Source organism: Stenotrophomonas sp. YJH_SMC_19, assembly GCF_059367915.1.
The window spans coordinates 169,298-224,988 of record NZ_JCAFRI010000004.1; the positions used below are offsets into that span (position 1 = coordinate 169,298).

At 67.4% G+C, this 55,691-nt stretch carries 50 protein-coding genes and 3 tRNA genes (1 of these 53 cut by a window edge); 21 read left to right on the top strand and 32 right to left on the bottom strand.

The features are described from left to right. The 10 genes from proB to AC5P5R_RS06980 form a co-directional block, all read right to left on the bottom strand. A protein-coding gene (proB, locus tag AC5P5R_RS06935) for a glutamate 5-kinase (RefSeq protein WP_024958393.1) crosses the window boundary here: on the bottom strand, positions 1 to 163 show its 5' end (the start). 995 nt of this gene lie to the left of the window's left edge; the window shows 163 of its 1,158 coding nt (coding positions 1–163); the start codon lies at positions 161 to 163; its stop codon lies beyond the left edge, outside the window. 11 nt (positions 164 to 174) lie between these two features. Next, a complete protein-coding gene (locus AC5P5R_RS06940; RefSeq protein ID WP_005414003.1) occupies positions 175 to 438 on the bottom strand; it encodes a YciI family protein in 264 nt (87 codons plus the stop codon). Then, positions 438 to 1,733 carry an argininosuccinate lyase gene (argH, locus tag AC5P5R_RS06945; protein WP_100438760.1) on the bottom strand — a complete coding sequence of 432 codons (1,296 nt, stop codon included), beginning with the start codon at positions 1,731 to 1,733 and terminating at the stop codon, positions 438 to 440. Before argH ends, AC5P5R_RS06940 begins: the two co-directional genes overlap by 1 nt. Positions 1,734 to 1,753: 20 nt before the next feature. Further along, the gene (gene argC / locus AC5P5R_RS06950) at positions 1,754 to 2,707 is read right to left on the bottom strand and encodes an N-acetyl-gamma-glutamyl-phosphate reductase (protein ID WP_100438761.1); all 954 of its coding nucleotides are present in this window, start codon (positions 2,705 to 2,707) and stop codon (positions 1,754 to 1,756) included. Then, a complete protein-coding gene (locus AC5P5R_RS06955; RefSeq protein WP_049418141.1) occupies positions 2,704 to 3,306 on the bottom strand; it encodes a GNAT family N-acetyltransferase in 603 nt (200 codons plus the stop codon). The genes argC and AC5P5R_RS06955 overlap by 4 nt, the downstream gene beginning before the upstream one ends. A 3-nt stretch (positions 3,307 to 3,309) precedes the next feature. Continuing rightward, the gene (locus tag AC5P5R_RS06960) at positions 3,310 to 4,638 is read right to left on the bottom strand and encodes an acetylglutamate kinase (RefSeq protein WP_005410366.1); all 1,329 of its coding nucleotides are present in this window, start codon (positions 4,636 to 4,638) and stop codon (positions 3,310 to 3,312) included. A 25-nt stretch (positions 4,639 to 4,663) separates the two neighbouring features. Beyond that, complete coding sequence (locus tag AC5P5R_RS06965) at positions 4,664 to 5,752, bottom strand: acetylornithine deacetylase (RefSeq protein WP_005410367.1); 1,089 nt, start codon at positions 5,750 to 5,752, stop codon at positions 4,664 to 4,666. 151 nt (positions 5,753 to 5,903) lie between these two features. After that, positions 5,904 to 7,100, bottom strand: a complete 1,197-nt coding sequence (locus tag AC5P5R_RS06970) for an argininosuccinate synthase (protein WP_100438762.1) — start codon at positions 7,098 to 7,100, stop codon at positions 5,904 to 5,906. A gap of 119 nt (positions 7,101 to 7,219) precedes the next feature. Then, positions 7,220 to 8,230, bottom strand: coding sequence for an N-acetylornithine carbamoyltransferase (locus tag AC5P5R_RS06975; RefSeq protein ID WP_005410369.1), 1,011 nt, complete (start codon positions 8,228 to 8,230; stop codon positions 7,220 to 7,222). Between the two features lie 334 nt (positions 8,231 to 8,564). Then, positions 8,565 to 9,128 (bottom strand): glycine zipper 2TM domain-containing protein, encoded by a 564-nt coding sequence (locus AC5P5R_RS06980; protein WP_024958440.1) that lies wholly within the window; start codon positions 9,126 to 9,128, stop codon positions 8,565 to 8,567. Between the two features lie 187 nt (positions 9,129 to 9,315). On the opposite strand from AC5P5R_RS06980, the gene cysS reads away from it, so the two are divergent. Genes cysS through AC5P5R_RS06995 form a run of 3 tightly spaced genes read left to right on the top strand, consistent with a single transcriptional unit; the run spans position 9,316 to position 12,443 of the window. Then, positions 9,316 to 10,692 carry a cysteine--tRNA ligase gene (gene cysS / locus AC5P5R_RS06985; RefSeq protein WP_005410371.1) on the top strand — a complete coding sequence of 459 codons (1,377 nt, stop codon included), beginning with the start codon at positions 9,316 to 9,318 and terminating at the stop codon, positions 10,690 to 10,692. A 54-nt stretch (positions 10,693 to 10,746) separates the two neighbouring features. Beyond that, positions 10,747 to 11,199, top strand: coding sequence for a SufE family protein (locus tag AC5P5R_RS06990; RefSeq protein WP_005410372.1), 453 nt, complete (start codon positions 10,747 to 10,749; stop codon positions 11,197 to 11,199). Then, positions 11,196 to 12,443 carry an MFS transporter gene (locus tag AC5P5R_RS06995; RefSeq protein WP_005414014.1) on the top strand — a complete coding sequence of 416 codons (1,248 nt, stop codon included), beginning with the start codon at positions 11,196 to 11,198 and terminating at the stop codon, positions 12,441 to 12,443. Before AC5P5R_RS06990 ends, AC5P5R_RS06995 begins: the two co-directional genes overlap by 4 nt. 371 nt (positions 12,444 to 12,814) lie before the next feature. Here the strand turns inward: AC5P5R_RS06995 and dksA are convergent, their stop codons facing one another. Continuing rightward, positions 12,815 to 14,044: an RNA polymerase-binding protein DksA gene (dksA, locus tag AC5P5R_RS07000; protein ID WP_005410374.1), complete on the bottom strand. Its 1,230-nt coding sequence runs from the start codon at positions 14,042 to 14,044 to the stop codon at positions 12,815 to 12,817. Positions 14,045 to 14,316: 272 nt separating this feature from the next. On the opposite strand from dksA, the gene yidD reads away from it, so the two are divergent. Genes yidD through AC5P5R_RS07015 form a run of 3 tightly spaced genes read left to right on the top strand, consistent with a single transcriptional unit; the run spans position 14,317 to position 16,767 of the window. Further along, a complete protein-coding gene (yidD, locus tag AC5P5R_RS07005) occupies positions 14,317 to 14,571 on the top strand; it encodes a membrane protein insertion efficiency factor YidD (RefSeq protein WP_005414016.1) in 255 nt (84 codons plus the stop codon). Position 14,572: 1 nt separating this feature from the next. Then, positions 14,573 to 15,919, top strand: a complete 1,347-nt coding sequence (locus tag AC5P5R_RS07010) for a dihydroorotase (protein ID WP_099490348.1) — start codon at positions 14,573 to 14,575, stop codon at positions 15,917 to 15,919. Beyond that, positions 15,919 to 16,767 carry a M23 family metallopeptidase gene (locus AC5P5R_RS07015; RefSeq protein WP_012480836.1) on the top strand — a complete coding sequence of 283 codons (849 nt, stop codon included), beginning with the start codon at positions 15,919 to 15,921 and terminating at the stop codon, positions 16,765 to 16,767. The genes AC5P5R_RS07010 and AC5P5R_RS07015 overlap by 1 nt, the downstream gene beginning before the upstream one ends. Positions 16,768 to 16,871: 104 nt before the next feature. Here the strand turns inward: AC5P5R_RS07015 and AC5P5R_RS07020 are convergent, their stop codons facing one another. The 5 genes from AC5P5R_RS07020 to efp form a co-directional block, all read right to left on the bottom strand. Then, positions 16,872 to 17,576, bottom strand: a complete 705-nt coding sequence (locus AC5P5R_RS07020; RefSeq protein ID WP_012480837.1) for a squalene/phytoene synthase family protein — start codon at positions 17,574 to 17,576, stop codon at positions 16,872 to 16,874. A gap of 11 nt (positions 17,577 to 17,587) precedes the next feature. Next, entirely contained in the window at positions 17,588 to 18,283 is a 696-nt protein-coding gene (locus AC5P5R_RS07025) for a phosphoglycolate phosphatase (RefSeq protein WP_100438763.1), read from the bottom strand. Beyond that, on the bottom strand, positions 18,280 to 18,996 hold the full coding sequence (gene ubiG, locus AC5P5R_RS07030) for a bifunctional 2-polyprenyl-6-hydroxyphenol methylase/3-demethylubiquinol 3-O-methyltransferase UbiG (protein ID WP_087923129.1): 717 nt from the start codon (positions 18,994 to 18,996) through the stop codon (positions 18,280 to 18,282). The genes AC5P5R_RS07025 and ubiG overlap by 4 nt, the downstream gene beginning before the upstream one ends. A gap of 25 nt (positions 18,997 to 19,021) precedes the next feature. Continuing rightward, the gene (locus AC5P5R_RS07035; RefSeq protein ID WP_049397343.1) at positions 19,022 to 20,365 is read right to left on the bottom strand and encodes a TRZ/ATZ family hydrolase; all 1,344 of its coding nucleotides are present in this window, start codon (positions 20,363 to 20,365) and stop codon (positions 19,022 to 19,024) included. A gap of 201 nt (positions 20,366 to 20,566) precedes the next feature. Then, positions 20,567 to 21,133: an elongation factor P gene (gene efp / locus AC5P5R_RS07040; RefSeq protein WP_005410381.1), complete on the bottom strand. Its 567-nt coding sequence runs from the start codon at positions 21,131 to 21,133 to the stop codon at positions 20,567 to 20,569. Positions 21,134 to 21,253: 120 nt separating this feature from the next. Here efp and epmB point away from each other — a divergent pair, with 120 nt between their 5' ends. Then, positions 21,254 to 22,270 (top strand): EF-P beta-lysylation protein EpmB, encoded by a 1,017-nt coding sequence (gene epmB / locus AC5P5R_RS07045; RefSeq protein ID WP_044570623.1) that lies wholly within the window; start codon positions 21,254 to 21,256, stop codon positions 22,268 to 22,270. A gap of 65 nt (positions 22,271 to 22,335) precedes the next feature. On the opposite strand, the gene AC5P5R_RS07050 is transcribed toward epmB, so the two are convergent. Genes AC5P5R_RS07050 through AC5P5R_RS07060 form a run of 3 tightly spaced genes read right to left on the bottom strand, consistent with a single transcriptional unit; the run spans position 22,336 to position 26,208 of the window. Then, positions 22,336 to 24,462, bottom strand: coding sequence for a putative bifunctional diguanylate cyclase/phosphodiesterase (locus AC5P5R_RS07050; RefSeq protein WP_062607456.1), 2,127 nt, complete (start codon positions 24,460 to 24,462; stop codon positions 22,336 to 22,338). Next, positions 24,459 to 25,391 (bottom strand): phosphate/phosphite/phosphonate ABC transporter substrate-binding protein, encoded by a 933-nt coding sequence (locus AC5P5R_RS07055; protein ID WP_049404638.1) that lies wholly within the window; start codon positions 25,389 to 25,391, stop codon positions 24,459 to 24,461. The genes AC5P5R_RS07050 and AC5P5R_RS07055 overlap by 4 nt, the downstream gene beginning before the upstream one ends. Before the next feature lie 46 nt (positions 25,392 to 25,437). Further along, positions 25,438 to 26,208: an RNA methyltransferase gene (locus AC5P5R_RS07060; protein ID WP_005414025.1), complete on the bottom strand. Its 771-nt coding sequence runs from the start codon at positions 26,206 to 26,208 to the stop codon at positions 25,438 to 25,440. 120 nt (positions 26,209 to 26,328) lie between these two features. On the opposite strand from AC5P5R_RS07060, the gene AC5P5R_RS07065 reads away from it, so the two are divergent. Then, positions 26,329 to 27,156, top strand: a complete 828-nt coding sequence (locus tag AC5P5R_RS07065) for an inositol monophosphatase family protein (protein ID WP_005410386.1) — start codon at positions 26,329 to 26,331, stop codon at positions 27,154 to 27,156. Positions 27,157 to 27,826: 670 nt separating this feature from the next. Here AC5P5R_RS07065 and htpX read toward each other — a convergent pair. Further along, a complete protein-coding gene (htpX, locus tag AC5P5R_RS07070; RefSeq protein WP_005410387.1) occupies positions 27,827 to 28,693 on the bottom strand; it encodes a protease HtpX in 867 nt (288 codons plus the stop codon). Between the two features lie 93 nt (positions 28,694 to 28,786). On the opposite strand from htpX, the gene gluQRS reads away from it, so the two are divergent. The 3 genes from gluQRS (at position 28,787) to phaR (ending at position 31,178) form a co-directional block, all read left to right on the top strand. After that, positions 28,787 to 29,728: a tRNA glutamyl-Q(34) synthetase GluQRS gene (gluQRS, locus tag AC5P5R_RS07075; protein WP_100438764.1), complete on the top strand. Its 942-nt coding sequence runs from the start codon at positions 28,787 to 28,789 to the stop codon at positions 29,726 to 29,728. Next, positions 29,725 to 30,465 (top strand): acetoacetyl-CoA reductase, encoded by a 741-nt coding sequence (phbB, locus tag AC5P5R_RS07080; protein WP_005410389.1) that lies wholly within the window; start codon positions 29,725 to 29,727, stop codon positions 30,463 to 30,465. Before gluQRS ends, phbB begins: the two co-directional genes overlap by 4 nt. A 185-nt stretch (positions 30,466 to 30,650) precedes the next feature. Continuing rightward, on the top strand, positions 30,651 to 31,178 hold the full coding sequence (phaR, locus tag AC5P5R_RS07085; protein ID WP_005410391.1) for a polyhydroxyalkanoate synthesis repressor PhaR: 528 nt from the start codon (positions 30,651 to 30,653) through the stop codon (positions 31,176 to 31,178). 73 nt (positions 31,179 to 31,251) lie between these two features. Here phaR and AC5P5R_RS07090 read toward each other — a convergent pair whose 3' ends face one another. The 6 genes from AC5P5R_RS07090 to AC5P5R_RS07115 all read right to left on the bottom strand — a co-directional run bounded on the left by AC5P5R_RS07090 (position 31,252) and on the right by AC5P5R_RS07115 (position 38,829). Then, on the bottom strand, positions 31,252 to 32,208 hold the full coding sequence (locus tag AC5P5R_RS07090) for a TraB/GumN family protein (RefSeq protein WP_100438765.1): 957 nt from the start codon (positions 32,206 to 32,208) through the stop codon (positions 31,252 to 31,254). 1 nt (position 32,209) lies between these two features. Next, positions 32,210 to 33,139: a DUF1684 domain-containing protein gene (locus AC5P5R_RS07095; RefSeq protein ID WP_005410393.1), complete on the bottom strand. Its 930-nt coding sequence runs from the start codon at positions 33,137 to 33,139 to the stop codon at positions 32,210 to 32,212. A gap of 11 nt (positions 33,140 to 33,150) precedes the next feature. Next, positions 33,151 to 35,055, bottom strand: a complete 1,905-nt coding sequence (gene mutL, locus AC5P5R_RS07100; protein WP_100438766.1) for a DNA mismatch repair endonuclease MutL — start codon at positions 35,053 to 35,055, stop codon at positions 33,151 to 33,153. A 165-nt stretch (positions 35,056 to 35,220) separates the two neighbouring features. Further along, positions 35,221 to 36,783, bottom strand: coding sequence for an N-acetylmuramoyl-L-alanine amidase (locus AC5P5R_RS07105; protein ID WP_100438767.1), 1,563 nt, complete (start codon positions 36,781 to 36,783; stop codon positions 35,221 to 35,223). Between the two features lie 82 nt (positions 36,784 to 36,865). After that, the gene (gene tsaE, locus AC5P5R_RS07110; protein ID WP_005410396.1) at positions 36,866 to 37,348 is read right to left on the bottom strand and encodes a tRNA (adenosine(37)-N6)-threonylcarbamoyltransferase complex ATPase subunit type 1 TsaE; all 483 of its coding nucleotides are present in this window, start codon (positions 37,346 to 37,348) and stop codon (positions 36,866 to 36,868) included. Continuing rightward, positions 37,345 to 38,829: an NAD(P)H-hydrate dehydratase gene (locus AC5P5R_RS07115; protein WP_099484827.1), complete on the bottom strand. Its 1,485-nt coding sequence runs from the start codon at positions 38,827 to 38,829 to the stop codon at positions 37,345 to 37,347. Before AC5P5R_RS07115 ends, tsaE begins: the two co-directional genes overlap by 4 nt. Positions 38,830 to 38,852: 23 nt before the next feature. Here AC5P5R_RS07115 and queG point away from each other — a divergent pair, with 23 nt between their 5' ends. Then, the gene (queG, locus tag AC5P5R_RS07120; RefSeq protein WP_033834693.1) at positions 38,853 to 39,923 is read left to right on the top strand and encodes a tRNA epoxyqueuosine(34) reductase QueG; all 1,071 of its coding nucleotides are present in this window, start codon (positions 38,853 to 38,855) and stop codon (positions 39,921 to 39,923) included. Between the two features lie 44 nt (positions 39,924 to 39,967). After that, positions 39,968 to 41,299, top strand: a complete 1,332-nt coding sequence (xseA, locus tag AC5P5R_RS07125) for an exodeoxyribonuclease VII large subunit (RefSeq protein WP_111723019.1) — start codon at positions 39,968 to 39,970, stop codon at positions 41,297 to 41,299. Between the two features lie 555 nt (positions 41,300 to 41,854). On the opposite strand, the gene AC5P5R_RS07130 is transcribed toward xseA, so the two are convergent. Further along, positions 41,855 to 42,751 carry a M48 family metallopeptidase gene (locus tag AC5P5R_RS07130; protein ID WP_012480853.1) on the bottom strand — a complete coding sequence of 299 codons (897 nt, stop codon included), beginning with the start codon at positions 42,749 to 42,751 and terminating at the stop codon, positions 41,855 to 41,857. A gap of 88 nt (positions 42,752 to 42,839) precedes the next feature. Then, positions 42,840 to 44,732, bottom strand: a complete 1,893-nt coding sequence (locus tag AC5P5R_RS07135) for a formylglycine-generating enzyme family protein (RefSeq protein ID WP_495226346.1) — start codon at positions 44,730 to 44,732, stop codon at positions 42,840 to 42,842. 84 nt (positions 44,733 to 44,816) lie between these two features. On the opposite strand from AC5P5R_RS07135, the gene rnd reads away from it, so the two are divergent. The 3 genes from rnd to AC5P5R_RS07150 all read left to right on the top strand — a co-directional run bounded on the left by rnd (position 44,817) and on the right by AC5P5R_RS07150 (position 48,508). Further along, positions 44,817 to 45,896 carry a ribonuclease D gene (gene rnd, locus AC5P5R_RS07140; RefSeq protein WP_100438769.1) on the top strand — a complete coding sequence of 360 codons (1,080 nt, stop codon included), beginning with the start codon at positions 44,817 to 44,819 and terminating at the stop codon, positions 45,894 to 45,896. Between the two features lie 131 nt (positions 45,897 to 46,027). Beyond that, positions 46,028 to 46,189 (top strand): hypothetical protein, encoded by a 162-nt coding sequence (locus AC5P5R_RS07145; RefSeq protein WP_224119244.1) that lies wholly within the window; start codon positions 46,028 to 46,030, stop codon positions 46,187 to 46,189. A gap of 246 nt (positions 46,190 to 46,435) precedes the next feature. Further along, the gene (locus tag AC5P5R_RS07150; protein WP_164281500.1) at positions 46,436 to 48,508 is read left to right on the top strand and encodes a DUF4034 domain-containing protein; all 2,073 of its coding nucleotides are present in this window, start codon (positions 46,436 to 46,438) and stop codon (positions 48,506 to 48,508) included. Between the two features lie 88 nt (positions 48,509 to 48,596). On the opposite strand, the gene AC5P5R_RS07155 is transcribed toward AC5P5R_RS07150, so the two are convergent. Further along, complete coding sequence (locus AC5P5R_RS07155) at positions 48,597 to 50,927, bottom strand: TonB-dependent receptor (protein ID WP_024958086.1); 2,331 nt, start codon at positions 50,925 to 50,927, stop codon at positions 48,597 to 48,599. Positions 50,928 to 51,164: 237 nt separating this feature from the next. On the opposite strand from AC5P5R_RS07155, the gene AC5P5R_RS07160 reads away from it, so the two are divergent. Continuing rightward, positions 51,165 to 51,240: transfer RNA gene (locus tag AC5P5R_RS07160), tRNA-Ala, on the top strand. Positions 51,241 to 51,301: 61 nt separating this feature from the next. Here AC5P5R_RS07160 and AC5P5R_RS07165 read toward each other — a convergent pair. Then, entirely contained in the window at positions 51,302 to 51,472 is a 171-nt protein-coding gene (locus tag AC5P5R_RS07165; protein WP_005410406.1) for a hypothetical protein, read from the bottom strand. A 161-nt stretch (positions 51,473 to 51,633) separates the two neighbouring features. Here AC5P5R_RS07165 and AC5P5R_RS07170 point away from each other — a divergent pair, with 161 nt between their 5' ends. Further along, a complete protein-coding gene (locus tag AC5P5R_RS07170; protein WP_100438770.1) occupies positions 51,634 to 52,119 on the top strand; it encodes a hypothetical protein in 486 nt (161 codons plus the stop codon). 6 nt (positions 52,120 to 52,125) lie between these two features. On the opposite strand, the gene AC5P5R_RS07175 is transcribed toward AC5P5R_RS07170, so the two are convergent. Continuing rightward, on the bottom strand, positions 52,126 to 52,887 hold the full coding sequence (locus tag AC5P5R_RS07175) for an SDR family oxidoreductase (protein ID WP_049395563.1): 762 nt from the start codon (positions 52,885 to 52,887) through the stop codon (positions 52,126 to 52,128). Between the two features lie 132 nt (positions 52,888 to 53,019). Here AC5P5R_RS07175 and AC5P5R_RS07180 point away from each other — a divergent pair, with 132 nt between their 5' ends. Further along, positions 53,020 to 53,862: a bifunctional transcriptional activator/DNA repair enzyme AdaA gene (locus AC5P5R_RS07180; protein ID WP_049395564.1), complete on the top strand. Its 843-nt coding sequence runs from the start codon at positions 53,020 to 53,022 to the stop codon at positions 53,860 to 53,862. Positions 53,863 to 53,935: 73 nt separating this feature from the next. On the opposite strand, the gene curA is transcribed toward AC5P5R_RS07180, so the two are convergent. After that, positions 53,936 to 54,961 (bottom strand): NADPH-dependent curcumin/dihydrocurcumin reductase, encoded by a 1,026-nt coding sequence (gene curA / locus AC5P5R_RS07185; RefSeq protein ID WP_012480862.1) that lies wholly within the window; start codon positions 54,959 to 54,961, stop codon positions 53,936 to 53,938. Between the two features lie 337 nt (positions 54,962 to 55,298). Here curA and AC5P5R_RS07190 point away from each other — a divergent pair. Beyond that, positions 55,299 to 55,374 (top strand) — tRNA-Phe (locus AC5P5R_RS07190). Between the two features lie 73 nt (positions 55,375 to 55,447). Then, positions 55,448 to 55,523, top strand: a tRNA-Phe gene (locus AC5P5R_RS07195). Positions 55,524 to 55,691 lie beyond the last annotated feature (168 nt).

Genomic DNA, 55,691 nt, shown 5'->3' on the forward strand with positions numbered 1-55,691 from the left:
CATTGGCCGAGACGAACTGCGCCAGGCCCAGCGCGTGGCGTGGTGACAGGCCGCCGCCATCGGCTGCCAGCAGGCTGCTGCCGACCTTCAGCACCGCACGCCGCCATGGCGGCAGCGCTTGTTCGGGGAACGGCGAGGCGACGTTGGCAGCGTGCTGGATCATCGGTCAGTGTCTCAGCGGGTGTTCCATTCGTGCACGGTCAGCTCGGAGGCCTGCATCGTCACCAGCGGATCGGTGGCGACGATGGCCTGCGCCTGCGCCAGGCTGTCCACGTTGCACAGCACATAGGCGCCACCACTGCCGTCGGCGAAACCACCAGTCAGCTGCAGCTTGCCCTGCGCCTGCAACGCATCGAGGAAATCGCGGTGCGGCTGCACCGCTGCATCGTTGAAGTCCGGCCGGCGCATCGCCATCACCAGGTAGACAGTGCCCGCCATCAGGACAGCGCCTGCCAGCGCGCGCGCAGTTCGTCCAGGCGCAGGTCGGCGGCCGAACCCGGCGACACGCGCGCGGCGAGGCTGCCTTCCGGGGTACGCCCCTGCCCTGCACTGTCGGCACCGGCCGCAGCGGCCTTGTAGGCCTCACGGAACGGCACGCCGGCCACGGCCGCTTCCACCGCCACGTCGGTGGCATACATGCCCGAATCGATGGCCGCACGCAGCTTGTCGTGACGCCATTCCAGGTTGGCCAGCAGCGCCGGCAGCAGCTCCAGCGCGGCCAGGCCACGGCCGAAGCCGTGGAAGATGGCACCCTTGGACGACTGCAGGTCGCGGTGGTAGCCCGACGGCAGCGACAGCAGCTGCTCGATCTCGGTGCGCGCTGCGGCGACGCTGGCGTGGGTCGCACGCATCAGCTCGATCACGTCCGGGTTGCGCTTGTTGGGCATGATCGAACTGCCGGTGGTGTACTGCGCCGGCAGCGCGACGAAGCCGAACTCGGCGCTGGTGAACAGCGACAGGTCCCAGGCGATGCGGCGCAGGTCCAGCGTGGCACCACCGAGCGCTTCCAGCGCGGCCAGCTCGAACTTGCCGCGCGACAGCTGTGCGTAGATCGGCGAGATCTGCATGCGCGCGAAACCGAGCGCGGCCGTGGTGTGTTCGCGGTCCAGCGGCAGGTTCACGCCGTAGCCGGCAGCCGTGCCGAGCGGATTGGCATCGACCAGCGCATGGGTGTCACGCGCGCGGATGGCATTGTCGATGAAGGCCTCGGCCCAGCCCGCCCACCACATGCCGGCCGAGGACACTACGGCGCGCTGGATGTGGGTGTAGCCGGGAATCGGCAGGTCCTTCTCGGCCTGTGCGCGGTCCAGCGCGACCTTGGCCACTTCGGCGCTGAGCTGTGCCACGCGCTGCAGCTTCTCCTTCAGCCACAGGCGGGTGGCGACCAGGATCTGGTCGTTGCGGCTGCGGCCGGTGTGGATCTTGCGGCCGGCATCGCCGAGGCGTCCGGTCAGGCGGGCTTCGATCGCCGAGTGGCCATCCTCATACTGGGTATCGAGCACGAAGCGGCCTTCGCGGAAGTCCTGCGCCAGCACCTCCAGTTCGCGCAGCAGGCCGTCCAGCTCGTCGGCACTGAGGATGCCGATGTGCTGCAGGCCTTGTGCATGTGCGGCGCTGGCGGCGATGTCATGCAGGAAGAACTCGCGGTCGAGGATCACGTCGTCGCCGGCGAGGAAGGTCTGGATCTGGGCGTCGACAGCGACGCCGGGCTTCTGCCAAAGAAGGTCTGCCATGGGGGCTCCGGAAGGCGTGTTCAGTGCGGGATGGACATCAGTTCGTCGATGCCCAGCGCGAGGTTGAGGTTCTGCATGGCCTGGGTGGCCGCGCCCTTGAGCAGGTTGTCCAGGGTCGCCACCACGACGACCCGCTTGCCGCCCGGGGCCAGGGTGAAGCCACCGACCTGGGCACCGTGGCGGCCGGCGATGCGACTGACCCACGGCGCTTCATCCACCACGTCGATCAGGGGTTCGCCGGCATAGGCCTGCTGGAAGCGCTCGACGATCTGTTCGCGGGTCTGCACGCGGTTCAGCCACAGGTTGGCGGTAAGCGTGATGCCCCGGAAATGCGGCGCGACATGTGGCATGAATTCAACAGCCACGCCCAGCTGCACCGACACCTCCCGCTCGTGCACGTGGTTGGTCAGCGCGTAGGGCATCAGGTTGTCGGCCAGCAGTTCGACGTTGTTCTTGTCCGACGGCGTGGTACCGGCGCCGGAGTAGCCGGAGACACCGAAGCACTGCGGCGGACCGGCCAGCAGGTCCAGCAGCGGATGCACCGCCAGCTGCATCGCCGTGGCATAGCAGCCCGGGTTGCTGATGTGCTTCTGGCCGTTGCAGCGGCCGCGGGTCAGCTCCGGCAGGCCGTAGTACCAGCTGTTGTCGAAGCGATAGTCGGCCGAGAGATCGACGATGACGGTGTCCGGCTTCGCCGCTTCCAGCGCAGCCACGAACGGTGCGGCCAGGCCATTGGGCAGGGCCAGGATCACTGCGTCCACACCCTTGGCCGCCACCGCGTCGGCGTCCAGGTTCTCGTACTGCAGATCGCCCTGGAATTCCGGGTGATGGTCGGACAGGCGCTGCCCGGCGCGCTCGCGCGAGGAGACGAAAGCCAGTTCCAGCCGCGGATGGGCGGCCACCAGCTTGATCAGCTCGGCGCCGGTATGGCCGCGGGCACCGACGATGCCAAGGGTAAAGGTCGAATCGTTCATGCGTGGCTGTCCAGGCGGTACTGCAGGTGGCGCTTCACGCCCTGCCATTCCGCGTCGATGATGGAGAAGATGACGGTGTCGCGCGGCGTGCCGTCGGCATGCCGCTTGTGGTTGCGCAGCACGCCATCCTGCTTGGCGCCGAGGCGGGCGATGGCAGTGCGCGAGGTGGCGTTGAACCAGCTGGTTTCCAGCACCACGCTGATGCAGCCCAGCGTTTCGAAGGCGTGCTGCAGCAGCAACAGCTTGGCTTCGGTGTTGGCACCGGTGCGCTGCACGCGCGGCGCATACCAGGTGTAGCCGAGGCTGAGTTTCGGCACACCGGCATCCATGTCATAGAAACGGGTACTGCCAACGATTCCGCCAGCCGCATCACGGATCACGAACGGCAGCACCTTGCCTTCGCTCTGCGCCTGCAGCGCGGCCCGCACATAGGTCTCGGCCTGTTCCGGCGACGGCACCTGGGTGTACCAGAGCTGGTCCAGGCCGCTGCCTTCAAGCGCATCGCGCAGGCCGGGCACGTGTTCCATCTGCAGCGGCTGCAGGGTTACGTGCTGGCCGCGCAGGGTGGGAACCGTGTTCCAGGCATCGAGGTTGCTCATTGCTCAGCCCTGCAGGCTCGGGGTGCGCTGCGCGCAATGATCGACATAGGTCTTGATCCGGTCGATGCCATCGGCACCGAACCAGAATACCTTCCAGTGGTCCTGCTTGTAGCAGCCGTCGGATTCGGCGTAGTAGAAGTGATTGATCGGGTTGCCATGGCGCGAGCGCCAGAACAGCTGCGGCGTCTCCTCCAGCATCACGTTCCAGACCGCACGGCCCAGGCCCTCGCCCTGCGCGTCGTCGAGCACGGCGAACTTGTCCAGGTACACGCCCTCTGCCTCGTCGGTGAGGATGACCGCGGTGCGGTAGTTCTCGCTGACGTAGGCACGCAACAGCTTGGTCTTCTCGAAATAGTCCGGCACCAGCGCGCGGCCGAAGCTGGATTCGATCAGGCCCTTCAGGCGCGGCAGGTCCAGTTCGTTCCAGGCGGTGGCGCGCAGCACCTTTTCACCCTTGCGCACCAGCGTGCCCGAACCCTTGTGGGTGAACAGTTCCTTGGCCAGGTCGGCCGGGCGCGTGATCGACACCGACGATTCCAGCGGCAGGCGGTCGAGCAGATCCTTGATCTGTTCGATCTTCACCTTCATGCCGCCGTGGATCCACGGCTGCGCGATCAGGTGGTCGTACTCGGTGGACAGGTTGATCGAATCGATCACGTTGCCCGCCTCGTCCAGCAGGCCGCCCGTGCCGGTCAGGAAGATGATCTTGTACGGCTGCAGTTCCTGTACCAGCTCGTTGGCGGCGAAGTCGGCGTTGACGTTGAGGATCTGGCCGCCGGCGGTCTCGCCCAGGCTGGTAATGACCGGGATCGAGCCGGCGCGCAGGCTGGCCTCGATCGGTGCCAGGTTGACCTTCTTCACCTCGCCGACCAGGCCGTAGGTATCCACATCCAGGTACTCGGCTTCGAACACGCCGCCGGTGATCGAGGTGGCGCGCGCGCCGTTCTGCTGCAGCGCCTCGACCAGCCGCAGGTTGGACTGCTGGAACACCCGGCGCACGATCGCCAGCGCTTCCGGCGAGGTCACGCGCAGGCCGTTCACGGTCTGCTTCTCGATGCCGGCGGCCGACAGTTCGGCATCCAGCTGCGGGCCGGCGCCGTGCAGCACGATCGGGGTCAGCCCGACTTCCTGCAGGAACGACAGCGAAGAGGTCAGCGCGTCGAGGTCGTCGCGCAGCACCGCGCCGCCGACCTTGACCACGGCGAAGCGCTTGGCATCCAGCTGCGAGAAGCGCTTGAGGTACTGGCTGATCTCCTTCGCGCTGGCCATGCTGGAAAGCAGGCGCACGATGGTCTGGCGGGTCTGGCGATGGGGCTGGAGGGCAGGAGACATTTCGGTTTCGTCGGAAAGGGAAGAATCAGGCGCCGGCGGCGATGATGCGGTGCACGGCGTCGGTGTAGCGCTGCAACTGCTCCAGCGTCACGAACTCATCGGCGGTGTGGGCCTGGGCGATGTCACCCGGGCCGAACACCAGCGTGGTGTAACCACCGGCCGAGAACAGCGAGGCCTCGGTCCAGAAGTCCACCGCGTTGCCGATCGGCAGTTCCAGCGCATCGGCCACGTCACGTGCCAGCAGGCGGCGGTTCTCGGCTTCGGCGATGTCGCCGGCCGGCAGGCTGGGGCCACGGAAGGTTTCGGTGAATACCGCCGCTTCCGGCTCGGCGAAACCGGCGAAGGTGGCCAGCAACGCGTCGATGTTCATCGACGGCAGCGGCCGGAAGCCGAAGCGCACTTCGGCAGCGGGCGCGATCATGTTGGCCTTGATCCCGCCTTCGACGCGGCCGATGTTGAAGCGCAGGCCCGTCAGCCCACCGAAGCGCGCCGAAGCCAGCGATTCCACATGGTCCAGCGCGCGGTTGCCCCAGCGCATCGCCTGGTGCAGCGCGCTGGCAGCCGCATCCTGCTTGCCCGAGGCGTGCCCTGCACGACCGGCGAACTGCATCAGCACGGAGCTGATGCCGCGATGCGCCAGCACCGCTTCGCTCATGGTCGGCTCGGCCACCAGCACCGCTTCGTACGGAATGCCGCGGGCCAGGAACGCGGCGATGCAGCGCGGATCGTTGGCTTCTTCATCGCTGGAGAACAGGAACGCGGCATCACCATCGCTGGCATTGGCCGCAGCCACCAGTGCAGCGGCCGCGCCCTTGATATCACACACGCCCAGGCCGACCACGCGGTCGTCCAGGCGCCGCATCACATGCGGGTCCGCACTCCAGTGCGGCGAGTCCGGCACCGTATCCAGGTGCACGTTGAACAGGTACTTCGGCGTACCACGCACGGCGTACAGGCTGACCGCGCCCGCGCCATGGTCGATCACCTCGACGTTGAAGCCGGGCAGGTTCGCGCGCAGGTAATCGAAGATGCCACCGGTGGTGATCGCACGCGGCGGGTTGCGGGTGTCGAAAGACACCAGGGCCTGCAGGTGATCGAGCGTCTGTTCAAGCATGTGTCTGAATATCCGTAGGGTTCGAAATCGGTAGTGCCGGCCGCTGGCCGGCTCCGCAATGATCCAGCCGTGCCACGAGCCGGCCAGCGGCCGGCACTACCCTCCATCGACGTTGCGAGGCGCCGGCCAGCGGCCGGCACCCCGTCACAGGTCAACCACGATTGACCTGCGCATAGACAGTGGAGCTCATCCCGAACAGCTTGATGAAGCCTTCGGCCTCTTCCACGCCCCAGTCGGCCGACTGCGCGTAAGTGGCACCCTTGGTGTTGAGCAGGTGCGGCGACTTCACCGCCACTCCATCGACGCGGCCACCGCGGGTTTCCAGCACCACTTCACCGTTCACCTTGGCCTGCGAGGACTTCAGGAAGGCTTCGATGTCGGTCTTCAGCGGGTCGTGGTAGAAGCCTTCGTACACCAGCTCCACCCACTTGCGCGCCACGTCCGGCTTGAAGCGGTTCTGCTGCTTGGTCAGCACCGCATCTTCCAGCGCGCGGTGTGCGGCCAGCAGCGAGACCAGGCCCGGGGCCTCGAACACGATGCGGCCCTTCAGGCCGATCACGGTGTCGCCGGTGTACACGCCGCGACCGACACCATACGGGGCGAACAGCTTGTTGAGCTGGGCCAGGATCTGGTCGCCCGGCAGCGCCTTGCCGTTCAGTTCAACGGCTTCGCCTTCAACGAACTTCAGGGTGACGGTCAGCGCCTGCTCCGGCCACTCGCTGCGCGGTGCGCACCAGCCACGAGCGCCCTCGCCCGGGGCTTCCCAACGGTCGATCTCGCCGCCGGACATGGTCAGGCCCAGCAGGTTCTCGTTGATGGTGTAGGCCTGCTGCTTGGCGCGCACGCCGAAGCCGCGCTCTTCCAGGTACTTCTGCTCGTAGGCGCGGGTCTGGGTGTGTTCCTTCTGGATCTCGCGGATCGGCGCGATGATCTGGTAGTCACCCAGCGCCTTCACGGCCAGGTCGAAGCGGACCTGGTCGTTGCCCATGCCGGTGCAGCCGTGGGCGATGATGTTGGTGCCCAGTTCGGCGGCACGCTTCAGCGCGGCATCGACGATCAGGTAGCGGTCCGAGACCAGCAGCGGGTACTGGCCCTGGTAGCCTTCGCCGGCCCACACGAACGGCTTGACGAAGCCTTCCCAGATGGCCGGGCCACCGTTGACGGTGACGTGGCTGGTCACGCCCAGTTCGGCGGCGCGCTTTTCGATGAAATCGCGCTCTTCATCATCCACGCCGCCGGTGTCGGCGAACACGGTGTGCACGTTGTAGCCGCGCTCCTGCAGGTACGGCACGCAGAAGCTGGTATCCAGGCCGCCGGAGAAGGCGAGAACGACGTCTTTGTTGCTCATGGGAGTCAGGTCCACTTGGGGGATGGGAATTCGGTAGAGCCGACCGTTGGTCGGCTGGAATGTTGGATGCGCCGCTGCGGGAGCAGCCGACCAACGGTCGGCGCTACCCCTTGTTCGATCTAGCGCCCGGCAACCGCCGCCATGATCGCCTTCTGCACGTGCAGGCGGTTCTCGGCTTCGTTGATGGCGATGCACTGCGGCGAATCCATCACCGCGTCGGTGGCCTTCACGTTCCGGCGCAGCGGCAGGCAGTGGCTGAACACACCGTTGTTGGTCAGTGCCATCTTCCGCTCGTCCACGATGAAGTGCTTGAACTGGTCGCGGATCGGCTTCTCCGGCTCCCAGTTGCCGAAGAACGGCAGCGCGCCCCAGCTCTTGGCGTAGACCACGTCGGCGCCGGCGTAGGCGCTGTCGATGTCATGGCTGATCTTCAGCGAACCGCCGCTCTCGGCCACGTTCTGCTCGGCCCAGCCCATGTAGCGATCGTCGAGGATGTAGTCGGCGGTCGGGCACAGCAGGGTCACGTCCATGCCCATGCGGGTGGCGATGGTCAGTGCCGAGTTGGCCACGGCCGTGTTCAGCGGCTTGGGGTGGTAGGTCCAGGTCAGCACGTACTTCTTGCCACGCAGGTCCTGGGTGCCGAAGTGCTCCTGCAGGGCCATGACGTGGGCCAGCTCCTGGCACGGGTGGGTGATGGTCTCCATGTTGATGACCGGCACCGGCGAATACTTGGCGAAGCTGTTGAGGACGATGTCCTGGCGATCGTAGGCCCAGTCGATGAACTTGGGGAACGCACGCACGGCGATGATGTCGCAGTAACGGCCCAGCACCTTGGCCACTTCCGCAATGTGCTCCTCGGTATCGCCGTCCATCACCGTGCCGAGGTTGAACTCGATCGGCCACGCATCCTTGCCCGGCTGCAGCACCACCGCGTGGGCGCCGAGCTGGAACGCGCCCAGTTCGAAGCTGGTGCGGGTGCGCATGGAGGGGTTGAAGAACACCAGCGCGATCGACTTGCCCTTGAGCTGGTCGCCGAGCTTGTTGCGCTTGAACAGCGCGGCCTGGGTCAGCAGCGCGTCAAGATCGCTGCGGCTCCAGTCCTGGGTGTTCAGGAAGTGCTTGGGGGACATCATCTTTCCTTGCGTGGCGGCGCCGGGTTCGACGCGGTGGAAGGGAAAAGCAGGAAGCAAAGGTGGATCGAAAAGGTTGCAGTTGCAGCTTTCAGCACATGCATTTTTGAAGCGCGGAAACGAAAAAACCCAGCCGGCGGGCTGGGTTTTTTTCGGACGAACAGCAGAAAGCTCCGGTTACCCAGCGAGGATGTGGGGTTCCGGTCGACGCGCACGCGAGGTCATGCCCGACGCCTGCCGGGCTGCGCTGCTGTCGTGCTGGAAGTCGGTGAGCTTCATGGCCGCCAATCTTTGCATGCGGCCGGGGCCGACGCAAGGGGCCGGGGTCGCAGAATCAGGGATTACCGGCGGCGCCCTGCTCGGGGCCGACCCAGGGGGTGATCGAAACCCGGATCTTCAGCCGGTTGCCGGGGTCTTCCGGCAGGCGCGACCGGTACTTGGTGCCCTTGTAGACGTAATCCACGTCATAGGCGATCGGCCGGCGGAATTCACGCCCGACCGGCACGATGCGGCAGTCGCGGGTCAGCATCGGGCCGTTGTTGGCCGGTGCCGGGGCAGGCGTCTCGGCGGCGGTCTCCTCGGAGACCTCTTCATCGCTGCGCTTGAACATCGAGCGCACCGAGTCCCAGAAGCGGCTGATCCGGCCCTTGTCCTCGACCGGCTCTTCACCGGTGACGTTGACCGGGGCCAGGGTGCGGGTCGAGATCGGCTCGCAATGCTCCTCGGTGCGGGTCGCGCGCAGGGTCTGGAACACCGGCTCGACGTTCAGCACCTGCGCATAGTCGAACTTCACGTTCTCGACGATCACCACCCGGTTGCGCGGCTCGGCCTCCTGCGCCTGGGCCACGGCGGCCGTCGCCGACAGGCAGGCCAGGGTCAGCAACGCGGTGGATTTCAGTGGCGACGGGAGCAAGGACACGGCAATAGTGTAGGCAGTGACGAGCGCAAGGGGCTGAACATTACCCGTCCACGCCGCTCCTGCCCACCCCACCTTGGGTGGAGCCGGCGTCCACCGGTGGCAATCGGCGCCCCAAAGCGGGCCGACACGTTCTAAAATCACAGGCTTGCCCCCCAGCCACAGCCCCATGACCCTGCGCCTGCACAACAACCTGACTCGCCAGCTCGAACCGTTTACCCCGCTCGATCCGGCCTGTCCGACCCTGTATGTGTGCGGCCCCACGGTCTACAACTACGTGCATATCGGCAACGCCCGTGGCCCGGTGGTGTTCGGGGTGCTGGCCGATCTGCTGCGGCGGCGTTTCGGTGGCCTGCGCTACGCGCGCAACATCACCGACGTGGACGACAAGATCAACACCGCTGCACGCGAGCAGGGGGTGCCGATCAGCACCATCACCGACAGGTTCGCCGCCGCCTACCGTGAAGACATGGCCGCGCTGGGCGTGGTGCCGCCGGACATCGAGCCGGAAGTGACTGCGCACATGCCGCAGATCATCACCATGATCGAGCAGCTGATCGCCAATGGTCATGCCTATGCCGCCGAAGGCCATGTGCTGTTCGCGGTGGCCAGCTTCGACGGCTACGGCAAGCTCTCGCGACGCGATCCGGAAGAGATGCTGGCCGGCGCCCGCGTCGATGTCGCCCCCTACAAGCGTGATCCGGGCGATTTCGTGCTGTGGAAGCCGTCCAGCGACGACCTGCCCGGCTGGGAATCGCCCTGGGGCCGCGGCCGCCCGGGCTGGCACATCGAATGCTCGGCGATGGCGGCCGCCCATCTGGGCGAGACCATCGACATCCATGCCGGCGGTGTCGACCTGCAGTTCCCGCACCACGAGAACGAGATCGCGCAGAGCGAATGCGCGCATGGCGGCAGGATCTTTGCCCGCTACTGGCTGCACAACGGCATGCTCAACTTCGGCGGCGCCAAGATGAGCAAGTCGCTGGGCAACATCGAGCGCGTACACGACCTGGTGCGCCAGCATCCGCCGGAAGCGCTGCGCCTGGCCCTGCTGTCGGCCCATTACCGGCAGCCGCTGGACTGGTCCGATGGCCTGATCGAGCAGTCGGTGCGCACCCTGGACCGCCTGTACGGCACGCTGCGCGAGCTGGCGTCGATCGAAGCCAGCGCGGTGATCCCGGCCAGCGTCGAGGCGACCCTGGATGACGACCTGAACACCCCGCAGGCACTGGCCGAAGTGGCCCGCATCGCCGCCGATGCACGCCGCGCCACCGACCCGGCCGAACAGGCACGGCTGAAGGGCGAGCTGCTCGGCGCCGGCCTGGCGCTGGGCCTGCTGCAGGCCGATCCGGCGCAGTGGTTCGGTACCGCTGCGGGCGATGACGGCGACGATGCCCGCATCCAGGGCCTGATCGACGAGCGTGCTGCGGCCAAGAAAGCGCGTGATTTCGCCCGTTCCGATGCCATCCGCGACCAGCTGGCCGCCGAAGGCATCGTGCTGGAAGACACCCCGCAGGGCGTGCGCTGGTCGCGCAAGCGCGGCTGACCTGCCCTGCCCCGTGGCCGGCCCGCCGGCCACGCCCCCACTGTAGAGACTGTTGTGACCGACTCCCCGTTCCCGCTTGAACCTACCGCCGCCGAGGCCCAGACCGCCATCGCCGAGGAATTCGGCTTCTTCGGCGACTGGTCCGAGCGCTACCAGTACCTGATCGACCTCGGCCGCAAGCTGCCCGCCTTCCCGGACGAATGGAAGACCGAAGAGCACCGCCTGCTCGGCTGCCAGTCGATGGTCTGGATCGTGCCGGAAGGCAACGCGCAGTCGCTGCGCTTCCATGCCATCAGTGATTCGGCCATCGTTTCCGGCCTGATCTTCCTGGCCCTGCGCGTGTACTCCGGGCGCTCGGCACAGGAAATCCTGGACACCGAGCCCAGCTACATCCAGGACATCGGCCTGGCCCGTCACCTCTCCCCCACCCGCAGCAACGGCGTGGCGGCGATGCTGGCCTTCATCCGCGAGACCGCGCAGGCCCAGCTGCAGCGCGACCCGTCGTGAGCGAGCCTGCCACAGCCGAAGACACCGCGCTGGGCCTGCTGTCCCGGCCCGGTTTCGCCAAGCTGCTGGCCTACCGCATCTTCGCGATGCTGTCCTACCAGGTGGTGGCGGTCACCGTCGGCTGGCACATCTACGAAGTCACCCGCAATCCGTTCTCGCTGGGCCTGGTCGGCCTGGCCGAGGTGCTGCCGTTCTTCTGCGTGGCGCCGTTCGCCGGCTATCTGGTCGACCACCTGCCGCGCCGTCGGCTGGGCATGGTCGCCTGTTCCGGGCTGATCGCCACGGCGCTGGTGCTGACCGGCGTTGCGACGGGTTGGCTGCCGTTCGAGGGCGTATGGCCCATCTATGCGGCCATCGCCCTGACCGGCATGGTCCGTGCGTTTCTTTCGCCCATCTACAACGCACTGTTCGCCCGCGTGCTGGCCCGCGATCAGTTCGCGCGCGGCGCCGGCCTCGGCGCGGTGGTGTTCCAGGCCGGCATGGTGGCCGGCCCGGCGCTGGGCGGCGTGCTGGTTGGCTTCGGCGGCAAGGGCCTGTCCTACGCGGTGGCTACGGCCTTTGCGCTGGTGGCGATGGCCTGCCTGGCCACGCTGAAAGTGGAGGAGCCGGTGCACACCGGTCCGGCCGCGCCGATCTTCAAGAGCATCGCCGAAGGCGCGCGATTCGTGGTCGGCAACCGGATCATGGTCGGCGCGATGGCGCTGGACATGTTCTCGGTGCTGCTGGGCGGCGTGGTGGCGATGCTGCCGGCCTTCCTGCACGAAATCCTGCACCACGGCCCCGAAGGCCTGGGCATCCTGCGCGCGATGCCGGCGCTCGGTTCGGTGTGCGTGGGCCTGTGGCTGGCCCGCCACCCGCTGCACCGCAATGCCGGCCGCGTGTTGCTGTTCGCGGTGGCGGGGTTCGGCCTGTGCGTGATCGGCTTCGGCCTGTCGCAGCACTTCTGGCTGTCGGCGCTGATCCTGCTGTTCTATGGGGCCTTCGATGGCGTCTCGGTGGTGATCCGCTCGACCATCCTGCAGCTGGCCACGCCGGAAGAAATGCGCGGACGGGTGTCGTCGATCAACGGCATCTTCATCAGTTCGTCCAACGAGCTGGGCGCGTTCTATGCCGGCACGATGGCCCGTCTGCTGGGGCTGGTGCCTGCAGTGGTGCTGGGTGGGTTTGCGGTGCTGAGCGTGGCCGGGATCACCGCGTGGAAGAACCCGACGCTGCGGAAACTGAATTTGCGTGATCTGCAGTGACCCTGCGGAGAGCGCGTTCGGCGGCGCCGGGCGTTTGACTGGCCACGTCACTTTCCCTCGATGAATGGGTTTGTCACTTTCTTTGCGCGCGCAAAGAAAGTAACCAAAGAAACGCGCCGCCATCCGCGAGCCGGTGCTGCGCACCGGTGCCCTGCGCTCCTCGGTGAATCAGGGGACGGCGCCGAACTCGCTGCGCTCAAACAGCGGCGCCTCTTCGCCCCCGATTCCCCTGCGGTGCTCGGCTCGCTACAAGGCGGACCCAAGTCAACGGCCACAACTGCCCGTGCCAGCCACGGTCGCTTACCAACGATCCCCCAACAAAAAACCCGGCCAAGGCCGGGTTTTCTGCATGACCATACAACGAGCGGGAATCAGTCGCCCTGCTGCTTCTGCAGGTGCTCCCAACGCTCCTGGGCGTCGATGGTGCGCTCGGCGGTCAGGCGCGCCTCCAGGCGCTCCAGGCCGATCTCTTCGCCGGTGTCGACGCAGTAGCCGTAGTCGCCTGCTTCCAGGCGCTTGAGGGTGCTGTCGATCTTGCCGATCAGCTTGCGGTAGCGGTCGCGGGTACGCAGTTCCAGCGAATTCTCGGTCTCGCGGGTCGCACGCTCGGCTTCGTCGCCGATATCACGCACTTCCTCGCGCAGGTTCTCGATGGTCTGCTTGGACTCTTCCACCAGGTCCGCGCGCCAGTTCTGCAGGCGCTGGCGGAAGTACTCCTGCTGCAGCGGGCTCATGTATTCCTCTTCCGAGGACGGCTTGTAGCCAGCCGGCAGGATCGGGCGGCCGGTGGCCTCGTCGGTCTTGTACTCGACCACCTTGTACTTGCTGCGCGGGGCCGGTGCCGCCGAGCGGGCGGCGACGGCCACGGCAACCTTGCCGACAGGGCGCGACACGGTCTTCGGGGCGGAATCGGATTTCACGGCGGTTTTGGCAGGCGATTTCGAAACGGGCACGGGATTCTTGGATTGCGGGGCCTTCGAGGCGGCAGGAGCGGCGGCCGGGGCCGGCTTGGAGGCCGGTTGGGCTGCTGCCACTGCCACGGTCTTGGCCGGGACAGGCTTGGCCGGAGCCGGCTTGGCAGCAGGCTTCGGTGCGGACTTCACTACTGGGGCCGGGGTCGGCTTTACGGCCGGCGCGGCAACATTCTTGGCAACCTTCTTTACAGCGGCAGGCGTGGCGACCGGCTTGGCCGCAGCGACCTTCTTTGCTGCGGGCTTGGCGACCGGCTTGGCTGCAGCCTTCTTCACCACCGCCTTCGGCGCCGGCTTGGTTGCTGCCTTCTTCGCCACTGGCTTGGCGGCAGCCTTCTTCACCGGCGCGGCCTTGCTGGCGGCCTTCTTCACCACCGGCGCCTTCTTGCTGGCAGCGGCAGGCTTGGCCTTGGCGGGCGCAGCAGCCTTCTTCGCCACCGGCTTGGTTGCCTTGACCGGCGTTTTCTTTGCGGTGGCCTTCCTGGCCGCCGGTTGCGAGGACGCTGCCTTGGTCGCCGGCTTGCTGGCCGGTTTCCTGGCAACGGGCTTTGCCGCCAACTTCTTCACAACAGGCTTGGCGGTTTTCTTGGCGGCCGTTGCGGCCTTCTTTGCAGTTTTTTTAGCAGCCACGAAACGCTCTTCCTTGGATTCCCCGGGGCCCGGGAAAGCGGGCCTTTATAGCCTACCCGACCCGCAGCAGCAACCTCGGCACCCTGCTCCATTCAGTCCTGGAGTCAAGGCGCCCTTGGAGGCAGTCCGACGAACACGGACCGCCTTGCGCGGTACGGAACCTGGCCAGCACCCGCAGGTGCTGGTACCGGTCGCAGGCCATCGGCGACATGCGACCAACGGCCCATCCTGCACAAATGCGGCCTTCATGCCAACTGGCATAAGATGACTGGGTGATCTCGCGCCTGCTCATTGCCCTGCTGCGCTTCTACAAGCGCTTCATCAGCCCCTTGCTGGGGCCACGCTGCCGTTTCGTGCCGAGCTGTTCTGAATACGCGATGGAAGCCATCTCGCGGCACGGCCCGCTGCGCGGCAGCTGGCTGGCTGCACGCCGGCTCGGTCGCTGCCACCCGTTCCATCCCGGCGGCTTCGACCCCGTGCCCGAGTCTCCCAACGCCCCCTCTTGCCGTTGCACAGGAAAACACTGACATGTCCTCCACCCTCATCACCAACGCCCGGATGGTCAACGAAGGCCGCACCTTCGACGGCGACCTGCGCATCGAGAACGGCCGCATCGCGCAGATCGGCAGCGGGCTGGCGCCGCGCGACGGCGAGCAGGTGGTGGATGCGGCCGGACGCTGGCTGCTGCCCGGCATGATCGATGACCAGGTGCACTTCCGCGAACCGGGCCTGACCCACAAGGGCGACATCGCCAGCGAATCGGCCGCGGCCGTGGCCGGTGGCCTGACCAGCTTCATGGACATGCCCAACACCAACCCGCCGACGCTGGATTCGACCATCCTGGAAGCCAAGTACGAGCTCGCGCGCGGCCGAGCCTGGGCCAACTATGGCTTCTACCACGGCGCCAGCAATGACAACCTCGACGCGATCCGTGCCCTGGATCCGAAGAAGGCCCCGGGCGTGAAGGTGTTCATGGGTGCTTCGACCGGCAACATGCTGGTGGACAACCCGGAAACGCTGGATGCGATCTTCCGCGAATGCCCGACCCCGATCATCACGCACTGCGAAGACACGCCGATGATCGATGCCAACCTGAAGGCCTTCCAGGAAAAGTACGGCGATGCGCTGACCCCTGACATGCATCCGGACATCCGTTCGCGCGAGGCCTGCATCAAGTCGACCCGCCTGGCGATGTCGCTGGCGCGCAAGCACGGCACCCGCCTGCATGTGCTGCACATCTCCACCGCCGACGAGCTGGCGCTGTTCGAGAAGGGCCCGCTGATCCGCGCCGACGGCAGCCGCAAGCAGATCACCGCCGAGACCTGCGTGCACTTCCTGCACTTCGCGCGCCCGGACTATGCGACCAAGGGCAACCTGATCAAGTGCAACCCGGCCATCAAGGAAGTGTCCGACCGCGAGGCGATCACCGCTGCGCTGGCCGACGACGTGCTGGACGTGCTGGCCACCGACCACGCGCCGCACACCTGGGAAGAGAAGCAGAAGCCGTACGTGCAGGCACCGTCGGGCCTGCCGCTGGTGCAGTACGCGCTGGTGGCCGCGCTGGAGCGCGTGCACGAAGGCAAGCTGACCCGCGAACAGGTGGTGCAGAAATTCGCCCACGCGCCGGCACAGTTGTTCGACGTGGAAGAACGCGGCTTCCTGCGCGAAGGCTACTTCGCCGACCTGGTGCTTGTGGAAGACGTGCCGTTCACCGTCAAGCGCGAGGACGTGCTGTCCAAGTGCGGCTGGTCGCCGTTCGAAGGCACGACCTTCCGTTCGCGCGTGGCCTCCACCTGGGTGAACGGCCAGCTGGTGTGGGACGGCAGCAAACTGGTGGGCGAGCCCGCCGGCCAGCGCATGACCTACGACCGCTGATGCGCGCGGCTCTATTTACCGGGGCGCTGCTGCTGGCGGCACCCCTGCTCAGCGTACCGTCGGCTCACGCGCAGGATGGCATCGGCAGCCTGATCGACAGCCGCGTGGTGTTCCCGGCCAGTGCGTCGCAGGGCGCACTGGTGATCGGCAAGGTGCCCGCCGGCAGCCGCGTGCAGTACGCCGGTCGCCAGCTGCGGGTGAGCGGCTACGGCAGCGTGGTGTTCGGCATCGGCCGCGACGAGAAGGGACCATTGCGCGTGCAGGTGCAGCGCCCCGATGGTGGCAGCGAGACCGCGACCATTGCGGTGACGCCGCGCGACTGGCCCACCGAGCGGGTCAACGGCGTGCCGCCGAAGACAGTCAATCCGCCGCCGGCGATTGCCGAGCGGATCAAGCGCGAACAGGCGCAGGTGACCGCCGCGCGTGCCCGCGATGACGACCGCACCGACTTCACCCAGACCTTCATCTGGCCGGTGCAGGGCCGCATCAGCGGTCGCTTCGGCAATGCCCGCGTGTACAACGGGCAGCCCGGTGCCGGTCATTCCGGCATGGACATCGCGGTACCGACCGGCACCCCGGTGAAGGCACCGGCCGCCGGCATCGTCACCTTCGCCGGGCCGGACCTGTACCTGACCGGCGGTACGCTGCTGCTCGACCACGGTTTCGGGGTCAGCTCCAACTTCCTGCACCTGTCGCGCATCGACGTAAAAGTTGGCGACCGTGTGGAACAAGGCCAGGTGATCGCCGCGGTCGGCGCCACCGGCCGTGCCACCGGCCCGCACCTGCACTGGGGCATGAACTGGTTCGATACCCGTATCGATCCGCTGCTGGTACTGGAACGCAAGTAACGCGCGCAATGCGCTTGGGTGGGTGCCAACCTTGGTCGCACAACCTCACAGAGCGTGCGGACCAAGGTCCGCACCCACCAGAAGCAGTCAACAGCGCCGATCGATCAACCGCGCGCAGCCCACCACACGCGCAACAAGGTGCGCACCGGGGTCGCTTCAATCGGCTTGCCTGCGGCCTGCGCGGCAACGCGGGCGCGCGCCAGGCTGGACCACACACGGCGCGGTCGCGGGCCGGGCACGCGCGTGCCCCAGCCCTTCAACAGATGCTGCGCCCAGCGCTGTGCAGCCGTGCTGGCATCACCGTCCAGCAGGCTGCGCGGTACACCGGCCACGCCGGCGTCCTGCAGGCGCTGGGCCAGGGTCTGCAACTGCACCGCGCGACCGGCACCGGTGCGCGGCTTGTCCGCGAACAAGGCCGCCTCGACCGCAGCCACGGCTTCAGCGTAGTTGGCCAGCGCACGCTCGGCGCTGGCCGCATCCAGCGCTACCGTGCGCGCTTCAACCAGATCCGGCAGGGCCTCGGCCAGCTGCGCCCACGGCGCACGCACCGGCTCCAGCAGACGGCCCAGTGGATGGCGCGAACGATGCCCGGCCCAGCTGCGCAGTTCCTCGCCCCACCATGCCAGCTTGGCATCGGCCGGCAGCGGATCGCCGCCGGTATTGAGCATGTCGTCGAACTCCTGCAGCAGCGCGAACCACGCCACGGCAAGCTCGCGTTGCGATTCGGCCACGAACGGGGCGGCCACCGACCATTCCGGCCAACGGCTGCGCCACTTGTCGAGGAAACTGTCCAGCGCGGTACTGCTCACTACGTGATTCCTTACGGCTGGGCCGGGGCTGCCGGCCGGGTCGGCCAGAGACTGGCCAGTTGCAGAAGTTCGGCGTTCTCGACCAGCACGTCGGCCTGCCAGGCCAGCGGGTCGTCGCTGTGCAGGCGGTAGCCCCACAGCGCTGCCACCGACGGCATGGCCGCGGCACGCGCGGCGATGATGTCGCGCTCGTCGTCACCCACGTACACGCAGTCTTCGGCGGCAACGGCAATCGCCTGCGCGGCGTGCAGCAGCGGCAGCGGGTGCGGCTTGCGTTCGGCCAGGCTGTCACCGCCGACCAGCACCGCGCAGCGCTGCTGCCAGCCATGCTGCGGCAGGATCAGGCGCGCCAGGTACTCGGGTTTGTTGGTGACGATGCCCCACACCGTACCGGCCTCATCCAGCGCGGCGAGCATGCCCGCCACGCCATCGAACAACACGGCGTGCTGGCCGATCAACGCTTCATAGCGCTGCAGGAATTCCGGGATCAGTGCATCGCGCGCAGCGGCATCCAGGTCCGGGAACGCGGCCCCGACCATCGCACGCGAGCCCTTGGAGACCACCGGCCGCAGCTGCGCCGGATCGACCGGTGCGCGTCCACGCTCGGCCAGCATCGCATCGCAGGTGGCGACGAAGTCCGGCGCGCTGTCCAGCAGGGTGCCGTCCAGATCGAACAGCACCGCGCGCGGGAAGCGAGCAGAGGTCATGCCGGCTTGACCGCGTAGGCGAGGTAGTTGATGTCGGTGCGGCTGCTCAGGCGGGCATGGTTGCGCCACGGCTCGTAAGCCATGCCACTGACATCCACCAGCTGCACATCGGCCTCGCGCAGCCAGCGCGCCAGCTCGGCCGGCTTGATGAATTCCTGGTAGTGGTGCGTGCCCTTGGGCAGCAGCCGCGCCACGTACTCGGCACCGACAATCGCCACTGCGAAGGCGGCAGCGGTGCGGTTGATGGTCGACAGGAACAGGTGGCCGCCCGGCTTCAGCAGGCGCTTGCAGGCCTCGATGATCGCGCCCGGGTCCGGCACGTGCTCCAGCATTTCCATGCAGGTCACCACATCGAAGCTGCCCGGCTGCTCGGCGGCCAGGTCCTCGGCGGCCTGCACCCGGTAATCGACCTTGGCGCCGCTTTCCAGCGCATGCAGGCGCGCGACCTTGACCAGCTCCGGGGCCAGGTCGATGGCGGTGACGTCGGCGCCGGCCTGGGCCAGCGCTTCGCTCAACAGGCCGCCACCGCAACCGATGTCGAGTACGCGTGCGCCGCGCAGCGGAACGCGGTCGGCCACGTATTTCAGGCGCACCGGGTTCAGCGCATGCAGCGGCTTCTGCGGGCCGTCAGCGTCCCACCAGCGGTTGGCCAGCGCGGCGAACTTGTCCAGCTCGGCCTGATCGAAATTGGAGGAAGCGTGGGGGGCAGTCATGAGGGAGTCCTTGCGGCGCCGGGGTTCAGGCGCGGATATGACGGATGCGCTCGCGCCACTGGCGCGCGTTGGCGATGATGCCCGGCAGGTCCATGCCGACCAGCTCGCGCTGCACCAGCTTCGGCTTGCCGGCGATCCAGACGTCGCTGACCTGCTGGCGGCCGGTGGCGTACACCAGCTGCGACAGCACGTTGTGCAGCGGCTGGGTTTCCAGTGCGGACAGGTCGACGCAGACCAGGTCGGCCTGCTTGCCGACTTCGATCGAACCGATGCGCTCGCCGAAGCCCAGCGCGCGGGCACCGCCCAGGGTGGACGCGCGCAGCGTGGTCGCCGCGTCCAGCGCGGTGGCGTCATCGGCCACGGCCTTGGCCAGAATCGCCGCGGTGCGGTTCTCGCTGAACATGTCCAGGTCGTTGTTGCTGGCGCAGCCGTCGGTGCCGATCGCCAGGTTCACGCCGGCGCGCTGCAGGGCGCAGGCCGGGCAGAAACCGGAGGCGAGCTTCAGGTTCGATTCCGGGCAATGCACCACGCTGACGCCACGCTCGGCGCACAGGTGGATTTCCGCATCAGTCAGCTGGGTCATGTGCACCGCGATCAGGCGGTCGTTGACCAGGCCGAGGCGATCCAGCCGCGCCAGCGGGCGCTGGCCGTGCAGCCTGATCGAATCGTTGATCTCCTGCGCGGTCTCGTGGGTGTGCAGGTGCACCTGCATGTCGAGCTGGTCGGACAGCATCCGCACCCGCTCGAAGTTGGCATCGTTGACCGTATACGGCGCATGCGGCGCGAACGCGGTGCCGATCAGCGGATCGGTGCGCCACTGGTCATGCAGTTCACCGGCCTTGGCGAAGTACTCGTCGTCGGTCTTGGCCCAAGCGGTGGGGAAATCGATGATGACCGCGCCGACCAGCGCGCGGAAACCATGCTTCTTGTAGACGGCGGCCTGCACATCGCCGAAGAAGTAGTTCTCGTTGGCGCAGGTGGTGCCGCCGCGCAGCATCTCGGCGATGGCCAGGGTGGTGCCGTCGGCGACGAATTCGGGGCCGATCACCGCCGCTTCCACCGGCCAGATGTGCTGCTGCAGCCAGGTCATCAGCGGCAGGTCGTCGGCGACGCCGCGCAGCAGGGTCATCGGGTTGTGCGTGTGCGCATTGACCAGGCCCGGCATCAGCGCCGCCTCGGGGCGGCTGACCACCTGGGTGGCGCGGAACCGTGCGCGCGCCTCGGCACGCGGCAGGATGGCCACGATCTCGCTGCCACGCACGGCAACGGCATGGTCTTCCAGCACCACCGCATGCGGCTCGATCGGAACGACGTAACCGGCTTCGATGAGCAGGTCGCAGGCTTCGGGGAGGTGCGGGCTATCGCTCATGCGGACTCACTGGCTGGGGGGCGGCGAGATACTTCTGGGGGACACGCCCCTGAGTCAGGGGCTGCCGCGAAGCGGCGGGGTCTGGAGACCCGTGAAGCGGGGGCCCATGATCTGCCGAAGCAGATCATGGGAGCGCCAGCGCGAACGCGATGGCGCGTATCCGGCCAGCGGCCGGCACTACCGTAATCCGGCTGCGCCGGATTACTTGACACGTGCGGAGTATTCGCCCGAACGGGTGTCGACGCGGATCACTTCGTCCTGGTTCACGAACAGCGGCACGCGGACCACGGCGCCGGTTTCCAGGGTGGCCGGCTTGCCGCCGCCGCCCGAGGTGTCGCCACGGACGCCCGGATCGGTTTCGGTGATCTTCAGCTCGACGAAGTTCGGCGGCTGCACGAAGATCGGCTCACCGTTCCACAGGGTGACCACGCAGGACTCCTCGCCCTTCAGCCACTTCTCGGCGCCGCCCATGCCGGCCTTGGTGGCCTGGACCTGCTCGAAGGATTCCGGGTCCATGAAGTGCCAGTACTCGCCGTCGCTGTACATGAAGTTCATGTCGGTATCGACGACGTCGGCTGCATCCAGCGAGTCGGTCGACTTCATGGTCACTTCCTGGGTACGGCCGTCCTTGATCAGGCGGTACTTCACGCGGGTGAAGGCCTGGCCCTTGCCCGGCTTGACGTATTCGGTGTCGATGATGACGGCCGGTTGGTTGTTGACCAGGATCTTCATCCCGTTCTTGACGTCGTTCATGCCGTAGCTGGCCATGCGTAAACTCCTGAGTGGCAAAAACGCCGCGGGTGCGGCGAGCCGTTAGAATGGAAAGCCCACCGGGTGCCGGTGGGCGACTGTTTTTCTGCCCCCATGATAACCGCAGGCCCCCTCTCCATGCAGCTTTCCGCCTTCCCCCGGCCCCAGTCGCCAGGCGCGCCCGCGCGTTGGCAGCAGCTCTGGCGCCAGGCACTGCGCGACCCGCAGGCGCTGCTGGCCCGGCTGCAGCTGGACCCGGCGGCACTGGGCGTCTCCGAAGCGGCCATGGCCCAGTTCGCGCTGCGCGTGCCGGAGGGGTTCGTGGCCCGCATGCGCAAGGGCGATCCGGCCGATCCGCTGCTGCGGCAGGTGCTGCCGATCGACGAGGAAATGCGCCCGGCGCCCGGGTTCAGCTTCGATGCGGTGGGTGATGGTGCCGCCAAGAAGGCCACCGGCGTCATCCAGAAGTACCGTGGCCGCGCCCTGCTGGTGGCGACGGGCAGCTGTGCGATCAACTGCCGCTACTGCTTCCGCCGCCACTTCGACTATGGCGCGGAGAACGCCGCCAAGGGTGGCTGGCAGGAAGCCGTAGCCGCCATCGCCGCCGACCCGGACATCGACGAGGTGATCCTGTCCGGCGGTGACCCGCTGTCGCTGGCCACGCACAAGCTGGCCGAGCTGACCGACGCCCTGCGCGCGATCCCGCATATCCGCCGCCTGCGCATCCATACCCGGCTGCCGATCGTGCTGCCCGAGCGCGTGGACGATGAACTGGTCTCTTGGCTGGGCAGCCTGCCGTGGCCGCTGGCCATCGTGGTCCACGCCAACCATGCCAATGAATTCGATGCCAGCGTGGACGCGGCGATGGCGCGCCTGCGCGGCATCGGCGCCCAGCTGCTGAACCAGGCGGTATTGCTGCGCGGGGTCAACGACAGCGTGCAGGCCCTGCAGGACCTGAGCGAGCGCAGCTTCGCCGCCGGCGTGCTGCCCTATTACCTGCACCAGCTGGACCGGGTCGAGGGCGTGGCCCACTTCGAAGTGGACGACACCCGGGCCAAGGCATTGATTGCCGGGTTGACCGCGCGCCTGTCCGGCTATCTGGTCCCGAAGCTGGTGCGCGAACTGCCCGGCGACCCGAGCAAGCGCCCGGTGTAATTCCGTAGCGTGGGTCATCCCTTTTACTGCGGAAAAGGGATGACCCACGGCACAACGTCAATCGGTCAAACGCCCGATTCGATCATCCGCACCACTTCGGTGGCGGTGACCGGGTGGCTCAGCCAGTAGCCCTGCCCCAGATCGCAGCCGCGCTGCGCCAGCAGTTCGAACTGCGCCTGCTGCTCGATGCCCTCGGCCACCACCGTGATGCCCAGCGCGTGGGCCATGGCGATGATCGCCGTGGTCAATGCGAGGTCGTCGGGATCACGCTGCATGTCGGCCACGAAGCTCTTGTCGATCTTCACGCCGTCCACCGGCACCTGGCGCAGATGACTGAGCCCGGAGAAGCCGGTGCCGAAGTCGTCCAGCCATACCTTCACGCCGGTGCGGTGCAGCTTGTCCAGCAGCTGCGCGGCGACCATCTCGTCACCGATCACCGCGGTCTCGGTCAGCTCCAGATGCAGGCGCGACGCTGGCAGCCCGGACTCATGCAGGCATTGCGCGACCAGCGCCGGCAGTTCGCCGCCGCGCAGCTGCCGCGGTGACACGTTCACCGACACGAACAGGTCGTCGCCGGCCGCCCCGCGCGGCCACTGCGAGGCCTCCATGCAGGCCGCACGCAGTACTTTCGGGCCGATGATCTCGATCAGACCACTCTGCTCGGCCACCTCGATGAACACCGATGGCGGAATCGTGCCCAGGGTCGGATGCTGCCAGCGCAGCAGCACTTCGACGCCGACCATGCGGCGGTCGCGCATGCGGAAGATCGGCTGGTAGGCCAGGCGCAGTTCGCCGCGCTCCCAGGCCCCGCGCAGCTCCTGTTCCATATGCACGCGACGTTCGACCGCGTGGTCCATCGCCCGGCTGTAGTAGCGATAGCAGTTCTTGCCGGCCATCTTCGCCTGGTACATGGCGATGTCGCCGTTTTTCAACAGGGTGGTCGCATCGGCCGCATCGTCGGGGAACAGGGTCACGCCGATCGAGGTGCCCAGGAACAGCTCCCTGCCCTGCACCACCAGCGGCCTGCCCAGCTCGCGCACCAGCACTTCGGCCAGCAGCCGCGCGTTGGCGGCCACATCACCGTCGCCCACCAGGATCACGAACTCGTCACCGCCGAAGCGGGCCAGCAGGGCCTCGTCGCCGCCTGCCTCCGCAACGGCGCGGCCGATGCGCTGTGCGAACTGCAGCAACGCCTCGTCACCGGCCTCATGGCCAAGCGTGTCGTTGACCCGCTTGAAATCGTCGATGTCGGCGAACAGCAGGCCCAACCGGTGATTGGCGGCACGCGCGGCCATCAGCCGATGGTCCAGCGCTTCGCGGAATGCCAGCCGGTTGGTCAGCCCGGTCAGCGCGTCGGTATAGGCCATGCGCCGCACTTCACGGTCATGGCGGGCGATCGCATCGCGCATGCGGGCGAAGCCGCGCACCAGCTCACCCACTTCGTCGTCACGGGTGTTCTCGGCCAGGGGCGTCTGGTAGTCACCGGCCTCGATGCGGCGCGCGGCCGCGGCCAGATCGCGGATCGGCGCGACCAGCGTGCGCTGCACGTACAGGATCACCACCACGCCGATCACCACCAGCAACCCCAGCATCAGCAGCAACCAACCCAGGTGGCGGCTGCCGACCAGTTGCAGGCGCTCGCCAAGGGTGGCGTTGGCCGCCTGCTCGCGTTGCTGTACTTCGTCCAGCGCCATGCCGACGCGGACGCCGCCGATGCGCTGGTTGCCGACCATGATCGGCATCGTGTTGTCCAGCACCTTCGGCGATTCCTGCACCAGCAAGGCCTGCGCCGCCGCAGCCTTGGGTGCCAGGGGATCGCCCATCGGCTGGCCGAATCCCGGGACCTCGACCGAGCCGTCGTGCACCAGCCGGCCGCGCTCGTCGAACACCAGTACATAGCGCACCACCGGCTGTCGCGCCGTGCTGCGCACCAGCACGCCGACCTGGTCCAGGTCGCGGTAATACAGCGGGTTGGCCAGCGCATCGGACAACTCGCGCGCCATCGCCTCGCCGCGGCTGCGCACGCTGCGGTCGAACAATTCATGGATGACGCCACCGCTGAGGGTGCGCACCTCGCTCTGCATCGCCGTCTGGCGCCCCAGCAGCACCGCCAGAATGGCGACCACCACGACCATCGCTCCGCCCATCGCCAGCAGGAACCGGGCCTGCATCCCCGAGCCGAGCCACTTCATTCCACTTCCATCCGCACGCGCGTCAATCCTTGTTTCAATTCATCCAACCGCTGCTGCGCATGCGCATCGACACGGTGGAAACCGGAAGTGCCAAAAAACCGATGCAACGCGCCCTGTGCCTGCGGGTCGCTGGCTGCCTGCAGCAGGACTTCCTGCAGGCGGTCGCGCACCCGGGCATCGAGGTCGGCGCGGACCATCTCCACCGCACGCGGATAGGGTTCGGTACGCAGCAGTTCGCGGAAATCGCGCCGGAATGCAGCCGGCACCCGCCGCTCGTCGTTCCAGTCCACGCTGCTCACCGCCCCCACATCCGCCATCCCCTTGTGCACGTACGTCGCGATGTTCAACTCGCTGCGCGCGAACACATACCCCACGCTGTCACGCCCTGGCACGTCCCAGACCCCGGCCAGGATCTGCGGCGACAGGCCATGGTTCAGCAGGGTCATCACCGGCACCAGGTAGGCGCTGGTGGATGCCGTGTTCTGCAGGGCCAGGCGATGGCCGCGCAGATCCTGCACCCGCTGGATGGGACTGTCGCTGCGCACGAAGAACACCGTCTGGTATTCGCGCACCCCGTTGCGCTCGGTCAACAGCAGCGGCCGCGCACCACTGCGCTGGCCCAGTGCCACCGCCGTACCGGAGGTTTCCGTGACCCAGTCGACCCGTCCCCGCCGCAGATAGCTGGCCATCTGCTGCGGGTCGCGGGCCATCAGTACCCGCCCCTCCTGGATGCCGACGTCATGCATGCGCGCCACCACGTAGTCCAGCAGGGGTTGCAGCTGCTCGTAGTGAGCCTGGGGGTCATCGCTGATCCGGCCCAGCACCAGCACCGGATCCGGTGCTGCATGCACGGCTCCGGCCAGCAGGACCATGGCCAGGCTCAGCAGTCCCCCCTGCATTGCCTTTCGCAGACCCGACACAGACGTCATCCCCCCTGGGTATCCAGACAGACTACCCGAAAAAATGAGAACGTCGTCAGCTGTCCTTGCTGCCGGCCTGGGCCAGACGCGCCATGCGCTGGGTATCGGCGAGGATGCCGCGCAACAGGCGCACTTCCTGCTCGCTCGGCTCGCTGCGCAGGAACAGGCGGCGCAGCTTGCGCATCGCCGATTCCGGCGCGCGGCCCTTGTGGAAATCGATCTCGTCCAGGGTGTCGCCGAGCTGGGCGAAGAAGCTCTCCATCTGCTCATGGCTGGCGGCCTGTTCGCGGAAGCCCGGCTCGGCGTCGGCGGCCGGCTGCGCGCCCAGCAGCTGCATGCGCGTTTCGTACGCCAGCACCTGCACGGCGGCGGCCAGGTTGAGCGAGCTGAACTCCGGGTCTGACGGGATGTGCACTGCGGCGTGGCAGAGCTGCAGCTCCTCGTTGGTCAGGCCGGTACGCTCGCGGCCGAATACCAGTGCGACCTCGGCACCTTCGCCCGCCTTGGCCACCGCACGGGCGGCAGCGTCGGCCGGCAGGTATTCCTCCAGCTGGACGCGGCGGGCACGGGCCGTGCAACCCAGTACCAGGCGGCAATCCGCCACGGCCTCGGCCAGGGTGGCCACCACCGGAGCGTCCCCCAGCACGTCTTCGGCACCGGCCGAGCGGCGGAAGGCCTCCTCGTCCAGCGGCTTTTCGGGGGCGACCAGCACCAGGCGGGCCAGGCCCATGGTCTTCAGGGCGCGGGCGGCAGCCCCCATGTTGCCGGGGTGCTGGGTACCGACCAGGACGAATCGGAGGCGGGTGGCGGCGGGAAACTGGGACATGAACAGGGAAAAGGTCGAGCTGGACGATGACCAATGGTAAACTGTGCGGCCGGCCACTGCGCCGGACCCGCTCTTTTCCCCCGCCAGTCCATCTCTTCTGCCTTTCCGGGAGCCCACGCCATGCAGAAACCCGCCGTCACCGTCATGGTCAAGGCCGCCCGCCTCGCCGGCAACGTCCTGTTGCGCAACATCAACAAGCTCGAGGCACTGAACGTGGTGCAGAAGGGCCGGATGGACTACGCCAGCGAAGTGGATGCGGACGCGGAAAAGGTCATCGTCAAGGAACTCAAGCGCGCCTACCCGGATTACGGCATCTTCGGTGAAGAAGGTGGCGTGCAGGGCGAGCGCCGCCAGATGTGGGTCATCGACCCGCTGGATGGCACCAGCAACTACCTGCGCGGCGTGCCGCACTACTGCGTGTCGATCGCCCTGGTCGAGAACGGCGAGCCGACCGATGCCGTCATCTTCGATCCGCTGCGCAATGAACTGTTCACCGCCAGCCGTGGCGCCGGCGCCGTGCTGAACGACCGCCGCATCCGCGTGGCCGACCGCAAGGATCTGGAAGGCACGATGATCCACACCGGCTTCGCCCCGCGCGAACGCAGCCGCGCCAGCGCGCAGCTGAAGTCGGTCGACACCCTGCTGGTCCAGGCTGAGGACATCCGCCGCACCGGTTCGGCCGCGCTGGACCTGGCCTACGTGGCCTGCGGCCGCGCCGACGCCTATTTCGAAGCCGGCGTGAAGGCGTGGGACATCGCTGCCGGGCTGTTGCTGGTCCGCGAGGCGGGTGGCAAGGTCTGCGACTTCAAGGGCGCGACCCTGGGTCGCATGGACAACCGTGGCCCGGAGACCCACCAGATCGTTGCCGGCAACCTGAAGGTGGCCGAGTCGCTGCAGAAGGTGCTGGTGAACACGGGCTACGCGGCGGAGTTCGACGCGAAGTTCTGAGGTTTCGCGTAATGCGGTTCATGGAGACGGCACCTGCGAGGGTGCCGTTTTCGTTTGTGCGCACGGAGAGTCATTTCCGCGACCGCGGAGGGGTGTCACTTTCTTTGCGCGCAAAGAAAGTAACCAAAGAAACGCTCCGCCAGCCGCGAGCCGTCGCTACGCGCCGGTACCCTGCGCTTCTCGGTGAATCAGGGGACGGCGCCGAACTCGCTGCGCTCAGACACCGGCGCCTCTTCGCCCCTGATTCCCCTGCGATGCTCGGCTCGCTCAAGGCGGACCCAAGGTCAAATGCCACAGCTGCACCCAGTAGATCCACGCCATGCGTGGATGCTGTTGCCCTTGATCTTGATTTTCCAGTCCGCCTTCAAGCGAGCCGAGCACCGCAGGTCCGGCGAGGGCGAAGAGGTGCGGGTGTCTGAGCGCAGCGAGTTCCCGCACCGTCCCTCGACGGGCCGAGGAGCGTAGGGTACCGGCGTGCGCAGCACGTCGGCTCGCGCCCTGGCGGCGTGTTTCTTTGGTTACTTTCTTTGCACGAGCAAAGAAAGTGACACCTCCCCGCAGGCGCGGAAACGATCCGCCGGGCACGATCCGGCATCAGCAATGCACCGCGCAAACAAAAACGCCCGGCGCGGGGCCAGGCGTTCCTGCACTACCGTAGAAGTACGGAGACTTACGCCACCGTCGACGCCCGCAGCGCGGCGATGCGCTCTTCCAGCGGCGGATGGCTCATGAAAAGCTTCTTCGCCGTCGAACCAGCAATACCGAAAGCGGCAATCTGGGTCGGCAGCGTGCTCTGGCCGTGGTTCAGCTGCAGCCGCTCCAACGCGGCGATCATCTTCTGGCGGCCGGCCAGCGAGGCACCGCCGGCGTCGGCGCGGAACTCGCGGTGGCGCGAGAACCACATCGAGATCATGGTGGCGAACAGGCCGAACACCATCTCCAGCACGAACACGATGATGTAATAGGCGAAGCCACGGCCGCCGCCTTCGCGGTTGCCCGACAGCGCGCTGTCGATGATGCCGCCGACCACGCGGGCCAGCACGATCACGAAGGTGTTCAGCACGCCCTGCAGCAGCGCCATGGTGATCATGTCACCGTTGGCGACGTGGGCGATCTCGTGGCCCAGCACCGCTTCGGCCTCGTCTTCGCTCATGTTGTGCAGCAGGCCGGTGGACACCGCCACCAGCGCGTTGTTGCGGTTGGCGCCAGTGGCGAAGGCGTTGATCTCCGGGCCTTCGTACACCGCTACTTCGGGCATGCCGATACCGGCCGCCTTGGCCTGGCGCTCGACGGTGGCCAGCAGCCAGCGCTCGGTCTGGTTGCGCGGCTCGGTGATCACCACCGCACCGGTGGAGCGCTTGGCCATCCACTTGGAGAGCAGCAGCGAGATGAAGGAGCCACCGAAGCCGAAGATCGCGGCCATGACCAGCAGGCCGCTCATCTGGCTTGGATTGACCCCGAGCAACGACATCACGATGCTGGCGAGAATCAGGACCGCGAAGTTGGTCGCCAGGAACAGGGCAATGCGGGTAAACATGGGAAAATCCGGCTCGGAAGGGGTCGATACCGGTCAATTTGCGGTGTGGTCAGCTTGAATTCAAGCGCCAACCTGACCGACGATTCAGCCAGCATGACCTCCCCCATTCCCTGCGGTCGTTTCGCGCCCTCGCCGACCGGCCTGCTCCATCCCGGATCCCTGCTCGCCGCCTTCGGCAGCTGGCTGCTCGCGCGACATAACGGCGGCTTGTGGCGGCTGCGCATCGAAGACGTCGATCCACCACGCACCGTGCCCGGCGCCGCCGAGTCACAGCTGCGGGCGCTGGCCGCGTTCGGCCTGGTCCACGATGGCCCGATCCTCTGGCAGAGCACCCGCGGCGAGGCCTACCAGGCCGCGCTGGACGTGCTGCTGGCCAGCGACCAGGCCCTTGTCTGCCACTGCAGCCGCAGCGACCTGGCCGCCAACGGCGGCATCCACCATCGTTGCGTCGCCCGGCAACCTCGACCGGACCCTGCCGTCCGCTTCCGCGTGCCACCGGGCAGCATCGTGCACTTCGACGATGGCCTGCGTGGACCGCAGCAGCAGGACGTGCACGCCGAAGTCGGCGACTTCGTGCTGCGCCGCGCCGATGGCTGCTGGGCCTACCAGTTGGCGGTGGTGGTCGATGACGCCGCGCAAGGAGTGACCGAAGTGGTGCGCGGCGCCGACCTGCTCGACTCCACGGCGCGGCAGATCCTGCTGCAGCAGGCATTGGGGCTGGCGGTGCCGCGCTACTGGCACCTGCCGCTGCTGCTGGATGCGCCGGGCCACAAACTGTCCAAGTCGCTGGCGGCGCTGCCGGTGGACAGTTCGCACCCGCTGCCCGTGCTGCGCCAGCTCTGGAAGCTGCTCGGCCAGGCACCTGGGACGCTGGAACCTGCGCACGACCTGGATACGCTGCTGGCCACCGCTCGGCAGGCCTTCGACCCGGCACGACTGCCGCGGACCGACATCCTGTTGCCAGCCGGCGCACTTTCCGCGCCGATGTTGCAGAATCCCCCTTCCCCCACCCGACACCCGGACAACACTCCATGACATCTCGCGTCGCACTGGTCACCGGCGGAACCGGCGGCATCGGCACCGCCATCTGCCAACGCCTGGCCGACCAGGGCCACCGGGTCGCCACCAACTACCGCGACGAGGCCAAGGCCCGCGCCTGGCAGCAGGCAATGACCGAACGCGGCTACAGCGTGTCGATCTTCCCGGGCGATGTCTCCGATCCAGGCAGCGCCGAAGCGCTGGTGCGCGCCGTCGAGGCCGAGCTGGGCCCGGTCGAGATCCTGGTCAACAACGCGGGCATCACCCGCGACACCACGTTCCATCGCATGCGCGCGGACCAGTGGCACGATGTGATCAACACCAACCTCAATTCGGTGTTCAACGTCACCCGCCCGGTCATCGAGGGCATGCGCCGCCGCGGCTGGGGCCGGGTCATCCAGATCAGCTCGATCAACGGCCTGAAGGGCCAGTACGGCCAGGCCAACTACGCGGCGGCCAAGGCCGGCATGCACGGCTTCACCATCTCGCTGGCGCGCGAGAACGCCGGCTTCGGCATTACCGTCAACACCATTTCGCCCGGCTACGTGGCCACCGACATGGTGATGGCGGTGCCGGAGGAAGTGCGCGCCAAGATCGTCGCCGACATTCCCACCGGGCGCCTCGGCAAGCCGGAGGAAATCGCTTACGGGGTGTCCTTCCTGGTGGCGGAGGAAGCCTCGTGGATCACCGGCAGCAACCTGGACATCAATGGCGGCCACCATATGGGTTGGTAAGCCGCGCCGGCGGCCTCGGCGGCGCACACCCGCCGCCCCTGCCGATGGTCATGCTGCGCAGCACGCAAACCCTTGTTGCGCAACATGATCCCCTGTGAAAGCCAAGCCTGGCGGGGGCTGAGGCGGTTGCAACGGCTACTGCACTGCGCCATGCTTCGCATCTACTGTGACGAGTGACCGCTTCAATGGCTGCGACCCGCATCATCAAGAAGTATCCGAACCGCCGTCTCTACGACACCGAGATCTCCAGCTACATCACCATCGAGGACGTGCGCCAGCTGATCCTGGACGGTGAAGACTTCGAAGTCCGTGACGCCAAGAGCGGCGACGACCTCACCCGTTCGGTCCTGCTGCAGATCATCGCCGACCAGGAACAGGACGGCGAACCGATGCTGTCCACCCAGCTGCTGAGCCAGCTGATCCGCTTCTACGGCGACTCCCTGCAAGGCTTCATGGGCAACTACCTGGAGCGCAGCATGCAGGTCTTCCTCGACCAGCAGCAGCAGTTCCGCCAGCAGATGGGCAACCTGCTGGGCCAGACCCCGTGGGCGATGATGAACCAGCTGACCGAGCGCAACCTGGAGCTGTGGCAGGAATTCCAGCGCAGCATGGGCACCGGTTTCGGTGGTCCGCGACCGGGTGGTACCGGTACCGGTACCGGCAACAAGCCCAACGAACCCGGTACCGGCACCGGCGGCAAGACCCGCCGCTGAGCCGCTGTACCGTCGGATACGAAAACGGCGCGCCCGATGGCGCGCCGTTTTGTTTTGTGCCCCCGGCGGAGCATCAACGTTTCGCTTTGCACCCCGTGCATACGCGTTCGACCTTGTAGCCCTTCGCCTTCAGCTTCTCGACCACGCCGTCACTACCCAGCAGGTGCAGCGTACCGACCACCACCAGCGTGCCACCCTGCCCGGCCTGCAGGTACGGCAGCAGCTTCGGTACCCACGCATCGTTGCGCCCGGTGTTGATGCGCTGGTAAAGCTGCGGATACTGCTGGCGCATTTCCGCGGCCATCTTCGTCCACAACACGCGCTCATCGCCGCGCCGCCAGGCATCATGCAGCTGGCGCGCCTGCTCATCGCCCTTGCCCGCCTGATCCAGCGCCTCGGACAGCATCTGTCGCTGCTCCTGCACGGTCATGCCGTCGAGCATGCCGATCTGGGTATCGATGTCTTCCAACCCAGCGGTCCTGCGGCCGGTCTTCTGCGCGCGCTCCATGAAATGACGGTCCAGGCCCAGCGCCGGGTCCAGGCCCATCTTCTGCATCTGCCCGACCGAAATGCTCAGGCCGACGAACCAGGGCTTCATGCCCTGCATCTGTGCCAACGGAAGCTTGTTCTCGGATGCGAACGCCTGCAGCTTCTGCCAGGTAGCCGCGTCAAGATCGCGCTTGAGCTCGCTGCCATCGGTGCGCACTGCAGCCTGCACCATGCGGCTGGCCAGCTGCGGCGACTGCATGTCCTCCGGCGACAGTTCGAACACGACCCGCTGCGAGGCCTCGAAGGCCTGCTCGACATCGGGCGACAGCGGGTAGTCCTGCGGTTTCAACAGGTGGAATGATCCAAGCAGGTATACGCGTGAATCACCCGGGCCGGTCACCTTCCACAGCAGCGGCACCGGCGGCTTGGCCGCCGCCGTGGCCGCGGCGTCGGTGGCCGGTGCATTGCGCGCCGGTGCCAGCGGTGCGATTGCAAACGCTGCCATCAGCAGCGTTGCACGGAACAGTCCCTTCAACGGCATCTCAGCCCTCTCCTTCAGACAGGTGGTAGGCCTTCTCGCCCGCTTCCATGCGCAGGTCCAGCCGGTTTTCCGGCGGCGCCAGCGGGCACGTGGCATAGGCGGTGAATGCACACGGCGGGTTGTAGGCATGATTGAAATCGATGCGTAGCGTGCCGTCGGCTGCCGGCGCATCGGTATCCAGGTAGCGCCCGGCCGGATAACTACCGCGGCCACTGGTGCGGTCGGCAAAGATCAGGAACAGCGGCTGCCCGGTGGCTCCGATCGCCTCCAGCCGCCATGTGCGGCCGTCGCGTTCGAATTCGACCGCGCCCGCATTGGGCATCTCGGTGGTCAGGCCGGTGATGTCGACAATGGGCAGGGTCTTGCCCGCCGGATGCGGGATGAAACGTGCCTGCACCTGCCAGTCCGGGCCACCCGGCCAGTACTCCAGCCCGGCGAAATCACGGCGCGCCGGCGCATCGGCATGCTTGACCCGCAGCGCATCGCGCGGCCCGCGCCGGATGATGCTGAGCTGGCCCTTGCCACCGTCGAAGGCCAACAGGGTTGGCTGCGGATCCTTGTCGGTGTCGATGCGGATGCGGCCGCGCACCGGCTGGCCATCATGGCTGACATCCACACCGGCTTCGGGCGTGAACCACCACTGGCTGCCCTCGCGACGCAGCAGGCCCAGCTTGTCCGGGCCAACCGTCAGGCGGATGCCGTTGGTGGCACCACTGCCGACGAAGTGTGATTTGTTCTGCAGCCAGTGCAGGCCGACCAGGGCCGTCCAGCCATCGGGCCGGGTCAGGTCCTGGTAGCGGGCCACCCGCCATTGCTGCTGCGCGGCCGCATAGGCCGGATCTTCGGTAACCTTCGGCGCCGGCGGTGTTGCCGGACTGCACGCGGCCAACAGCAAGGCGGCCAGCAGGCCGCCCATTCCCCGATAACGCATCGATGCTCCCCTCAACGTCCGCGCAGGAACCAGCGGTCGATCTCCGCCAGCGAAAAACGGGCCCAGGTCGGCCGGCCGTGGTTGCACTGGCCAGACCGTTCGGTGATTTCCATGTCGCGCAGCAGCGCGTTCATTTCCGGCACGGTCAGGCGCCGGTTGGCACGCACCGCACCGTGACAGGCCATGGTCGACAGCAGTTCGTCACGTGCGCTGGCCACGCGGCGGCTCTGGCCGTGCTCGCGCAGGTCGGTCAGCACATCGCGCAGCAGCCCCTCCGGTTCGGCATGCGCCAACAGCGCTGGAATACTGCGCACGTGCAGCGATCCGGGGCCGGCACGGGTCACCTCGAAGCCGAGCGCCGCCAACGTTTCGGCTTCACTTTCGGCGGTGTCGGCTTCGCGCTCGCCCACGGCGAGTGTGATCGGCACCAGCAGCGGCTGCGACTGCAGGCCGATACCATCGTGCGCGTTCTTCAGGCGCTCGTAGCCGATGCGCTCGTGCGCGGCATGCATGTCGACCACGATCAGGCCTTCTGCGTTCTCGGCCAGGATGTAGATGCCGTGCAGTTGCGCGATCGCGTAGCCCAGCGGCGGTACGCCGGCGTCGGCACTGGTCACCGGCAGTCCGTTCTCGGTCGGCATCGGCGGCAGCGCAGCACCGCGTTCGGCACCGGCCGGTGCGGCATACAGCGCGGCATAGGCCGCCGGTGCATCGGCCACCTGCAGCCCAAGGGGCTGCTGCGGGCGCCAGCCGGAAAAACCACCACCACCGCTGCCCGAGCCGGCACCGGGCGCAGGCCCACGCACCAGCCCGAAACCCGATGCGCCCGCGCTCGATGCCATCGGTACAGCAGCGGCGTCCACCGGATGCACCGGACCCGCACCGATCTCCTGCGCCGACATGCCGGCGCGGGTATCAGCCAGCGCGTCCTTCAGCGTGCGGTAGACGAAATCGTGCACCAGCCGCGAATCACGGAAGCGAACCTCGTGCTTGGCCGGGTGCACGTTGACGTCAACGCGGGTCGGGTCGAGCTCGAGGAACAGCACATAGGCTGGCTGGCGGCCGTGGTACAGCACATCGCCGTAAGCCATCTTCACCGCATGGGCGACGCTGCGGTCGCGCACCGAACGGCCGTTGACGTACAGGTACTGCTGGTCGGCGCTGGCGCGCGAATAATGCGGCTGCGCGATCCAGCCGTGCAGGCGCAGGCCGGCACCACTGTGGTCGACGCGCACGGCCTGGTTGGCGAAATCCTCGCCCAGCGTTTCGGCCAGGCGCGCATCGGAATACAGATCGCCCGGCTTGTAGCGGCGCGAGGCCTTGCCGTTGTGCGACACGCGCAGCTCGACATCCGGTCGCGCAAGCGCCAGCGAACGCAACCACTCTTCGATATGGCCCAGTTCGGTACGCTCGGCGCGCAGGAACTTGCGCCGCGCCGGTACGTTGTAGAACAGCTCGCGCACTTCCACGGTGGTGCCGGGTGCATGCGCACGTGGCGTCACTTCGCCGATCTTGCCGCCTTCGATCTGCAGTGCCGAACCGTGTTCGTCATGTGCGCGACGCGAGGACAGGGTAAAGCGGCTGACCGAGGCGATCGACGGCAGCGCTTCGCCACGGAACCCGAGCGTGGCCACCGATTCGAGGTCGTCCAGATCGGCGATCTTGCTGGTGGCGTGGCGCGAGACCGCCAGCGGCAGCTGTTCCGGCGCGATGCCACTGCCATTGTCGCGGATGCGGATCAGGCGGACACCACCCTCTTCAAGATCGATATCAACGCGGCTGGCACCGGCATCGATCGCGTTCTCGACCAGCTCCTTGACCACTGACGCAGGACGTTCGACCACTTCGCCGGCGGCGATCTGGTTGATCAGGATTTCCGGCAACGGCCGGATCGGGCGCGGTCCGGGCGCGCTCATGGGAGAGGATGGGCAGCAGACTTCATGGGTTGATGATAGCGGAGCCGCCCCGTGTAGAGTCGACTGTCAGTCGACTGCCCTCCGCCGGGCGGCGAAAACCCCGCGCTGCGCGCGTAGTCGACTGACAGTCGACGCTACAGAAAGCAGTAACCTGCCTTCGGCGGGTTACTTGCTGCCGCCGGCCATGGTCCCGGCAGCGTCGATCTCGGCCTGGGCACGGGCTGCGTACAGCGTGCCCGGCGGTGGCTGGCGGCTGAAGAAGGTGTGCACGCCATCGAGCACGGCGCCGGCGATCTTGCGCTGGTAGGCCGGGTCGATCAGGCGGCGCTCTTCGTCCGGGTTGGAGATGAACGCGGTTTCCACCAGCATCGCCGGCATGTCCGAGGTGCGCAGCACGGCGAAGTTCGCACGTTCGATGTTCGGCTTGTGGTTGTTGCCGATCCGCTTCAGGCCGCCCAGCACGTGGCCGGCGGCATCTTCAGATGCCTTCATGTAACCGCTCTGGGCAAGGTCCAGCAGCACGTTGGCAAGCGTGCCTTCGGTCTGCTGCAGGCGCACGCCACCCACCAGGTCGGCCGCGTTTTCCTTGTCCGCCAGCCAGCGGGCGCGCTGCGAAGAGGCGCCCTTGGTCGACAGCACGTATACCGACGAACCAGTGGCCGAACGGTTTTCGGCCGCGTCGGCATGGATCGAAATGAAGATGTCGGCCTTGTTTGCACGTGCCTTCTGCGCACGCATCGGCAGCGGGATGAACACGTCGCTGTCGCGGGTCAGATAGGCCTTCAGGCCCGGCGTCGCATTGACCTGGCGGGCCAGCTCACGCGCCACCGCCAGGGTGACATCCTTTTCGCGCTTGCCGGTCGGGCCGATCGCGCCGGGATCCTGGCCACCATGGCCGGGATCGATGGCGACCACCAGATGACGCATGCCGGCCTGCATGCGGATGCGCGAGGCATCGCTGGGCATGGCCGGGCGCGGCGGTTCCACCGGCGTCGGCGCCGGTGCAGGCACGGTAGCCGGCGGCGTGGTCACCACGGCGGCGGTGCGCTGGCCGGCCAGGATCGCGGCCGGCGAGGAAGAAGGTGAGCTGCTGGCCACGGTACCGGCCGCCGCAACCTGGGCCGGCGCGGTGGACGGCGCCGGGGTCGGCGTGGCCGGTGCGGCGGCAGTGGCACTGGCCTGCTGCCGCACCTGCGCGGTCAGCAGTGCGGTCGCACGTGCGGCATCGGAACGCGACTGTGCGCTTTCAGCCGGGGTCGGCGCGGGCGTCGCCACCGGTGCCTGCGGCTGCACCGCCGGTGTCGCTGCCGGACGGCTGGCGGCCATGGCCGGGCCATCGCCCGGCCATTCGATCACCAGCTTGGATTCATTGCCCTCCCGCTGCATCTGCGGGCGGAACGGCGCCACCGATTCAGCGAGGTCGAAAACGACACGGAAGGTCCCCGGCACCGGCTGTCCGGTACGCACCGCCGTGACCACGCCCTGCGCAGCCGGCATCTTCAGGTCGCGTATGGCGCTGGAGTCAGGGAAGTCGACCACCAGACGGTTCGGACTGGCCAGAGAAAGCGTCTTGTAGCCGCCACTGCCGACCAGCGAGATCTCGGCACGGGTGCCGGTGGCGCCGGTATTCAGCAGGACCTGGCGGACTTCACCGGCCCACGCACTGACGCTCGCCAGACCCAGTCCGACGGCGGCACAGATAGCGATGAGACGGTTCCCCGGGCGCATGGCTCAGGATTCAATCACCGCGCTGAACGGAATGCAACACCTTTTTCCTTAATAATCCGTAACCTGCCGGTCTTTGTTCTCGTCAGCCGACAGAAATGGCCTGCAAGTCGCCCCCTTGGGGAAGCCGCTTCAGCCACTCATGTCCGACGTCGCTGGCTCCGGTGAGACGGGCGCGACGCCCCTGCCCCTCGATCTCCAACGCCACCACCAGGTCGGTCGGCGGCAGCGCGCCAGCGCCGCGTTCCGGCCATTCCACCAGCCACAACACCGCGCTGCCCTCGTCCAGGCCCAGGAAATCGAGTTCGCCGGCCTGGCCGATCCGGTACAGGTCCAGGTGCCAGGCCTCGCCACCGCTGGCCAGCGGATAGCGCTCGACCAGGGTGTAAGTGGGGCTGCGGATCGCGCCCTGCACGCCCAGCGCGCGCAGCAGTGCGCGTGCGGTGGTGGATTTGCCGGCGCCCAGGTCGCCGCGCAGTTCGATCAGCGCCTGCGGCGGTCGGGTCGCCGCCAGCCACTGCCCGAGCAGTTCGGTGGCATCGCTGTCGGCAAGGAAGAATTCAGTCATGAAGAGCGTTCCGGGTTGGCCAGTTGCCGCAGCGGCACCAGCAGATCAGTGGGAAGCATGCCGCGCGCGCCGTCGGCGGCCGCAGCGTCGCCGGCGAGCGCGTGCAGCAGTGCGCCAGTGGCGGCAGCGTCGAAGGCGGCCAGGCCCTGCGCGCGCAGGCTGGCAATGATGCCGGTGAGCAGGTCGCCCATGCCCCCCACGGCCATGCCGGGGTTGCCTGCAGCAATCAGCCGTGGCACCTGCCCGGGCGCCGTCACGATGCTGCCCGCGCCCTTCAGCACCACCACGGCGTGGAAGCGCTCGGCCAACGCCTGCGCACAGCGGTAGCGATCGGCCTGGATGTCAGCGGTACTGCAGTCGAGCAGGCGCGCGGCCTCGCCCGGATGTGGCGTAAGGATCGCCTCCGGCAGCGCGCGCGGATCCTGCGCCAGCAGATTCAGCGCATCGGCATCAACCACCAGCGGTTTGTCGCTGTCCAGCACCTGCGCAAACATTGCGCGTGCCCATTCGTCCTGGCCCAGGCCGGGGCCGATCGCCACCACCCTGGCCTTCTCCAGCAGCGCCGGCAGCACATCGCCATCTTCAAGCGCATGGGTCATCGCCTCGGGAAGCCGAGCCAGCAACGGGCCGACGTGATCGCGCCGGGTGGCCAGGCTCAACAGTCCCGCGCCGGCACGCAGTGCCGCTTCGGCCGCCATCGCGATGGCCCCACCGCTGCCATGGTTGCCGCCGACGCACAGCACGTGCCCGGATTCGCCCTTGTGGGTATTGGCACGACGCGGCGGCAGCAGTGCCGGCAAGCGAGCCTGGGTCCAGTGCTCTGCGGCGGGTGACACGCCCTGCCATGCGGCCGTGGGTAGCTGCAGCGGCGCCAACGCCTTCCGCCCGCAATGATCCAGCGCATCGCCGGTATACAGCCCGCGATGCGGCACGATGAACTGCAGGGTCAAAGCAGCCTTCACCGCCTCGCCCGGTACGGCGCCCCGGTCGGCATCGACGCCACTGGGGACGTCCAGCGCCAGAACCGGTGCCGTCTGCGCGTTGAGGGCGGCGATCAGCGCCTGCGCCACACCTTCCGGCGCACGGTCGAAGCCCAGACCGAACAGGGCATCAACCCAGATATCGGCCTCGGGCAGCCCGCCGTCGAAATCGGTGATGGTGCCGCCGTGGGACGTGAATTCCGATGCTGCACGCTGTGCCAGCGACGTCGCCGGTGGCTTGCCCGGCAAGGCGATCACCGTCACCGCGCGCCCGGCCTTCCGTGCATGGCGGGCCAGCACCAGGCCGTCGCCGCCGTTGTTGCCTGCTCCGACCACCACGCCGATCCGCTGCGCCTGCGGCCAATGCTGCAGCAGGCACTGCCAGGCGGCCTGGCCGGCCTGCGCCATCAGGCCCCAACCACCCTCGGCGGCCAGCGCCGAAGCCTGCGCATCAAGCGCACGCGCGGCAGCGGAATCGAAAAGATCGGCAAGGTTGGCCATGCAGGGATTTTATACTGGTGCACATGTCCCCCGCCCCCATCCCTGTCGATCCGGCCCAGGCCGTGCAGCGCATCCGCGAACTGGCGCGTGCGCATGGCTTCCAGCGCTGCGGTATCGCCGGCATCGAGCTGGGCGAGGATGAGGCGCACCTGGCCGACTGGCTGGGCCAGGGCCTGTACGGCACGATGGACTGGATGGCGCGCCACGGCACCCTGCGCGCGCGCCCGGCCGAGCTGCTGCCCGGCACCGTACGGGTGATCTCGGTAGGCATGGACTACAGCCACAAGGACGACACCGAAGCCTGGGCAACCCTGGCCGACCCGGGCCGCGCCTACGTGGCCCGTTACGCCTTGGGCCGCGACTACCACAAGCTGATGCGCAACCGCCTGCAGAAGCTGGCCACGCAGATCAACGATGAAGTGGCACCGCTGGGCTACCGCGTGTTCGTCGATTCGGCGCCCGTGCTGGAACGCGCACTGGCGCGCAATGCCGGCCTGGGCTGGATCGGCAAGCACACCTGCCTGATCGACCGCCATGGCGGCTCCTGGTTCTTCATCGGCGAGATCTACATCGATATCCCGCTGCCGATCGATGCACCGGCCACGGCACACTGCGGCACCTGCACGCGCTGCATCGATGTCTGCCCGACCCAGGCCATCACCGGCCCGCAGCGGCTGGACGCGCGGCGCTGTATTTCCTACCTGACCATCGAGCACGACGGTGCCATCCCCGAAGACATGCGGCCGTTGATCGGCAACCGCATCTACGGCTGTGACGACTGCCAGTTGGTCTGCCCCTGGAACAAGTTCGCCAAGCGTACCGACGAAGCCGATTTCCGCGCGCGCAACAACCTCGACACTGCCCGTCTGGACCAGCTGTTTGCCTGGGACGAAGCTGAATTCCTGCGCCGTACCGAAGGCAGCCCGATCCGGCGCAGCGGCCATGAACGCTGGCTGCGCAACATCGCCGTGGCACTGGGCAATGCACCGTCCTCGGCCGAAGCGTTGGCCGCGTTGCATACCCGCGTCGATGATCCCTCGCCGCTGGTGCGCGAACACGTGCAATGGGCGCTGGACCAGCACAGGGTGCGCTGACGTGCGATCCTGAGCCCCCGTTCCGCCCGCAGCACGCCGTTCCCATGCAGCCACGCAACAACGACATCCTCACCCCCAGCCAGCTCAACACCCTGGCCCGCGACCTGCTGGAAGGCAGCTTCCCGGCGATCTGGGTCGAGGCCGAACTGGGCAGCGTGGCGCGTCCCGCCTCCGGGCATCTGTATTTGACCCTGAAGGATGCACGTGCGCAGCTGCGCGCGGCAATGTTCCGGATGAAGGCGCAGTACCTGAAGTTCGTGCCGCGCGAAGGCATGCGCGTGCTGGTGCGCGGCAAGGTGACCCTGTACGACGCCCGTGGCGAGTACCAGATGGTGCTGGACCATATGGAGGAAGCCGGCGAAGGCGCGCTGCGCCGCGCGTTCGAAGAGCTGAAGGCACGCCTGGAAGCCGAAGGCCTGTTCGACCCGGCACGCAAGCGGCCGTTGCCGGCGCACGTGCAGCGCCTGGCGGTGATCACCTCGCCCACCGGCGCCGCCGTGCGCGACGTGCTGAGCGTGCTCGGCCGCCGCTTCCCGCTGCTGGAAGTGGACCTGCTGCCGACCCTGGTGCAGGGCAGCAGCGCCGCTGCACAGATCACCCGCCTGCTGCAGGCCGCCGATGCCAGTGGCCGCTACGACGTGATCCTGCTGACCCGTGGCGGCGGTTCACTGGAAGACCTGTGGGCCTTCAACGATGAAGCACTGGCCCGCGCGATCGCCGCCAGCCGCACCCCGGTAGTGTCGGCGGTGGGCCATGAAACCGACTTCAGCCTCAGCGACTTCGCCGCCGACCTGCGCGCACCGACGCCATCGGTGGCGGCCGAGCTGCTGGTCCCGGACCAGCGCGAACTGGCGCTGCGCCTGCGCCGCACGGCCGCGCGCATGGTGCAGCTGCAACGGCATGCGATGCAGCAGGCGATGCAGCGTGCCGACCGCGCCCTGCTGCGCCTGAACGCACAGAGCCCGCAGGCGCGGCTGGACCTGTTGCGCCGCCGTCAGCTCGATCTGGGCCGGCGCCTGCATGCGGTCTTCAACCAGCAGCAGGAGCGCCGTGCCGCACGCCTGCGCCATGCGGCCGCGGTACTGCGCGGGCACCATCCGCAACGCCAGCTCGACGCGATGCAGCGCCGCCTCGCCGCCCTGCGCGGGCGGCCGCAGGCAGCGATGCAGCGCCTGCTGGAGCGCGATGCACTGCGACTGCGCGGACTGGCGCGTTCACTGGAAGCGGTCAGCCCGTTGGCCACCGTGGCCCGTGGCTACAGCATCCTGACCCGCACTGACGATGGCACGCTGGTACGGAAGGTCAACCAGGTGCAGCCCGGTGACGCGCTGCAGGCCCGCGTTGGCGACGGCGTGATCGACGTGCAGGTCAAGTAGAGGGGTGTTCGGCAGGGCTGCGCCCTGCACCTGCAGAGGCTTCAAGCAACGGCCGAAGCAACAGCCAAAGCGGCTCTGGATTGCTGATGGTTTGGTGGGGCGGTGTGGCTGTGCAGGACACGCCGTAAACCCATCCCTGGGGGCTCGATGGCGCCATCCATGGCGCCAACGGTCCTGCACAGCCACACCGCCCCACCCTCGACAGTTTCCCGATGACGGTCGGTAGATCCACGCCATGCGTGGATGAATCTCTGTCAGATATCGAATCAATTCGGGGTCAGATCCGTTTTCCGTAGGAAAACGGATCTGACCCCGCGCCATTCCGACAGATCGCGAGAATCTGTCGAAGGCGGGGTGGGTCCGGTTGAGGGGGCGTGAGCCGCATGGATGCGGCGACCGAGCTTACATGGACGTACTTGCAGCGTCCCCCGAAACCGGACCCACCCCGCCATCCCACGGAATGCACGCTGTAGCTGTAGCTGTAGCTGTAGCTGTAGCTGTAGCTGTTGCTGTTGCTTCGGCAGGTGCAGGGCTGCAAGCCCTGCCGACCAACCCCTACTTTGCCTGCTCGCAGAACTTCTGCCGGTACTCGAGCGCCTTCGGCATCAGCGCCTGCAGGTTCTGGATGCGGGTGCCCGGGTTCGGGTGGGTGGAGGCAAACTCCGGCGGTGCCTGGCCGCCACTGGCCTGGCCCATGCGCTGCCAGAGCGGCACCGCCTCGCGGGGATCGAAGCACGCCGCTGCGGCCAGCATCAGCCCCACTTCATCCGCCTGTGTCTCGTGGCTGCGCGCATACGGCAGCAGGTAGCCATAGCCCATCGCCGACATCATCATCTGTTGCTGCTGCGCATCCATGCCGCTGGCGGCGCCGGCCACCTGCCCGATCTGGGTCAGCTTCTGCTGGGCCATGCGCTGTGCACCATGGCGCAGCAGCGCATGGGCGATCTCATGCCCCATCACCACCGCCATCGCATCGCGGGTGCGTGCTACCGGCACCAGCCCGGTGTAGACCGCCATCTTGCCGCCCGGCAGGCAGAACGCATTGGCCTGGTCGGACGGGATCACATTCACTTCCCACTGGAAATCCCGCGCGAAATGCGCCGGCTGCACGCCGTGCTCCTGGGCCAGCGCGGTCTCCACCACATCGACCTTGGCAATCAGGCGCTGGGCGATATCGCGCACATCGCGCGCGATCGGTGCATTGGGGTCCATCGGCCGTTCCTGCGACAGGATCTGCTGGTAGGCCTGCAGCCCCAGCGCGGTTTCCTGGCGCGCGTCCAGGCTGCTGTCGATCATCACCTTCTCGCCGGTGTACGGATCGACCGTGCGGTTGGATAACCAGTAGAACAGCGCATAGCCGGCGGCCAGCAGCAGCACCCACCAGCGGATGTTGCCGAACAGGCCACGCCGCTGTGGGCCTTGCGACGAGCGGGAGAAGGGATCGTTGCGCATCGGGGGACTTCCTGCTGGCCCCGCCGGCTGGCGGGCACGGCGCAATCTTAGTGCGCCGCTGCCCGCAGCGGGTGAAGCCGGGTGCCGCTCAGATGCCGCGCACCAGGCGGAAGCCGATGCGGGCATTGGTGGTATCCGAATCCTGGGACTGCCGCCAGGCCGCGCGGGTCTGCTCGGGGGCATTGGCCCAGTTGCCACCGCGGATCACCCGCGACCGGCAGCCCGGGTTGAACCAGGCGACGCCATCGGACGGTGCGCGGCGGTAGCTGGCATGCCAGCAGTCGGCCACCCATTCGCTGAGGTTGCCGCCCATATCGTGCAGACCGAAGGCATTGGCCTGGAAGCTGGCCACCGGCGCCGGCCCCCACCAGCCATCGCCGTACCCGATAAACGCGTTGTGCCAGTGCCGTCCCGAAGGCGAAACGTCCTTGCTGCCGGTGAAGTTGCCGCTGCCTGGCGGCGGCACGCCGGCATCGCCCCACGGATAGCGGCCACTGCTGCCAGCGCGCAGCGCGTACTCGAACTCGGCTTCGCTGGGCAGCCGGTAGCTGCGGCCAGTCTGCTCGGACAGCCACGCCGCATAATTCTCGGCATCACGCACACTGACGTGCATCACCGGCGAGTTGCCCAGCGCGCGACCGCCGTCGTAGTCGGAACGCCAGTCCACGCCGCTGCGGCGGATGAAATTGCCGCTGCGTTCGTCGTAGACCACCGAATGGCCACGCCGGGTCGCGCGCGGGCGCGCATTGGAGGCTTTCACGTAGCGCTCGAAATCGCTGACGGTGATCTCGGTGATCGCCATGGCAAAGCCGCGATCGAAGCGCACGTAGTGCGACGGACGCTCGGCATCACTCGAGCCCGGCTCGGCATCGCCTGCACCCATCTGGAAGCCACCGTGGGGCACCACCAGCATCTGCGGTCCGCGCCCCCCATCGCGCATCGCATCACTGAACACCTGTCCCGGCCGGAAGCTCCCGTAATGGGTGGCCAGGTCGATGCGCTCGCGAAGCTGGCCCACCACTGCATCACCCGGCAGAGCGATGCGAAGCGCCTCGGCCAGCTTCTCGCGCGCCGGCTTCAGGCCTTGTGGCGTGGCAAGGTCAAGCAGTCCGTCATCACGCAGCTGCAGCAGCGTGGCGGCGCGGATCTGCTCGATGCGTTCGAAGGCGTCGGCGATCGTCGGCGACGAATCGCGCACTTTGCTGGCTTCGGCCAGCCAGGTACCCGCACTGGCGAAATCGCGCGCCCGAGCAGCCTGTTCGGCACGGCGGATCAACCCGCTCTCGGCTGCGGCCAGGCCCTGCCGTGCGCGGCTGTTGTCTTCATCCAGCGCCAGCGCCTCACGGAAGTTGCCGATGGCACCGTCGCCATCCTCACCGATACGGTCCGAGCGCAGGTCCTCCTCGCCAGCACGGTTGTAGGCCACCACCCGTTGCGCCAGCTCCACCCGCGCCTGCAGCGCACGCACCTGCTCGTCCTTCGGCGACAGGGTCAGCAACACCAGTGCCTGGCGGCTGGCCTCGGCCAGCGCCTCGCGCTGCTTCAGCGGCCGCACCAGCAGGGCATCGGCCAGCTGCTGCAGTCGCTGGCGGGCACGCTGCAGGCCCAGCCGGGCCTGGCGGTCATCCGGGTCTTCTTCCTGCACCGCCAGCCACAGCGGAATGGCGGCATCCGCATCTTCATAGAGCCGGCCTTCAGCGAACGCCTGCTCGGCGGCGCGCCGCAACTGGGCCAGGCTGCGGCCCTGGCGGTCCACCCGTGGCGGCGTCCACTGCTGTACGTCCTCGGCGGCATCTTCACCGGCGATGGTCACGCTGCCCTGCCCGGCCTGCGAACTGGCATTGGCGCCGGTGTCGGCGCCCTCGGCCGCGCGCGCCTCTTCGCTGGCGGCCCGTTCCGCCGGCGCGGACGGCGACGGCGTGCAGCCGGCCAGGGCCACGGCCAGGGCGGTGCACAGCACGGGCGACAACGGAAAACGCAAGCAGAGCCTCCTTCGGCACAGACGCGGACCGACGTTAGGCTATTCTCCCCTGCCTGAGCAAACCCGAGTAGTAGGCCCTGACCCGTGGCAACCTGGATCACCACCCCCGCCGAGCTGGAAGCGTACTTCCAGCAGCGCCCGACCCGCATCGGCCTGGACACCGAATTCATCCGTGAACGCACCTACTGGCCGCAGCTGGCCCTGGTGCAGATGGCGGTCGGGCAGGACATCCTGCTCATCGACCCGCTGATTCCCGGCATGACCGAGGCGCTTGCGCATTGGCTGGCCGATGAATCCATCACCAAGGTAATGCACAGCGCCAGCGAAGACCTGGTTGCCTTCAAGTGGGCCTGCGGCGTGCTGCCGCGACCGCTGTTCGACACCCAGATCGGGGCATCGCTGGCCGGCATCGGCGGCGGCATGGGCTACCAGAAGCTGGTGGCGGAGATCACCGGAGTGGCGCTGGCCAAGGGCGAGACCCGCTCGGACTGGATGCGCCGCCCGCTGTCCGAGTCGCAGCTGCAGTACGCCGCCGACGATGTCGAGCACCTGTTCGCACTGCACGACGCCATTGATGCCAGGCTGCAGGCGCTCGGCCGCCAGCAGTGGTTGCACGACGATGGCGAGCGCCTGCTGGCCAGTGTCGCCAACGATGAAGATCGCTGGCCGCACCTGGCGATGCGCTCGGCACAGTTCCTTGATGACGCCGCGCAGCACCGCCTGTTGCGCCTGCTGCGCTGGCGTGATGTGCAGGCACGCAGCAGCGACCGCCCGCGAAGCTGGATCCTGGACAACGAACTGGCCGCCACTCTGGCGCGCACGCCTCCGGCCGACGAGGCAGCGCTGGGCAAGCTGTTCGAGCAGTTCCCAAAGGCACCGCGCAAACTGGCCGGCGCCGTGTGGCAGGCGCTGTCCACGCCGCTGGCCGACGAAGCCGACGCGCCGCTGGCGCTGCCGGCCAACGACAGCAACAAGCAGGCGCTGAAGAAGCTGCAGGATGCCGTGGCCGAACGCAGCCGCGAGCTGGGACTGCCAGATGGCATCCTTGCCTCGCGCAAGCACCTGGAAAGCTATCTGGAACGTCGCCAATGGCCCGCCGCACTGGCCGGCTGGCGCCAGCAGGAACTGGAGTCGCGCCTGCAGGCGCTGCTGCCGGGAAACTAGCAACCCGCATCGGCCGCCTCGCGGGGCGGCCCTGCCAATGCTCGACAAGGACATTGCTGCGTGCCTGCATGGCCCTCTTCCGGCGTATTGCGATGGACGATCGTCACGCTGCTGGCCGGCGACACTCCTGCATGGATCGCAGCAGCCAGCTCAACGCCTACGCGGCACTGACGGGCGGGCTGGACCTGGCCCGTTCGGTTCACTACCTCGCGCTTTCGGCACGCCTGATCGAACAGGCCCCCGTTGCCAGCGAGCAGGACAAGCTCGAACCCTGGCTGCATCCGCACGCCTGATGCACGGCTATTTCCCGGAATCGAGGCGTAGAGACAGGGCCAGGGCACACTCGCCTACCGGCCCGAGCTGCTGCTTGCCTTTCCGCTGCACATGGACGATCCGCAACGCGAACGCCTGTTCCGGGTGACGGGATTCACCTTCAAGCCTCCTGCTGAATGCCATCGACACGGCAGCCGCATGTCCTGCTTGCCGCCGCTAACGACCGCGCTTCTAATGTCCAGCCTCGTACTCGCTGGATTGCAGCAATGACAAACGGATTTGCAAAAGACGGGCTTTCCCCCGAAGACCTTGCCTGGCGCGTGCAGGCGCGCACTGCGCTGCAGGAACGGCGCTATGCCGAACTGGATGCGTTGCTTGCTCCACATGAGCTGGCCTGGCTGCAGGGAGAGAATGCGCTGCCCGGCATCCGCTGGCGGCTGCGCAACCTGCACGACGCCACGCTGACGTTGGAAGCCCGCCTGCAACTGGCCCAGCAGTGGGCTTCGGCCGCCCCCGGCAGCTACTACGCCTGGCTTTGCCTGGGCGCCTGCTGGCAGGACGCTGCCGGCGAACTGCGCAGCGCCGACGTTGCCGCACTGGTCGAAGACAGCCAGTGGCTGGCGGCACAGCTGGCCCGCGATCATGCCGTGCACGCCTACCTGCAGGCGATACCGCTGTCGCCACGACCTGCGTTGGCGCTGGATGGCATCAAGCGCATCACCAGCTACCTGCGCGAACCGAACTGGCTGCGTGCGCTGCAGGCCGGGCAGCCCGCCGCATCCGATGACGCCGCGCTGGCCGAGCACTACCCTCAAGCCTGGCCAAAGGCATTGCAGCTGCTGTCGCGCTTCGGTACGCCGTTGCAGACGCTGCCGGATACGCTGCCCCCATTGCTGCGCGAGCGCAGCCAGGACGATTTCGACGCACCACTGGCGTACTGGATGCGCCTGGTGCTGGAGCAGCGCCCGGACGATCTGGCCACGCTGGAAGACACCCTGTACTTCCTGTACCCGCGCTGGGGCGGCAGCCATGAGGCGATGGAGAACTTCATCGAGGGTAGCTGGTGCCGTGGCCTGGAACTGGCGCAGAGCAACGCGCTGCGGTGGCACAAGGAGCAGGACTGGATGGGCGATCTGCCCCACCGTGAGGATGCCGAGGCCGTGGCCGCGCACGAGCGCGCCTACACGCAGATCCTCGACTGGCACCTGGACCGCCACCTGCGCGCGCAGGTGCTGGCCCAGCGCGCCGGGCTGCGCTACCGGCTTGGCCGCGTTGAAGACAGCGAAGGCGTCGTGCAGTGGGATCCGGACCACATGCAGGCGGTGCTTGAAGATCTGCAGCAGGCATGGACATTGGACCGCGATGGGGTCCTGCATGAGGGGCTCAGCAACCTCGAGGCCTGCACCTGGTTCGCCCATGTCGACGGTGCCGAAGCACTGTTCGCACAGGTGGTGGACTATGCCGCGCGCGAAGGCGATTCGGCGATCGGCCTGCTCTGGGCCGCCACCGCCATCGAGCATGGCCTGCTCGGCCAGGCCAGCGACCCGACACGCGCCAGTGTCCTGCTGCAGCGCGCGTTGAAGCTTGCGCAGCAGGACGACACCTCGGCGGTGACGTTCGCCGCCAATCTGTTCTGCGATGTCTCACAGGCCGCCGGCCTGTCGCTGCTGCAGCGCATGGCGGACGATGGCGACGCCGGCGCGATGTCGGCGCTGTGCGACCTGTACAAGGGCCGCCTCGGTGGCCGTGACCAACCACAGTTCGCCGATGCGGAAAAGGCCGCCTACTGGCAGGAGCGTGCGGTGGAAGGCGGCGACCTGATCGCCACCTACAACCTGGCCGTCCGTCTCGTCGCCGCAGGCGGCGCGGAGAACGAAGCGCGTGCGCGCGAGCTGTACCTGCGCTGCCTGGATGAGGCCGAGGCCGGCGAGCGCGTGTGGGGCCCAACCTGCCGCAACCTGGCCTGCCTGGCATTCGATGGCCGGAACGACGCGCACAAGCGCGAAGCGGTCGAACGCGCCTTGATTCCGCTGTGGTGGCGCGGCGACGACGACGACAAGCTGTGGGCTGCCGGCTATCTGGCCGACATCTACCACTTCGGTAACGGCGTCCCGGCCAATGCATTCCTCGCCCTGAGCTGGCTGCAGCGTGCCAGCGAGATCGATCCGGAGTATGTGGACGTGGTACGCATGGCACCGCTGATCAACGGCGAAGGCCGCTGGTTCGGTGCCAGCCGCGCACGCAAGCAGCAGGAACAGGACCGGCACCAGGTGGACAGCGCCACTTGGGCCCTGACCTTCGGCCAGCGCAGCCAGGACAGCAACCTCACTGCAGTCTGAAGCAACGAAAAGGGCGGCCCGGATCACCGGGCCGCCCTTTGCATTCCAACAGTGCGATGGCGGGATGCCCCGCCATCGCGACAGCGCATTACCAGTTCATGTTCAGCGAGACACCGACGGTACGCGGTTCGTTGTAGACCGCGGCCATGTAGTTCTCGATCACGCCCTTGAGGTTCTTCTCGTTGGTGATGTTGCGCGCGAACAGCGCCACTTCGTAGGCACCGTAGTTGCCCGAGTAGCCGATCTTCAGGCCGCCTTCGAAGTCACCCTTGGAATTGAACTCCTTGCTGTCGTACAGCACGAAGCTGGTGTAACCCTGCTTGTTCCAGTCGGTGGAGACGAACATGGTGCCAGCGTCGCTGACCGGGAAGTCGTAACGGGCGGCCAGGTTCACGTTGTACTTCGGCGCGTTCGGCAGCGGGTTGCCGTCGATCTGCGCGAAGGTGTTGGCGCCGACCTTGATGGTCGGATCATTCACCGTGCAGACCACCTGGCCGTTGAGGCCGCAGACCTGCGCGTACACGCGCTTGTCCTTGATCTCGCTGTGCAGCAGGCTCAGGCCGGCGCTCAGGGTCAGGTTCGGGATCGGGCGCAGTTCCATGTCCGCTTCGAAGCCGTAGGCCTTGGCCTTGTCGGCGTTGAACAGCACGCCGTTGCCGTCCGAATCGTTGCCGTTGAGCTGGATGTCGTTGACGGTGTAGGTGAACGCGGTGGCGTTCAGGCGCAGGCGGTTGTCCCACAGGCTGCTCTTCACGCCCGCTTCCCAGGACAGGATGGTCTCGGAATCGGCGGTGGTGAAATCGGCGTTGAACACCGCCGAACGCCCCTGGATGGTCGGGCCGCGGAAGCCACGCGCGACCTTGGCGTAGACGCTCACGTCCGGCGTGATCTGATACATCGCGCTCAGATCCCAGCTCGGGGTGGTGTCGGACATCCTGACGTCGGTGCGGCCCTTGTAGGTGACCACGCCGGCGGCAGTGTCAGCGGTCTTCAGCAGGCGGGTGTGCTTCTCGTCCTTGGTCTGGCGCAGGCCGGCGGTGACGGTGAACTTGTCGGTGAAGGCGTAGCTGATCTGGCCGAAACCGGCCCACGAGGTGTTCTTGTTGCGCAGGCGCACCCAATTGTTCGGGTTGCGTGCTGCGCCCTGCAGGAACCAGGCGCGCTGGTAGAAGTCGGTGGTGTCGCTGCCGTTGAAGTAGAACGCACCGGCCTGCCACTGCAGGGCGCTGTCATCATGGCTGGCCAGGCGGAATTCCTGGGTCCACTGGTCCAGGTCACGGATGCGGCCCATCGACTGGCCGTAGCCGTTCGGCACGCCGTTGACCGGGAAGTTCACCGCGGCGCCGCCGTCGGTGTCGCCGCGGCTGTAGCCGGAGGTGGTTTCGTAGGCGGTGATCGAGGTGAAGTCGATCGCGCCGAAGTCATAACGCGCCTTCACCGAACCGCCGTAGGTCTTGTAGGCCTGCGGGTTGTTGTCGGCTTCGTCGTAGGCGACCTTGTCACGCGGCACGTCGGTCTTGTTCGAGCCCTTGGTCAGCGCACCGCGCAGGAACAGGGTCGAGGTGCCCTCGTAATCACGGGCGTGGGCCGAGGCCAGGATCGAGAACTGGTCGCTCGGGGTCAGCAGCAGCTGCGCGCGTACGTTGCGGTCATCGAAGCCGCCCATGGCGTTCTTCTTTGGGCTGACCGTGCCGTCGGCGCTCGGGCCGCGGTAGGTGTTGTCGACGTAGTCGTCGCGGTGCTGGTACAGGGCCGACACGCGGAACGAGGCGATGTCGTTGATCGGGCCGCCGAAGCCGCCGTCGATCGACACGCTGTTATAGGTCGCATAGCTGGCACTGACGCGGCCGGTGTAATCCTGGGTCGGCTTCAGGGTGTCGAACTTGACGATGCCGGCGGTGGTGTTGCGGCCGAACAGCGAACCCTGCGGGCCGCGCAGCACTTCCACCTGGTCGACGTCATAGACCGGGTTGGACTTCAGCACCACGTGCTCCAGCACCACGTCGTCCTGGATGATCGACACCGGCTGCGAGGCACCCAGGTAGAAGTCGATGTTGCCCAGGCCACGGATGTAGAAGCGCGGGAAGATGCGGCCGGTGGTGGTTTCCGCATACAGGCTCGGCACGCGGCCGGACAGCGCCAGCAGGGTGTCATCGCCGCCGGCGGTGAAGTCGCGCATGCGCTCGCCCTGCACCACGCCCACCGAGACCGGCACTTCCTGCAGGTTCTGCTCGCGGTGTTCGGCGGTCACGGTGATGGTGTCCAGCCCGGTCGGGGTCGGCGCGCTGTCCTGCGCGGCGGCACCGAAGCTGCCGACCAGGGCCAGGCCGGCACAGGCCAGAGCCAGCGGGTGGCGGCGGAAGGAAACAAAGGAAGACGACAGACCCGACAGGCGGCGGGAATCGGAATGGGAGGGCATGAAATGCTCTGAGGAGGCGTCCGTGCGGCCTGCGCGGGCCGGGCGGCAAAAAGGAGGAGAACTGCGCAAGCCGCCATTATCCCCCAAATTGTTACGATTTCGTTGCGCGGCGCCCAAACCCGGCGAAACAAGCGGTTTCGGCACAGTCACCCGCTGATGTGCCTCGCGTCTCGACACGAAATTCCTTTGATCGGCTTGGCAAGCGGCAGGCGCTTGGCTAGACTGAAGCCCTGCCGTGGGGCCATAGCTCAGCTGGGAGAGCGCGTCGTTCGCAATGACGAGGTCAGGAGTTCGATCCTCCTTGGCTCCACCACTATTCAGAAGAACCCGTAGATCTTCGTGATCTGCGGGTTTTTCTTTTCAGCGCCGGCAACTCAGGCCGGCTCCTGGTCGCCGTCCTTGCGCTGCGGGCCGCGTGAGTGCGCATCGCGCACCTGTTGGTCGCGCTGCCCGGGCCGCTGCTTGGCCACATCGTCCTGCTTCCTGTCCTGGCGGCTTTCCTGGACGCCCTGCTTCGGGTCCTGATCCTTGTCTCGCTCGTTCATCGAAAACTCCCTCGTCGGCGGCAGGCCAACGCTGTGCACCACGCTAGAGGCTGGCGGGTAATCCACAAGTCAGTCCTGCGCCAACGTCATGTGCAGGCACTGGCTTGCCGCCATTGCCCCCGCGCAGCCAGAATCCGAGGGCCAACGCCCACCGGTACGCCATGCCCTCTTCTGCCCAGCACGCAGCACACGCCGTGCCGATGATCATTGATGCGACCGACGGCAGCATCCAGCTCGGCAATCTGCCGACTCTGATCGGCCCCACCCTGTCACGGGATGAGGCACGTGTCGCCTTCGTCACGCTGATGCGAGGAGAGCGCGACGTCGGCACCGGCTACGTCTGGCTCAGCCTGCACCGGCTCAGCCTGGGCGGTGCGCCCGCTGGCATCAGCCTGTGCTTTCACGGGCAACAGCTCGACATGGTGACGATGGGCGTCGATCTACCCGGTGCGACGTTGGAAGACGGCTGGCCGACCCAGGCGGCAATCGATGCCGAAGTCGCCTTCATGCGCCGCACGCTGGGTGCGGCGCTGGGACGCAAACTGGCCGGCGGCCACGCCCGCTTCGACTGGGGCGAAGCCTGGGCCCGCTTCGATCCGAAGGGCTTCATGGCCAGCAGCGGTATCCGCTACCGGCCACGTCGGTGACCGCACTCAGGTCCGCGTGATCGACACCCCGCCCTCCACGCGCATCGCGGTGCCGGTAACGAAACTGCTTTCGTCGCTGGCCAGGAACAGCGCCGCGTTGGCGATCTCCTCCGGCTCGGCCATGCGCTTCAGTGCGTGCAGCGAGCGCACGAAGTCGCGCGCATCGCCGGTCGGTGCCGCCTGCCGGCCCATCTCGGTATCGGTGCCACCGGGCAGCAGCACGTTGCTGCGCACGCCGCGCGCACCGTATTCGGCGGCGATCACCTGGCTCAGGCCGATCAACCCGGCCTTGCTCGACGCATAGGCCGCCATGCCGGGGAAGCCCACGGTGTGGCCGACAAAAGTGCCAACAAACACCAGCGAGCCGCCGCCGCGCGCCAGCAGTGCCGGCAACTGCGCACGTGCGGCATGGAACGCGGCATCCAGATTGGTCGCCATCACCTCGCGCCAGGCGTCCACCGGGAACTCCGCTGCCGGCACGCCCGGCCCGAGCATGCCGGCATTGTTGAGCGCGATGTCCAGGCCACCAAATGACTGCCGGGCCAGATCGACCAGTGCCGGGGCCGTGGCCGGATCCGCCACGTCGGCGGCATGCACCACCACCTCGCCGCCGGCGGCACGGATCTGCTCGGCCAGCGCCTGCAGCGGCTCCGGCCGCCGTGCGTTGAGCACCAGCTTCGCCCCTTCGGCGGCGAAGCGCAGCGCGCTGGCGCGGCCGATGCCGGCGCTGGCTCCGGTGATGAGGGCGATCTTGTTGTTCAGGCGCATGGTGGCAGTACCGGTTGTGAAGTGGCCGCCACGATGCCGCGCCTCTCCCCTGCCGACACTCCGTTTCCGGGCCTGGCCCGTCGGTGCAGGAAACGGAGTTTCCGCAGAACCGGCACGTGCCAGAATCCGGCCATGGACAGTACCGCCACCACCGCCTTCGATGCCCGCGTCGAACGGGTCTGCCGCCACCTTCAGGCGAGCCTCGACGAACCTTCGCTGCAGGAGCTGGCCGACATCGCCGGCTGCAGCCCGACGCGCCTGCATCGTATGTTCAAGCAGGCCACCGGGCTGACCCCCAAGCAATACGCCGCCGCGCTGCGCGCCGACCGCCTGCGCACCGGACTGGAACAACAGGAGCGCATCACCGATGCCTTCCACGATGCCGGCTTCGGTTCCAGTGGGCGCTTCTACGAGAACGCACCGAAGTTGCTGGGCATGACGCCCAAGCAATGGCGCGCAGGTGGTCGCGGCGAAGTCATCCACTTCGCGCTTGCCGAAAGCTCACTGGGCAGCGTGCTGGTGGCCAGCAGTGCCACCGGCGTGGTTGCAATCCTGCTCGGCGACGATCCGGAGACACTGCTGCAGTCATTGCAGCAACGCTTCCGCCAGGCCGAACTGGTCGGTGCCGACCAGGGCTATGAGCAACTGGTGGCACAGGTGGTAGGCCTGGTCGAGGATCCTTCGCGCGGCGCCACGCTGCCGCTGGATATCCGCGGCACCGCGTTCCAGCAACGGGTGTGGCAGGCACTGCAGCAGATTCCGCGCGGGCAGACCGCCTCATATGCGGATGTCGCCGCGCGCATCGGCGCCCCGCGCTCGAGCCGTGCGGTGGCCCGCGCATGCGCGAGCAACCCGCTGGCGGTGGCGGTGCCCTGCCACCGCGTGGTGCGCCGCGACGGCGACCTGTCCGGCTATGCGTGGGGCGTAGCGCGCAAGCGCGAACTGCTGCGCCGGGAAAAGGCCTCGACTGCCTGAAGCAGGTGCCGACCTTGATCGGCACGCTCAGCTTCCGGTAGGTGCCGACCTTGGTCGGCACGCCGCCAAGCCCTCAATCCAGCTTCACCACCAGCTTGCCGAAGTTGCGCCCCTGCAACAGCCCAAAGAACGCCTCCGGCGCATTCTCCAGCCCTTCCACCACATCTTCGCGGTACTGGATGCGACCTTCGCGCAGCCACTGCCGCATCTCGCGTTCGAAGTCCGGCCACAGGTGGTTGAAGTCGTGCACGATGAAACCACGCACGGTCAGGCGCTGGCGCAGGATCTGGCTGAACAGTGCGGGCAACCGGTCCGGGCCGGGCTGCTCGATGCCCCGCTCGTTGTAGGTGGCGATGGTGCCGCACACTGGAATGCGGGCGAAGTCGTTGAGCAGCGGCAGCACCGCATCCAGCACGTGCCCGCCCACGTTCTCGAAATACACGTCGATGCCCGCGGGCACCGCCGCGCGCAGCTGTTCGGCAAAGTCGGCCGCACGATGATCCAGCGCCACGTCCACGCCCAGCGTCTGCAGGTAGGCACGCTTGGCTTCGCCACCGGCGATGGCGACCACGCGCGCGCCCTGCAGCTTGGCCAGCTGGGCGACGGTCGCGCCCACCGGCCCGGTCGCGGCAGCCACCACCAGCGTCTCACCCGGCTTCAAACGGGCGATTTCGTGCAGGCTGGAATAGGCGGTGAAGCCGGGCATGCCATATACCCCCAGCGCGGTACTCAACGGCAGGCCGGCCGGATCCAGCCGACGCCCCAGCGCCTTGGCCGGCAGCACCGCATGGGTCTGCCAGCCACCCGGCGCCAGCACCAACTCACCTGTGGTTACGCCCTCGGCGTTCGACTGCAGCACCTCGGCCACGGTCTGCCCTTCCATCACCGCGCCCACCGCCACCGGCGCGGCGTACGACGGGCCCTCGTCCATGCGTCCACGCATGTACGGGTCCAGCGACAGGTAGCGGTTGCGCAGCAGCACTTCGCCATCCCCCAATGCCGGCAGCGCAGCCTGTTCCAGGCGGAAGTTGGCCGCGCTTGGTGCGCCCTGCGGACGCGAGGCCAGCACGATACGGGAGGTAGCGAGGGAATCGGACATGGTGACCGGCTCTGCTGTTGCCAGCATCAGGAAAGGAATGCCGACACTACGCTGCAACGATCGCCGGCAACGGCCATGAAAACAGCGTTCCATGGACCAGCGCGGCGCGGGTCCGGGCGCAGCCCTTGGCCTTGCAGCTTTGGCGATCGCGGCGATCTGCTGATTTCCACCGCAGACGATGATCGACTGACCACGCCCCCGTCCCACAACGGAGGATCAAGCACTTGCGAGCCCGCAGACGGCAATGTGAAGAAATCTTGGCAAAACGCTTGCCGAAGGCAGCCGACCTCCGTAATATACGCGTCCTTGGCAGCGACCTCGCTGCAACGAAACATGTGGCCGAGTAGCTCAGTTGGTAGAGCAGGGGATTGAAAATCCCCGTGTCGGCGGTTCGATTCCGTCTTCGGCCACCACTTTCGAAGGCCTGCAGAAATGCGGGTCTTTTTTTTCCGGAAACCGGGTTTGATCACGGTTGCCACACAATTTGGCCGAGTAGCTCAGTTGGTAGAGCAGGGGATTGAAAATCCCCGTGTCGGCGGTTCGATTCCGTCTTCGGCCACCATCTTCAGAGACCTGCAGAAATGCAGGTCTTTTTTTTGCGTGCGGCCTGCCATCCACGCATGGCGTGGGTCTACCTGGCGCTGGCCCCTTCCATGGCCTCGATCCATGCCGGGCCACCGCCGTCTGGTTGACGAAACATTTACACCGGTACCCGCCGCGGCACCTACGC

Excerpts from the sequence above, each read along its gene's own strand:
- AC5P5R_RS06940 (WP_005414003.1), bottom strand. The coding sequence starts at position 438 with ATGGCGGGCACTGTCTACCTGGTGATGGCGATGCGCCGGCCGGACTTC.
- argH (WP_100438760.1), bottom strand. The coding sequence starts at position 1,733 with ATGGCAGACCTTCTTTGGCAGAAGCCCGGCGTCGCTGTCGACGCCCAG.
- argC (WP_100438761.1), bottom strand. The coding sequence starts at position 2,707 with ATGAACGATTCGACCTTTACCCTTGGCATCGTCGGTGCCCGCGGCCAT.
- AC5P5R_RS06955 (WP_049418141.1), bottom strand. The coding sequence starts at position 3,306 with ATGAGCAACCTCGATGCCTGGAACACGGTTCCCACCCTGCGCGGCCAG.
- AC5P5R_RS06960 (WP_005410366.1), bottom strand. The coding sequence starts at position 4,638 with ATGTCTCCTGCCCTCCAGCCCCATCGCCAGACCCGCCAGACCATCGTG.
- AC5P5R_RS06965 (WP_005410367.1), bottom strand. The coding sequence starts at position 5,752 with ATGCTTGAACAGACGCTCGATCACCTGCAGGCCCTGGTGTCTTTCGAC.
- AC5P5R_RS06970 (WP_100438762.1), bottom strand. The coding sequence starts at position 7,100 with ATGAGCAACAAAGACGTCGTTCTCGCCTTCTCCGGCGGCCTGGATACC.
- AC5P5R_RS06975 (WP_005410369.1), bottom strand. The coding sequence starts at position 8,230 with ATGTCCCCCAAGCACTTCCTGAACACCCAGGACTGGAGCCGCAGCGAT.
- cysS (WP_005410371.1), top strand. The coding sequence starts at position 9,316 with ATGACCCTGCGCCTGCACAACAACCTGACTCGCCAGCTCGAACCGTTT.
- AC5P5R_RS07010 (WP_099490348.1), top strand. The coding sequence starts at position 14,573 with ATGTCCTCCACCCTCATCACCAACGCCCGGATGGTCAACGAAGGCCGC.
- AC5P5R_RS07015 (WP_012480836.1), top strand. The coding sequence starts at position 15,919 with ATGCGCGCGGCTCTATTTACCGGGGCGCTGCTGCTGGCGGCACCCCTG.
- AC5P5R_RS07025 (WP_100438763.1), bottom strand. The coding sequence starts at position 18,283 with ATGACCTCTGCTCGCTTCCCGCGCGCGGTGCTGTTCGATCTGGACGGC.
- ubiG (WP_087923129.1), bottom strand. The coding sequence starts at position 18,996 with ATGACTGCCCCCCACGCTTCCTCCAATTTCGATCAGGCCGAGCTGGAC.
- AC5P5R_RS07035 (WP_049397343.1), bottom strand. The coding sequence starts at position 20,365 with ATGAGCGATAGCCCGCACCTCCCCGAAGCCTGCGACCTGCTCATCGAA.
- efp (WP_005410381.1), bottom strand. The coding sequence starts at position 21,133 with ATGGCCAGCTACGGCATGAACGACGTCAAGAACGGGATGAAGATCCTG.
- epmB (WP_044570623.1), top strand. The coding sequence starts at position 21,254 with ATGCAGCTTTCCGCCTTCCCCCGGCCCCAGTCGCCAGGCGCGCCCGCG.
- AC5P5R_RS07050 (WP_062607456.1), bottom strand. The coding sequence starts at position 24,462 with ATGAAGTGGCTCGGCTCGGGGATGCAGGCCCGGTTCCTGCTGGCGATG.
- AC5P5R_RS07055 (WP_049404638.1), bottom strand. The coding sequence starts at position 25,391 with ATGACGTCTGTGTCGGGTCTGCGAAAGGCAATGCAGGGGGGACTGCTG.
- AC5P5R_RS07060 (WP_005414025.1), bottom strand. The coding sequence starts at position 26,208 with ATGTCCCAGTTTCCCGCCGCCACCCGCCTCCGATTCGTCCTGGTCGGT.
- AC5P5R_RS07065 (WP_005410386.1), top strand. The coding sequence starts at position 26,329 with ATGCAGAAACCCGCCGTCACCGTCATGGTCAAGGCCGCCCGCCTCGCC.
- htpX (WP_005410387.1), bottom strand. The coding sequence starts at position 28,693 with ATGTTTACCCGCATTGCCCTGTTCCTGGCGACCAACTTCGCGGTCCTG.
- gluQRS (WP_100438764.1), top strand. The coding sequence starts at position 28,787 with ATGACCTCCCCCATTCCCTGCGGTCGTTTCGCGCCCTCGCCGACCGGC.
- phbB (WP_005410389.1), top strand. The coding sequence starts at position 29,725 with ATGACATCTCGCGTCGCACTGGTCACCGGCGGAACCGGCGGCATCGGC.
- phaR (WP_005410391.1), top strand. The coding sequence starts at position 30,651 with ATGGCTGCGACCCGCATCATCAAGAAGTATCCGAACCGCCGTCTCTAC.
- AC5P5R_RS07090 (WP_100438765.1), bottom strand. The coding sequence starts at position 32,208 with ATGCCGTTGAAGGGACTGTTCCGTGCAACGCTGCTGATGGCAGCGTTT.
- AC5P5R_RS07095 (WP_005410393.1), bottom strand. The coding sequence starts at position 33,139 with ATGCGTTATCGGGGAATGGGCGGCCTGCTGGCCGCCTTGCTGTTGGCC.
- mutL (WP_100438766.1), bottom strand. The coding sequence starts at position 35,055 with ATGAGCGCGCCCGGACCGCGCCCGATCCGGCCGTTGCCGGAAATCCTG.
- AC5P5R_RS07105 (WP_100438767.1), bottom strand. The coding sequence starts at position 36,783 with ATGCGCCCGGGGAACCGTCTCATCGCTATCTGTGCCGCCGTCGGACTG.
- tsaE (WP_005410396.1), bottom strand. The coding sequence starts at position 37,348 with ATGACTGAATTCTTCCTTGCCGACAGCGATGCCACCGAACTGCTCGGG.
- AC5P5R_RS07115 (WP_099484827.1), bottom strand. The coding sequence starts at position 38,829 with ATGGCCAACCTTGCCGATCTTTTCGATTCCGCTGCCGCGCGTGCGCTT.
- queG (WP_033834693.1), top strand. The coding sequence starts at position 38,853 with ATGTCCCCCGCCCCCATCCCTGTCGATCCGGCCCAGGCCGTGCAGCGC.
- xseA (WP_111723019.1), top strand. The coding sequence starts at position 39,968 with ATGCAGCCACGCAACAACGACATCCTCACCCCCAGCCAGCTCAACACC.
- AC5P5R_RS07130 (WP_012480853.1), bottom strand. The coding sequence starts at position 42,751 with ATGCGCAACGATCCCTTCTCCCGCTCGTCGCAAGGCCCACAGCGGCGT.
- AC5P5R_RS07145 (WP_224119244.1), top strand. The coding sequence starts at position 46,028 with ATGGATCGCAGCAGCCAGCTCAACGCCTACGCGGCACTGACGGGCGGG.
- AC5P5R_RS07150 (WP_164281500.1), top strand. The coding sequence starts at position 46,436 with ATGACAAACGGATTTGCAAAAGACGGGCTTTCCCCCGAAGACCTTGCC.
- AC5P5R_RS07155 (WP_024958086.1), bottom strand. The coding sequence starts at position 50,927 with ATGCCCTCCCATTCCGATTCCCGCCGCCTGTCGGGTCTGTCGTCTTCC.
- AC5P5R_RS07165 (WP_005410406.1), bottom strand. The coding sequence starts at position 51,472 with ATGAACGAGCGAGACAAGGATCAGGACCCGAAGCAGGGCGTCCAGGAA.
- AC5P5R_RS07170 (WP_100438770.1), top strand. The coding sequence starts at position 51,634 with ATGCCCTCTTCTGCCCAGCACGCAGCACACGCCGTGCCGATGATCATT.
- AC5P5R_RS07175 (WP_049395563.1), bottom strand. The coding sequence starts at position 52,887 with ATGCGCCTGAACAACAAGATCGCCCTCATCACCGGAGCCAGCGCCGGC.
- AC5P5R_RS07180 (WP_049395564.1), top strand. The coding sequence starts at position 53,020 with ATGGACAGTACCGCCACCACCGCCTTCGATGCCCGCGTCGAACGGGTC.
- curA (WP_012480862.1), bottom strand. The coding sequence starts at position 54,961 with ATGTCCGATTCCCTCGCTACCTCCCGTATCGTGCTGGCCTCGCGTCCG.